47 protein-coding genes, 1 tRNA gene, 1 other RNA gene and 1 riboswitch are annotated in these 47,216 nt (G+C 61.3%); of the genes, 12 read left to right on the forward strand and 37 right to left on the reverse strand.

All coding sequences use genetic code 11. The features are described 5' to 3' along the window. Together Q8O80_RS16885 and acs are read right to left on the reverse strand one after the other, a co-directional pair. The coding region (locus Q8O80_RS16885) for a glycoside hydrolase family 3 N-terminal domain-containing protein (RefSeq protein ID WP_305581369.1) at positions 1-885 on the reverse strand (885 nt) is incomplete at its 3' end. Between the two features lie 235 nt (positions 886-1,120). Further along, positions 1,121-3,067 (reverse strand): acetate--CoA ligase, encoded by a 1,947-nt coding sequence (gene acs / locus Q8O80_RS16890; RefSeq protein WP_305581371.1) that lies wholly within the window; start codon positions 3,065-3,067, stop codon positions 1,121-1,123. 187 nt (positions 3,068-3,254) lie between these two features. Between acs and Q8O80_RS16895 the strand changes: the two genes are divergently transcribed. Beyond that, entirely contained in the window at positions 3,255-3,866 is a 612-nt protein-coding gene (locus Q8O80_RS16895) for a GNAT family N-acetyltransferase (RefSeq protein ID WP_305581373.1), read from the forward strand. A gap of 16 nt (positions 3,867-3,882) precedes the next feature. On the opposite strand, the gene Q8O80_RS16900 is transcribed toward Q8O80_RS16895, so the two are convergent. From Q8O80_RS16900 to Q8O80_RS16920, 5 genes are all read right to left on the reverse strand, one after another. After that, positions 3,883-5,208: a lipopolysaccharide biosynthesis protein gene (locus tag Q8O80_RS16900; RefSeq protein WP_305581375.1), complete on the reverse strand. Its 1,326-nt coding sequence runs from the start codon at positions 5,206-5,208 to the stop codon at positions 3,883-3,885. After that, positions 5,205-6,386, reverse strand: a complete 1,182-nt coding sequence (locus tag Q8O80_RS16905) for a peptidoglycan bridge formation glycyltransferase FemA/FemB family protein (protein ID WP_305581377.1) — start codon at positions 6,384-6,386, stop codon at positions 5,205-5,207. Before Q8O80_RS16905 ends, Q8O80_RS16900 begins: the two co-directional genes overlap by 4 nt. Before the next feature lie 111 nt (positions 6,387-6,497). Continuing rightward, on the reverse strand, positions 6,498-7,199 hold the full coding sequence (locus Q8O80_RS16910) for a YjbE family putative metal transport protein (protein ID WP_305581379.1): 702 nt from the start codon (positions 7,197-7,199) through the stop codon (positions 6,498-6,500). Positions 7,200-7,416: 217 nt separating this feature from the next. Beyond that, positions 7,417-7,492: transfer RNA gene (locus tag Q8O80_RS16915), tRNA-Lys, on the reverse strand. Between the two features lie 233 nt (positions 7,493-7,725). Beyond that, positions 7,726-7,932, reverse strand: a complete 207-nt coding sequence (locus tag Q8O80_RS16920) for a hypothetical protein (RefSeq protein ID WP_305581381.1) — start codon at positions 7,930-7,932, stop codon at positions 7,726-7,728. 401 nt (positions 7,933-8,333) lie between these two features. Here Q8O80_RS16920 and Q8O80_RS16925 point away from each other — a divergent pair, with 401 nt between their 5' ends. Next, positions 8,334-9,437, forward strand: coding sequence for a pyridoxal phosphate-dependent aminotransferase (locus Q8O80_RS16925; protein ID WP_305581383.1), 1,104 nt, complete (start codon positions 8,334-8,336; stop codon positions 9,435-9,437). A gap of 60 nt (positions 9,438-9,497) precedes the next feature. On the opposite strand, the gene Q8O80_RS16930 is transcribed toward Q8O80_RS16925, so the two are convergent. The 9 genes from Q8O80_RS16930 to Q8O80_RS16970 form a co-directional block, all read right to left on the reverse strand. Continuing rightward, positions 9,498-11,057 carry a 2-isopropylmalate synthase gene (locus Q8O80_RS16930; protein ID WP_305581384.1) on the reverse strand — a complete coding sequence of 520 codons (1,560 nt, stop codon included), beginning with the start codon at positions 11,055-11,057 and terminating at the stop codon, positions 9,498-9,500. A gap of 113 nt (positions 11,058-11,170) precedes the next feature. Then, a complete protein-coding gene (locus Q8O80_RS16935; RefSeq protein ID WP_305581386.1) occupies positions 11,171-11,296 on the reverse strand; it encodes a hypothetical protein in 126 nt (41 codons plus the stop codon). A 92-nt stretch (positions 11,297-11,388) separates the two neighbouring features. Continuing rightward, positions 11,389-12,273, reverse strand: a complete 885-nt coding sequence (locus tag Q8O80_RS16940; RefSeq protein WP_305581388.1) for a PhzF family phenazine biosynthesis protein — start codon at positions 12,271-12,273, stop codon at positions 11,389-11,391. A gap of 8 nt (positions 12,274-12,281) precedes the next feature. Continuing rightward, a complete protein-coding gene (locus tag Q8O80_RS16945) occupies positions 12,282-12,773 on the reverse strand; it encodes a heme-degrading domain-containing protein (protein WP_305581390.1) in 492 nt (163 codons plus the stop codon). A gap of 1 nt (position 12,774) precedes the next feature. Beyond that, positions 12,775-13,245, reverse strand: a complete 471-nt coding sequence (locus tag Q8O80_RS16950; RefSeq protein WP_305581392.1) for a GFA family protein — start codon at positions 13,243-13,245, stop codon at positions 12,775-12,777. A gap of 131 nt (positions 13,246-13,376) precedes the next feature. Beyond that, positions 13,377-15,149, reverse strand: a complete 1,773-nt coding sequence (locus tag Q8O80_RS16955) for a radical SAM protein (RefSeq protein ID WP_305581394.1) — start codon at positions 15,147-15,149, stop codon at positions 13,377-13,379. Between the two features lie 94 nt (positions 15,150-15,243). Beyond that, positions 15,244-15,969, reverse strand: coding sequence for an NUDIX hydrolase (locus Q8O80_RS16960; RefSeq protein WP_305581396.1), 726 nt, complete (start codon positions 15,967-15,969; stop codon positions 15,244-15,246). A gap of 36 nt (positions 15,970-16,005) precedes the next feature. Then, positions 16,006-17,025 carry a ketol-acid reductoisomerase gene (gene ilvC, locus Q8O80_RS16965; RefSeq protein WP_305581398.1) on the reverse strand — a complete coding sequence of 340 codons (1,020 nt, stop codon included), beginning with the start codon at positions 17,023-17,025 and terminating at the stop codon, positions 16,006-16,008. 25 nt (positions 17,026-17,050) lie between these two features. Further along, entirely contained in the window at positions 17,051-17,722 is a 672-nt protein-coding gene (locus Q8O80_RS16970) for a TetR/AcrR family transcriptional regulator (protein ID WP_371136231.1), read from the reverse strand. A gap of 252 nt (positions 17,723-17,974) precedes the next feature. Here Q8O80_RS16970 and Q8O80_RS16975 point away from each other — a divergent pair, with 252 nt between their 5' ends. Together Q8O80_RS16975 and Q8O80_RS16980 are read left to right on the forward strand one after the other, a co-directional pair. Next, positions 17,975-19,108, forward strand: coding sequence for an NADH:flavin oxidoreductase/NADH oxidase (locus Q8O80_RS16975; protein ID WP_305581402.1), 1,134 nt, complete (start codon positions 17,975-17,977; stop codon positions 19,106-19,108). Between the two features lie 161 nt (positions 19,109-19,269). Further along, positions 19,270-19,698, forward strand: a complete 429-nt coding sequence (locus Q8O80_RS16980; RefSeq protein WP_305581404.1) for a hypothetical protein — start codon at positions 19,270-19,272, stop codon at positions 19,696-19,698. Between the two features lie 9 nt (positions 19,699-19,707). Here the strand turns inward: Q8O80_RS16980 and Q8O80_RS16985 are convergent, their stop codons facing one another. The 5 genes from Q8O80_RS16985 to Q8O80_RS17005 form a co-directional block, all read right to left on the reverse strand. Continuing rightward, positions 19,708-21,639: a potassium transporter Kup gene (locus tag Q8O80_RS16985; protein WP_371136232.1), complete on the reverse strand. Its 1,932-nt coding sequence runs from the start codon at positions 21,637-21,639 to the stop codon at positions 19,708-19,710. Positions 21,640-21,806: 167 nt separating this feature from the next. Then, positions 21,807-22,421 (reverse strand): NADPH-dependent FMN reductase, encoded by a 615-nt coding sequence (locus Q8O80_RS16990; protein ID WP_305581406.1) that lies wholly within the window; start codon positions 22,419-22,421, stop codon positions 21,807-21,809. A 252-nt stretch (positions 22,422-22,673) separates the two neighbouring features. Next, positions 22,674-23,432 (reverse strand): pyridoxine 5'-phosphate synthase, encoded by a 759-nt coding sequence (locus Q8O80_RS16995; RefSeq protein WP_305581408.1) that lies wholly within the window; start codon positions 23,430-23,432, stop codon positions 22,674-22,676. 166 nt (positions 23,433-23,598) lie between these two features. After that, positions 23,599-24,153, reverse strand: coding sequence for an acetolactate synthase small subunit (gene ilvN / locus Q8O80_RS17000; RefSeq protein WP_305581411.1), 555 nt, complete (start codon positions 24,151-24,153; stop codon positions 23,599-23,601). An 84-nt stretch (positions 24,154-24,237) separates the two neighbouring features. Then, positions 24,238-26,007 carry an acetolactate synthase 3 large subunit gene (locus tag Q8O80_RS17005; RefSeq protein ID WP_305581413.1) on the reverse strand — a complete coding sequence of 590 codons (1,770 nt, stop codon included), beginning with the start codon at positions 26,005-26,007 and terminating at the stop codon, positions 24,238-24,240. A 371-nt stretch (positions 26,008-26,378) separates the two neighbouring features. Between Q8O80_RS17005 and Q8O80_RS17010 the strand changes: the two genes are divergently transcribed. Beyond that, the gene (locus Q8O80_RS17010) at positions 26,379-27,878 is read left to right on the forward strand and encodes an inorganic phosphate transporter (protein ID WP_305581415.1); all 1,500 of its coding nucleotides are present in this window, start codon (positions 26,379-26,381) and stop codon (positions 27,876-27,878) included. Position 27,879: 1 nt separating this feature from the next. Here the strand turns inward: Q8O80_RS17010 and Q8O80_RS17015 are convergent, their stop codons facing one another. The 4 genes from Q8O80_RS17015 to Q8O80_RS17030 form a co-directional block, all read right to left on the reverse strand. Beyond that, positions 27,880-28,356, reverse strand: coding sequence for an NUDIX hydrolase (locus Q8O80_RS17015; RefSeq protein WP_305581417.1), 477 nt, complete (start codon positions 28,354-28,356; stop codon positions 27,880-27,882). Between the two features lie 128 nt (positions 28,357-28,484). Further along, positions 28,485-28,700: a cold-shock protein gene (locus Q8O80_RS17020; RefSeq protein WP_305581419.1), complete on the reverse strand. Its 216-nt coding sequence runs from the start codon at positions 28,698-28,700 to the stop codon at positions 28,485-28,487. Positions 28,701-28,990: 290 nt separating this feature from the next. Continuing rightward, complete coding sequence (locus Q8O80_RS17025; RefSeq protein ID WP_305581421.1) at positions 28,991-29,263, reverse strand: YMGG-like glycine zipper-containing protein; 273 nt, start codon at positions 29,261-29,263, stop codon at positions 28,991-28,993. 64 nt (positions 29,264-29,327) lie between these two features. Next, entirely contained in the window at positions 29,328-29,702 is a 375-nt protein-coding gene (locus Q8O80_RS17030; RefSeq protein ID WP_305581423.1) for a DUF423 domain-containing protein, read from the reverse strand. A gap of 88 nt (positions 29,703-29,790) precedes the next feature. Here Q8O80_RS17030 and Q8O80_RS17035 point away from each other — a divergent pair, with 88 nt between their 5' ends. Next, positions 29,791-31,206, forward strand: a complete 1,416-nt coding sequence (locus tag Q8O80_RS17035; RefSeq protein ID WP_305581425.1) for an MATE family efflux transporter — start codon at positions 29,791-29,793, stop codon at positions 31,204-31,206. On the opposite strand, the gene miaA is transcribed toward Q8O80_RS17035, so the two are convergent. Further along, on the reverse strand, positions 31,203-32,087 hold the full coding sequence (miaA, locus tag Q8O80_RS17040; protein ID WP_305581461.1) for a tRNA (adenosine(37)-N6)-dimethylallyltransferase MiaA: 885 nt from the start codon (positions 32,085-32,087) through the stop codon (positions 31,203-31,205). The genes Q8O80_RS17035 and miaA overlap by 4 nt on opposite strands. 18 nt (positions 32,088-32,105) lie before the next feature. Between miaA and serB the strand changes: the two genes are divergently transcribed. Beyond that, positions 32,106-32,978, forward strand: coding sequence for a phosphoserine phosphatase SerB (gene serB / locus Q8O80_RS17045; protein WP_305581427.1), 873 nt, complete (start codon positions 32,106-32,108; stop codon positions 32,976-32,978). A gap of 81 nt (positions 32,979-33,059) precedes the next feature. Here the strand turns inward: serB and Q8O80_RS17050 are convergent, their stop codons facing one another. The 7 genes from Q8O80_RS17050 to Q8O80_RS17080 form a co-directional block, all read right to left on the reverse strand. Continuing rightward, positions 33,060-34,187: an SPFH domain-containing protein gene (locus Q8O80_RS17050; RefSeq protein ID WP_305581429.1), complete on the reverse strand. Its 1,128-nt coding sequence runs from the start codon at positions 34,185-34,187 to the stop codon at positions 33,060-33,062. A 3-nt stretch (positions 34,188-34,190) separates the two neighbouring features. Continuing rightward, positions 34,191-35,312, reverse strand: a complete 1,122-nt coding sequence (hflK, locus tag Q8O80_RS17055) for an FtsH protease activity modulator HflK (protein WP_305581431.1) — start codon at positions 35,310-35,312, stop codon at positions 34,191-34,193. Between the two features lie 62 nt (positions 35,313-35,374). Next, positions 35,375-35,881: a dihydrofolate reductase gene (locus Q8O80_RS17060; RefSeq protein WP_305581433.1), complete on the reverse strand. Its 507-nt coding sequence runs from the start codon at positions 35,879-35,881 to the stop codon at positions 35,375-35,377. A 14-nt stretch (positions 35,882-35,895) separates the two neighbouring features. After that, positions 35,896-36,375 carry a GNAT family N-acetyltransferase gene (locus Q8O80_RS17065; RefSeq protein ID WP_305581435.1) on the reverse strand — a complete coding sequence of 160 codons (480 nt, stop codon included), beginning with the start codon at positions 36,373-36,375 and terminating at the stop codon, positions 35,896-35,898. Then, complete coding sequence (locus tag Q8O80_RS17070; RefSeq protein ID WP_305581437.1) at positions 36,372-37,382, reverse strand: DUF4424 domain-containing protein; 1,011 nt, start codon at positions 37,380-37,382, stop codon at positions 36,372-36,374. The genes Q8O80_RS17065 and Q8O80_RS17070 overlap by 4 nt, the downstream gene beginning before the upstream one ends. A 99-nt stretch (positions 37,383-37,481) precedes the next feature. Next, positions 37,482-37,802: a hypothetical protein gene (locus Q8O80_RS17075; RefSeq protein ID WP_305581439.1), complete on the reverse strand. Its 321-nt coding sequence runs from the start codon at positions 37,800-37,802 to the stop codon at positions 37,482-37,484. After that, positions 37,799-38,593, reverse strand: a complete 795-nt coding sequence (locus Q8O80_RS17080) for a thymidylate synthase (protein ID WP_305581441.1) — start codon at positions 38,591-38,593, stop codon at positions 37,799-37,801. The genes Q8O80_RS17075 and Q8O80_RS17080 overlap by 4 nt, the downstream gene beginning before the upstream one ends. A gap of 143 nt (positions 38,594-38,736) precedes the next feature. Here Q8O80_RS17080 and Q8O80_RS17085 point away from each other — a divergent pair, with 143 nt between their 5' ends. After that, entirely contained in the window at positions 38,737-39,135 is a 399-nt protein-coding gene (locus Q8O80_RS17085) for a RidA family protein (RefSeq protein WP_305581443.1), read from the forward strand. Continuing rightward, a complete protein-coding gene (locus Q8O80_RS17090) occupies positions 39,132-39,371 on the forward strand; it encodes a YdeI/OmpD-associated family protein (protein ID WP_305581445.1) in 240 nt (79 codons plus the stop codon). Before Q8O80_RS17085 ends, Q8O80_RS17090 begins: the two co-directional genes overlap by 4 nt. A gap of 22 nt (positions 39,372-39,393) precedes the next feature. On the opposite strand, the gene Q8O80_RS17095 is transcribed toward Q8O80_RS17090, so the two are convergent. Both Q8O80_RS17095 and Q8O80_RS17100 read right to left on the reverse strand, forming a co-directional pair. Beyond that, positions 39,394-39,969, reverse strand: a complete 576-nt coding sequence (locus tag Q8O80_RS17095; protein WP_305581447.1) for a DUF1003 domain-containing protein — start codon at positions 39,967-39,969, stop codon at positions 39,394-39,396. Positions 39,970-40,174: 205 nt separating this feature from the next. After that, the gene (locus Q8O80_RS17100) at positions 40,175-40,855 is read right to left on the reverse strand and encodes an energy-coupling factor ABC transporter permease (RefSeq protein ID WP_305581449.1); all 681 of its coding nucleotides are present in this window, start codon (positions 40,853-40,855) and stop codon (positions 40,175-40,177) included. Between the two features lie 50 nt (positions 40,856-40,905). Next, positions 40,906-41,116: riboswitch (cobalamin riboswitch) on the reverse strand. Positions 41,117-41,217: 101 nt separating this feature from the next. Between Q8O80_RS17100 and ssrA the strand changes: the two genes are divergently transcribed. The 3 genes from ssrA to Q8O80_RS17115 all read left to right on the forward strand — a co-directional run bounded on the left by ssrA (position 41,218) and on the right by Q8O80_RS17115 (position 42,405). Continuing rightward, positions 41,218-41,574, forward strand: a transfer-messenger RNA (tmRNA) gene (gene ssrA / locus Q8O80_RS17105). A gap of 108 nt (positions 41,575-41,682) precedes the next feature. Continuing rightward, positions 41,683-42,171, forward strand: coding sequence for an SspB family protein (locus Q8O80_RS17110; RefSeq protein WP_305581451.1), 489 nt, complete (start codon positions 41,683-41,685; stop codon positions 42,169-42,171). A 9-nt stretch (positions 42,172-42,180) separates the two neighbouring features. Then, positions 42,181-42,405, forward strand: a complete 225-nt coding sequence (locus tag Q8O80_RS17115) for a ribbon-helix-helix domain-containing protein (RefSeq protein ID WP_305581453.1) — start codon at positions 42,181-42,183, stop codon at positions 42,403-42,405. On the opposite strand, the gene Q8O80_RS17120 is transcribed toward Q8O80_RS17115, so the two are convergent. Together Q8O80_RS17120 and Q8O80_RS17125 are read right to left on the reverse strand one after the other, a co-directional pair. After that, positions 42,402-46,079, reverse strand: a complete 3,678-nt coding sequence (locus tag Q8O80_RS17120; protein WP_305581455.1) for an AsmA family protein — start codon at positions 46,077-46,079, stop codon at positions 42,402-42,404. The two genes, Q8O80_RS17115 and Q8O80_RS17120, sit on opposite strands and share 4 nt — an antisense overlap. Positions 46,080-46,222: 143 nt before the next feature. After that, a partial coding sequence (locus Q8O80_RS17125; protein WP_305581457.1) for an esterase-like activity of phytase family protein occupies positions 46,223-47,216 on the reverse strand: 994 nt, incomplete at its 5' end.

Raw genomic sequence — 47,216 nt, forward strand, 5'->3', positions numbered from 1 at the left:
ATCGCGAATGGCGCCCATTTCCAGATCATCGCTGATCACCACACCGTCAAAGCCCAGTTCGCCGCGCAGCACCCCCTCGATCCACTGTGGCGACAATGAAGACGGCGTCTGTTGGCCCGCATCGGCATAGTCGGCGTGGTAGAGATGCCCTGCCATGACCATGTCCACCTCGCCGGCAGCTATCAGTTCCCTGTAGGGATCAAGCTCGCTGGACTGCCAAGTCTGGGTGATATCGACAAAACCCTCATGGCTGTCGGTGGTGGAGGAGCCATGTCCGGGGAAATGCTTGAGCGCGGTCAACAGCCCCGCCGCATGGTGCGCCTTGATGAAGGCCGCATCATACAGTGCCACTGTGGCCGGATCAGCGCTGAAGGCGCGGCCAAATTTGCCAATTATCGGATTTTCCGGATTGAGATTGAGGTCAGCCACCGGGCCAAAATTGACAGTAAAACCCAGCCCGGCGATGGCTGCCGCCATCCTGACATAGATCGTCTCGGCCCCCGCCGGCGAATTGCGGCTGGCAATGCTGGCAGCACTGGGGATTTCCCGAAAGCCGACCGCCTTTGTCAGTCGCTCCACCGCCCCGCCCTCCTGGTCCAGGGTAATGAACGCCGGCAGCTCCGCGGCGTCGCGAAACGCGGCATTCATCTGCTTGACGGCCTCCAGGCTCCCAATATTGGTCTTGAGCAGCATCACACCGCCCAGCCGGCTCGCGGCAAGATCGGCGCGCAGCCCGGCTACTGCTGCGTCATCGACGCTATCGCCCTGAAACCCCACCACAATCATCTGGCCGGCCATCTGTTCCAGCGTCGCCGCTACTGCCAGATGGGGCAAGTTCAGCATCAGGACACAAGTCCAGATCAGACGAACAGCAAGAGTATTCACGGGGCAATCCAGATTGGAATCATCGCCGCACGATGTGCAGTAAATGCAGTCAAAACAATGCTCAAGGCGAAAACATTTCGTCCCGATGCACTTAGGGGCTGATATGAAAGGAAAAAAATGCAATTCTGCAGCGGGGCGACTTGGAGTACGGGCCGTTTTTCAACCTTCCGGCCCGTGATGCCGTTGCCTTTGATCGGGCGGAGATTTTGGGATCTCCGCCCGTGACCGCCCGATGCTAGCGGTTTTGCCGGTTTTCGATCAGATCATCAACCACGCCAGGGTCAGCCAGCGTTGACGTGTCGCCCAAAGTGGCAAACTCGTTCTCGGCCACCTTGCGCAGAATGCGACGCATGATTTTGCCCGAGCGTGTTTTGGGCAGACCAGGCGCCCACTGGATCATATCGGGAGTTGCGATCGGCCCGATTTCCTTGCGCACCCAGTTCTTGAGCTCAGTCCGCAGTTCATCGCTGCTGGTTTCCCCTTCCATCAAGGTGACATAGCAGTAGATGCCCTGCCCCTTGAGGTCATGCGGATAGCCAACAACGGCCGCTTCCGAGACCTTGGGGTGTGCCACCAGCGCGCTTTCGACTTCGGCCGTGCCCAGACGATGGCCGGACACGTTCAGCACGTCATCGACACGCCCGGTGATCCAGTAGTAGCCATCCTCGTCGCGGCGGCAGCCGTCTCCAGAGAAGTAGTAGCCCTTATAAGTCTCGAAATAGGTCGAAATGAACCGGCCATGATCGCCCCAGATGGTGCGGGCCTGCGCCGGCCAGCTATCGGCAATGGCCAGCACGCCTTCCGCCTTGGTCTGTTCCTGCAACCGGCCTTCTGGCGATAGCACGATCGGCTGAATGCCGTAGAATGGCACCGTCGCCGAGCCGGGCTTCTTGGCAGTTGCGCCCGGGAATGGGGCAATCATGTGCCCGCCTGTCTCGGTCTGCCACCAGGCATCGATGACCTCGCAGCGCCCCTTGCCAACCTGATTGTAGTACCAGAGCCACGCTTGCGGATTGATCGGCTCGCCCACCGTGCCCAGCAGGCGCAGGCTCGGCATGTCGTATTTTTCGACAAACTGCGAACCGGCTCCCATCAGCGCGCGAATGGCAGTCGGTGCCGTATGGAAGATGTTGACCTTGTGCTTTTCGACCACCTGCCACATGCGCCCGGCATCGGGATAGGTCGGGATGCCTTCAAACATCACCGAGGTCGCGCCATTGGCCAGCGGGCCATAGACGATATAGCTGTGCCCGGTAACCCAGCCCACATCGGCCGTGCACCAGAAAACCTCGCCGCGCTTATAGTCAAAGCTCAGCTCATGCGTCAGTGACGTATAGAGCAGATAGCCGCCCGTAGTGTGCACCACGCCCTTGGGCTTGCCGGTCGATCCCGAGGTATAGAGGATAAACAGCGGATCTTCGGCGTTCATTGGCTCGGGATCGCTGAATGGCTCGACGCCCGCAGCGGCTTCATGCCACCAAATGTCGCGAGCCCCCTTCATTGCCACTGCAGCGCCGGTATTGTGCACCACCAGCACCTTGGATACGCCCGGGCAATCTTCCAGCGCCTTGTCGACATTGCGCTTGAGAGGCACGACCTTGCCACCGCGGCGGCCTTCATCGGCAGTGATGACCACCGCAGAATCACAGTCATTGATGCGGCCAGCCAGTGCGTCGGGCGAAAAGCCGCCAAACACTACCGAATGTACTGCCCCGATGCGCGCGCAGGCCAGCATCGCATAGGCCGCCTGGGGAATCATCGGCAGATAAATGGTGACGCGGTCTCCCTTGCGGACCCCCAGCGACTTGAGCACGTTGGCGCAGCGGCACACTTTTTCATGCAGCGTGCGATAGCTGATGTGTTCGGATGCCGCGTTTGGATCATCGGGCTCCCAGATCAGCGCAATATCGTCGCCATGCTCTGCAAGATGTCGGTCAATGCAATTGGCCGCAACGTTAAGTACGCCGTCTTCAAACCACTTGATCGACACGTCCGGATATTCAAACGTGGTGTTTTTGATTTTGGTGGGAAACGTTATCCAATTAAGGCGCTTCGCCTGCTCGCCCCAAAATCCATCAGGGTCGGTAATCGAGCGGTGGTACATTTCATTGTACTGCGGCTCGGTCGTACGGGTGCGTGCGATCGCAGCCGCACTTGGCTGGAATACGAGCTGCTCGCTCATGGTATCCTCCCTTATCTCTCCCACATTCGTTCTACTGACCCGCCACCCACGGAGCAAGGCCCTGACGGTGCGACTTAATGCGTAACTGTGGGCTCATGCTCCGACAGTACCGACCATTAACCTGCAGACGCTTATGGTGGCGGCACCACCAACTGTCCGGTGGCATGATCGCAAGGCGTGGGGTGGTATGAGCGGCATCACACAAATCGATGAGCCTCAAAACGTCGCTGGTCCGCGCGCGCCTGTGTATCGGGCCGGCAGCTACGCCGACATAGCGCTGATCCACACAAAGCTGCATGAGGCGATTGCGACCTCGCCCTATTACAGCGATGAGTTCAAAAGCTATGAGATGGCGCGGCTGACGCGGGAGCATCTGGCGAGCCTGATCGATGCTGACCCGTACCATGTGCTGATCATGCTGCGTGACGGCAAGCCCGGCGGCTTCATGATTTCTGGTCCCGAACTCGGCACGCTTTGGCTCTACTGGTCCTACGTATTCCCCGAAAACCGCCGCTCATCGCTGGGCATTTCGGCCATGCGGGCCTTCATCAAGCACTGGGACAATGGTCGCTTCCACAAGATCGCGACCTATACCAAACATGGCAATGAGGCCGCTGCCGCCATTATGGGCCGCATGGGGTTCGAGCACATCGCCACGCTCAACAGCCACATCTTTGGCGAGGATTACCTGCTCTATGAGCGTCCGCTGACCAAGCTTGTGCCTGGTTATGACCGGGGCACTCCGGGCGGCCTGCTCCGCAAGCTGCAGCGCAAGGTCAAGCTCGCCCTACAGAAATAGCGCGGGCTGGTCGGCGCTATTCAGCAGGCACCGTTCTGGCGTGGCGGTTGCGGAACCATTGCATGATCGACACATCCAGCTTGGCCGTGCGCAGCGCAATAAACCACAGGCCCACCGACCACACCGTGATGGCGAAGATAGCACTCAGCGCCGCCCCCATCAGGCCCCAGAGGGGGACCAGCAGCCAGTTGAACAGCGCCAGCGAAGCAATACCCAGAAACACCGAGGGTAGACTGGCATAGGGCCGGTCATGGATCGACAGCACAATCGAAGCAGGACCCATCACCGAACGCACCACCAGCGCCAGGCACAGCACGGCCAGCGGCAATGCCCCGGCTGAGAACTTCGGCCCGAACAGCATCAGGGCAAATGGCCCACCGATCAACACCGCGACGAACAACACCACAGCCAGGCCGCTGGCGACAACATTGGCCTCGCCCACCTTGCGATTGAACGCCTCGCGATCGGCATTGGCCTCACTCTCGAACATGTCCGGCAGCGTTACCGCATAGACTGCGGCCACACCAAACGACATCAGCGAGAAAATTCGGGTACAGACACCGAAGATCGCCAGTTCCTCGCGGCTCAAACTCTGGCTGAGCAATAGCAGATCGATATCAAAGAAGAAGTCGGTGGCCAGCGAGATCAGCACCCATGGTAGGGCAAACCGCCACCACCGACGTGATTCCAGTGTGCGAACCGGGCTGGTATCATCCAGTCTGGGCACGGAGGTAACGACAAAGCCAAAATGCACCAGCGCCACGCCGACATAGCCGATGGCGATGGCCCACAACATGGTGGCGAAGCCTTCCGGCGCTGAAGCAAAGCCCATGGTCGCCAGGAACGCTGCCATCACGATCATCGGACGAAACATCGTATCGGCGAAAAACCCGGCCAGCGGCCGCTTCAACCCGACCAGCAGCGCTCCATTGACGTAGACCATGGCCGTTCCGAAGGCGAGCAGCACAACAGGAATGAAATGGTTGGCCAGCACCGTCTCGCCCAACCCCAGCCCTTCCAGCACTGGTGGACCGGCGATGAGCAGCAGCACGAGCGCCCCCACCACATGGGCGTAAGAGCGGGTGAGGAAAACCACGAACTGCTTGCGCTCGCCGCGCGCCCGATACTCGGCGGCAAAATAGGTACCCACCGTGTGAAAGCCCAGTGGCATAGCCACGGCAATCAGATTGACCATGGCGACCACGATCAGATATTCGCCCAGCAGTTCGGGGCCCCAGATGCGGGCAATCAGCGCCTGGACCAGGAAGATCAGGCCGGCTCCGCCGAGCCGGGCAGCAAATATTATGCTCGATTGCGACGCCAGATTGCGCTGAATTTTCATTGTCCCGTCTCATCCGCACCCGGTCGCACCTGTGTCGGCCTGGTCTTGGGATTGCGCCAGCCAGCGATCATGCGATGCAAGGAGTGGAGCGCGTCGCGGGCCGCAAATGCCGCCGTCCCGAACAGATAAGCCAGCCGGTTGCTGGCGTAATTGGCCACTGGCGGCACGGGCTCAATGACCCCGGCATCGCCGACCATGCCCTTTTTGAACTGGTGCAGCCCCTGGAAACCATCTGTGCCGCCCAGATCGTACCAACGGGCCCGGGTATTGTCGCGCAGCCAGCGGATAATGTTCCAATGCATGAAATAGCCAGCGCGCAGGGGCAGCGCCTGATCATTGGTGGCGCCATAGAGATAGACAGCGCGATCACCGGCCTTGAAGATCAACGCCCCGGCAACGACCACGCCTTCATGGCGCACGAAGAACAGTTCGGGTCGCAGTTTTTCATCCAGCGCCATCAAGGACGCTACGCTGTCATAGGCCGAGTGATCGGAAAACTGCTTGCGGTCGGTCATCGCGGTATAGAGCGTATCGAACTCGGCAAGCCGCTCAGGCCCGGCCCACTCAAAGCTCAATCCGCTCTTCTCAGACTTATTGAGATGATAGCGCCATTTCTGATTCAGGCTCTTGCGCTGAGCGGCATCGTCGAGCCGTAAATTGACGATGTAGCGGTTGGGAAACATCAGTTGCGAGCCAGCCTGAAATCCGTACGCTTCAAGCCGCTGAAACGCACCATTGATCGGCGTGGTTGACGCACAGGGCAGCACCGAGATCATCTGCCCCCGCTTGTCGGCATAGTCGGCGATCAGCGCCTCAATCATGCCTGCATGAAGGGCATCGGCATCCGGCCGCGCTAGATCCTTGAGCATCGGTCCCCATTTGGAGACCGCAATATGCCCCAGTCGCAGCGGCAGCGGCTGCACCATCATCAGCGAGCCGCCGACGATTTCTCCATTCAGCAGAAACAGCATCGGCTCGTGCTTGACCGAAGGCCAGCGGGCAACAGCGAATGCATGGAGCTGCTCCTGACAGACCTCGTCAAAGTCAGCGATTGTCTGATCCCACTCCTGGCCGGACACCACCCGCGTCTCCAGGACCGGGCGGGCTGCACCATTGGCGCGCACCAGGTCTCGGGCATCGGCTTGCGAATGGCTCAATCGATCGGCAGTCACGGACATAGTTGGTGTTTCCCGCACATATGATTGCGCGGAAAACTAGCGCCAGCAGATGATTAAATCCCTATGACGTCAGGCAAGGCCTCGCAAAACTCGGTCCGTGGTTACCAAAGCCTAATGGGCCGCGGCCGCAGCGTCGACCGCATGGGGCGTATAGAGCAGCGGAATCTCGGGCAGCACGATAAACATCCCCAGTCCCTCAAGCGCCATACGAATCGCGACAAACAGGATGATCACCAGGCCGACCCAGGCGATCCAGCGATAGCGGTGCAACAGGCCGGCAATGAAGCTCGCGGCCGCGCCCATCATGACCACCGACAGCGCCAGGCCAATAATCAGCGCCTCAACATGGTGCTGCGCCGCACCGGCCACGGCCAGCACATTGTCGAGCGACATCGAAACGTCGGCAATGATAATCTGAGTGATGGCCTGACGCAGGGTCTTGCGCGGCGCCTTGCCAGCAATGGTGCCATCGGCATTGATGTCGGCGTCTTCCAGCGCTTCCTGCGCTTCGTGCTCATCACTATCGGAGGTGGACAGCTCCCGATACATCTTCCAGCAGACATATAGCAGCAGGATGCCACCAGCGATCAGCAAGCCGCCGCCCAGCGCCAGCAATTGGGTGGTGATCAGCGCGAAGAAAATACGCAGCAGGGTGGCCGCCAGGATGCCGATCAGAATCGCCTTGCGCCGCACATCGGAGGCCAGACCAGCGGCGGCCAGCCCGATAACCACTGCATTATCACCCGCCAGAACCAGATCGATCAGAATGACTTGAACTAGCGAGCTGAGAAAACTCGGATCAATGCCGAACATGCAGGGGGCCTCATTGCGGAGATGGAATACTGTTGACGCCTATACCGCCACCGCCTCCCAGTGGGAAGGGCATCAAGCGGTCAATCAAGCCAGGCAGACAAATTTAGGCGTGCTGCGCTGACCGGCGGCGCCATCGGCGTCGACAATACGGGGGACAGCCAAAATGGCTCGCCGCTTGTTTAGGGCAGAATCTGCACCGCCAATGATAGGAGGACTTTGGTGGGCGAGCACGGATTCGAACCGTGGACCCGACGATTAAGAGTCGTCTGCTCTACCAGCTGAGCTACTCGCCCCCTACTGGAGCTTCCAAAGTAGGCGCTCTCTAGCAAAGGGATTTCGCGCTGTCTAGCGCCTGTCGTAACTTTCGTGAGCAAGGATGTCTGTGCGGTGTCTCGCAGAGCTGATCTTGGCGGTCTATGGCGGCGTCGCCTGCCTGGAGTGGCCGCATCCTGACGGGCGTTCTATCCGTCAGGATGGTTTCAGCATAGAGCGGCCCGTTTATGCGGTAGTCAGTGCCGACGCGGTATCAGGAATGACATTCGCGTTGGGCTTTGTACTCAACAAAATCCAGCACATTGTTGGCTGGGCTTGCCGTGGGGAGCGTCAGATCATCGATCAGACTGATGGTCCTTTGCACGATATAGACCAGTTGACGCGAGCGGCTGTCAGGCCCCTGCAGGATTGCAGCGGCTTGTTGCAGATGGTCTCGCGCGAGATGATAGGTAGTTAACATGACACGAGCTCCTTGATACTCCGTTGGTAGTGCGTCAGTTAAATGACGCGGTTCTTATACTGGCACTGCATACCTTCAAGAGGATTATCCTGCTTCTGACAATTTTAATAAAATGAAATCCAACCAAGACGTCGCACAGAACAAAGCCGCCAGTTGCTTTGATTGCGGTGAAAAAATGTGCAGAATATGTATAACTACGAAGATGAATACGCGCTGTTGAGCCCCACCATCATTCCCGCCTCGGCACTAAGTTTCTGGCACGCCGTGTTTTTATCCAGAATGACGGCCTATAGTTCCATACTGGGAATAATTCCGCTTTTTCGCCACAATTCAGGGCGCCGGCTTCAACGTTTGTGTAACTATCCGCTTGCCCGCTTGTCCAAATCGCCAGGAGCCCGCCCTTGACCCGTCCCAGCCTGGCCCCTATCGCCGCAGCCCTGTCTGACACCGTGCCCTTTGTCGGCCCTGAAGCTCTGGAGCGCCGGCTGGGTCAAACCTTTCTGGCGCGGTTGGGGGCCAATGAGAACCCGTTTGGCGCCGCGCCGACGGCGCTGGCTGCGATGGCGGAAGCGTTGTCGGCAGGCTGGAAATATGGGGACCCGGAAAATCACGATCTGCGGCTGGCTCTGGCCCGCCATCATGCAATACCCAGCGATGGAATCGTCATCGGCGAGGGGATCGACGGATTGCTGGGACTGGCCGTCCGACTCTATGCCGCACCCGGCGCCATTATTGTCAGTTCGCTGGGCGCCTATCCGACGCTGAACTATCACGCTGCCGGCTTCGGCGCTGAAGTGGTGAGCGTGCCCTATCGTGAAAATGCTGAAGACCTGGTGGCGCTGGCCACGACGGCCCGACGCGAGCGCGCGTCAATCGTCTATCTGGCCAATCCCGACAATCCGATGGGCAGTTGGCACTCCGCCCAGGCCGTTACCCAATTCATCGATGCAGTTCCCCCGTCCGCGCTCATCCTGCTCGACGAAGCCTACGGCGAATTTGCGCCGCCCGGCACCCTGCCCCCGCTGGACACCGACCGGCCCAATCTGTTGCGGCTGCGTACCTTCTCGAAGGCTTATGGGATGGCGGGTCTGCGGTGCGGCTATGCCATCGGGGAACGCCAGACGATTGCCGCCTTTGAGCGCGTCCGCAATCATTTCGGCGTCAATGCCGTCGCTCAGACCGGTGCTTTCGCCGCCATCGCGGCGCCAGAGCACCTGGACCAGGTTGTGCAGCTCACCGCAGCGTCGCGCGCTCGCATTGCCCAGATCGCCAGGGACAATGGACTGACATCCCTGCCCTCAGCCACCAATTTTGTCACCATTGATTGCGGCGGCGACGCCAGCCATGCGAGCGGCATTCTCACCGCACTGGCGGCCCGCCGCATCTTCATTCGCAAGCCGATGGCCAGTGGGCTCGACCACTGCATCCGCATCAGCGTCGGCACCCCCGCCGATCTGGATATGCTGGCCAGCGAGCTACCCCAAGCCATAGCCGCGCTAGGGTAACTATCCGACAATTACGTCGTCGGCAGGGCAATGTGCTGCCCCGCCGCGAAACTGTCTGGACTAACCGGCCATGGCGCCCTGCGCCGAGGCGCCCCGCTCGATCAGCAGGCGGTTATAGGCATTGAGATAGGCCCGGGCCGAGGCCACCAGCGTATCAGGCTCTGCCGCATTGCCTGACGCGATGCGGCCATTCAGTTCCAGCCGCACATGGGCGCTGGCCTGGGCATCGGTGCCGCCGGTCACGCCATCGACAGCGTAGAGCACCAGATGGGGCTCCTGGCCCACAGCCGCCTTGATGGCGTTGAAGATGGCATCGACCGAGCCGGTGCCCTCATAGGTGACGCTCGATTCCTCGCCGTCAATACTCAACCGCATGTTGCACTTGTGGGTACCACCGGTCTTTGACACGACTTCCATGTCCACCAGCCTGATCCGATCGCCGACCGAGCCGACCTCGTCATCGACCAGCGCCACGATGTCAGCGTCATAGACATGCTTCTTGCGGTCAGCCAGATCCTTGAAGCGCTGAAAAGCTTCCTGAAAGGCATTGTCGCCCAGCTCATAGCCCAACTCACGCAGCTTGTCCTTGAACGCAGCACGGCCGGAATGCTTGCCCATCACCAGGGTGGTTTCCTTGATCCCGACACTGGCCGGGGTCATGATCTCATAGGTCTCCGCGTTCTTGAGCATGCCGTCCTGATGGATGCCGCTCTCATGGGCAAAGGCGTTCTTGCCGACAATGGCCTTGTTGTACTGCACCGGGAAATTGGCCGCCGCCGAGACGATTCGGCTGGCGCGGGCCAGATGGGTGGTCTCGATTTCGGTGTGATAGGGCAAGGTGTCACCCCGGGTGCGCAGCGCCATCACCACCTCTTCAAGCGCCGCATTGCCGGCCCGCTCGCCCAGGCCATTGACCGTGCATTCGATCTGCCGCGCCCCGCCGGCCACCCCGGCCAGCGAATTGGCCACGGCCAGACCCAGATCATTGTGGCAGTGCACCGAGAAAATCGCCTTGTCGGCATTGGGCACGCTTTCGATGATGGTCTTGAACATCGCAAAATGCTCGTCCGGCACCGCATAGCCGACCGTATCGGGCAGGTTGATGGTGGTCGCACCGGCCTTGATCGCGGCATCAACGCAGCGCTTGAGGAACTCCATCGGCGTGCGCGTCGCGTCCATCGCCGACCATTCAACGTCGTCGATCAGATTACGGGCATGTGCCACCGTCCGGGAGATGATCTCGATCACCTCGTCCTCAGTCTTTTTCATCTGGTGCGCCAGATGGATCGGCGAGGTGGAGACAAAAGTATGAATGCGCCCCTTCTGGGCATAGCGCACCGCTTCACCGGCCCGGTCAATATCGGCAGTAATGGCCCGGGCGAGGCCGGCGACAGTGGCGCGCTTGACCTGCTTGGCCACCGCGACCACGGCTTCAAAATCACCATTGGAGGCAATAGGGAAACCGGCCTCGATGATGTCGACGCCCATCTCGTCGAGCGCTTCGGCGACCTGCAGCTTTTCTTCCAGCGTCATGGTGGCGCCGGGCGATTGTTCGCCGTCGCGCAACGTCGTGTCGAAAATGAAAACGCGGTCGGTATTGGTATCGGTGGTGGTGGTCATGGTGTCGTCCCTATCAGTCGGCCCAGAGCAATGCTCTGATAGGCCGGACATTTACTGTGCGGCTGGTGGCGTAATCCCCTGACGACCCGCTCGGTAATCCGAGCAGCCGGTGATCAGGGGCTGATAAGAAGGAGCAGGAGTGCGGCGGGCAGCAGCAGCAAGCTGGCAGCAATAATCAGGCGGGCCCGCAGGGCGTCGCGCTGGCTGATTGCAATGGCTTGAGCGCGAGTGCGCGGCATGGATCAATTCCTGATGTCCTCTCAACATGCGCGAAACCTGTCGAAGGCGCAAGCCCAACCGCCCCCTAAGGGGTGCTTTTTGCTTGACCCGCTCAATCACCCAGATCCAGTTTGCCCTCGCCCACCACGATCGCCTGCCCGCCAATACCACCATGCACCAGCTTCCCCTGCTCCTTGCGGAACTGGATGAGGATACGGCAGGGCCGGCCCATTTCATGCCCCTGTCGCAGTACCAGATCGGTCTGCCCACTCGCTTCCGCGTGTTCCGCCAGCAGGCCGATCAGCGCCGCTGCTGCGGATCCTGTCCCAGGGTCCTCCCCCAGACCCATGCCAAACATCCGGGCGGCCAGATCAATACCGTGTTCCTCGGGCGTCTGGGTGAAGACATAGGCCGAGTGATGCTCATGGCTGAACACCTGATGCCAAACCACCGGATTGAGGGTGATGCGCTTGAGCACGCTGGCATCGCGTACCGGCACGAGGTGGAACGGCACCCCGGCAGTGAACACCGCCGGCCGGTAGTCGCCAAAACCAATGTCGGCGGCATCAATGCCCAGTGCCTGCGCCAGCCCCGCCGTGTCGATAAGTGGCGCCACCCGTGACGGCAGGCGCGGTAGCGCAAAACGCGCCTCGCCCGTGCGTTTGTCGAGCTTTTCAACCAGCGCCGTCACCAGGCCGATCTTTTCATCTATGCGGACGGCGGTCACATCCTTGGTCAACCCCAGCACCACCGCCGCGCCAATGGTCGGATGGCCGGCAAAGGGCAGTTCTTCATAGGGCGTAAAGATGCGGATGGCTGCCGTGCTGCGCTCGCCACGCGGTTTGAGCACAAACACCGTCTCGCTGAGATTGAACTCGCAGGCGATCGCCTGCATCTCACCGTCGAGCAGGCGGTCCGCATTGGTCACCACGGCAAGCTGGTTGCCCTTGAGCCGCTCTCGCGTGAAGACGTCCAGCAGCAGATAATTGAGCTTCATCGCGTCCTCTACTCCGCCGGCAGGGCATAGATGGCGTGGTCGAAACCAAGATGGTCGCACAGCGCGGCAACCGCAACGCCATGGTCACTCCGCCCGGGCAGGCCGGAAATGGTCAGGCACCCGACAATGCCCGCGCCCTTGACCCGGATCGGAAACCCACCCCCTGCAATGACATAGTCAGCCGGGTCGGCACCGGACTGCAGCGAGAACGGCGCCTCGCCCCGCTCCAGCACCATGCGGTAGCTGGCACGCTGAAAGCGGCGCACCGTATTGATCTTGCGACGTACCCATTCGGCATTGTCGGCGCTCGTGCCGGGCGTGGCGGCAAAGAACATCTGCCGGTCCCAGCTGCGTACATCCACCACCAGCGACAGCCCTTCGGCCAGTGCCCGGTCGCGGATGGCGCTCCCCAGTTTGAATGCGACGGCCTCGTCGAATTCGGCAAGCACTAGGTCCTGCTCCTGCTGCTTGACGAGGGCAATATCTTCGGCGGCGGCCATGTCAGGTGTCCTTGTGGGTATGGCGGGTCCAGGCATCGTAGAGTGGCTGGCGATCCGTGGCGCCCTTGGCAAAATTGGTTTGCGCCGGGTCGATGCTTACCCAGGCCGCCTTGCTGTCGGTCCAGATATTGCCCACCGGCGCTGCCCCGTCCATGTCGTCGAGCGTTCCGGCCCGCGCCACCTTGATGCCGGGTGCCGGCGGCTCGTTCCAGATCCAGCCATGGCAATGGGCGCAGAAGTTCATGACGATGACATTGCCGCTGTCAGCCGTGCGACGATACTGCACCAGTTGCCCGGACAGCAGCTCGAAATCCTCGTCGCGCACGATCATGGACATCGACCACCCCGCGCCCGAATAGCGCTGGCAGTCCTTGCAGTGGCAATTATAGACCGATAGCGGGCTGGCCTTGAGCCGGTATCGCACCGCACCACACTGGCAGCCGCCTTCGACTGGAAATTCTGGCAGATTCACCGCACCCTCCGCGACTCGGACCCGGCATCACGTCTAGACGAAGTTCGAACAGCGCAAAAGTGCGACCTGCCACGATTTCGTCCGTCGACAGCCTCGCGATGCGGGCAGCAACAGCAGAATTTTGGCGACACTCAGGTCGGGTTGGCCGGCTCGCTGACCCCATGGCGGATACGCTCCAGGCGCTTCTCCTTGTTGAGCCATTCCTGAGCGTCGGCCGACTGGAACATCTCCAGATCCTCCTCATGCGCACTGACCGGCGTCATGGCGACATCCGTATAGGCGAACTTGTTGGGGTCCTTCTCCACCCGGCGGTAGATCATGCCGAATCGCAAATAAAGCCGGGCCCAGGCCATCAGCTTGAGCGCCGTCTCGCTCCAGTAGCGTGGATAGAACAGCAGCGGATGCTCCAGTCCCAGTTCAGGTCGTCGCGCGTGGCGGAACTTGAGCCGCACGCCGCCGCCCTCGAGCGGATGCACGCCCTCGATCTGCACCGAGCCGACGAACCAGGTGACCAGGAACAGGATGTTGGATGCGGCAATGCCACTGGCAATTGCCCGCCGCATGATCGTCTCGACGTGTTCGGGTGTGTAGTAGCGCTCCCAGGCATGGGCATAGATGCCCTCCCACTGCGCCCGGCTCATAATGGGATGGGCCGTGGTCATGTGATTGAGATCGTATTTGTTGAGGTCGGGGTCCATGTCCACCCCGGCACGATGCAGCTTCTGGTGATCCTCAGAGCCCGGCAGCGGCGTGAGGAAGAAAAATTCCAGGATATCGACCGGCAACTCGCGCTTGATCACGTCGATGTCGTGCATGATCCGCTCGGGTGTGTCGCCGGGAAAACCCAGGATATAGCCCGCATAGGTGATAACATGATGCGCCTTCCAGGCCAGCAGCATGGTGCGGTATTCGGTGATCTTGTTCTGCTTCTTCTTGGCGCCCATCAGGTTGGCCGGGTTGACGTTCTCGAGGCCAATGAAGACCCGTTTGACCCCCGCCCGCGCGCATTTCTCCACGAAGTGCTCGATCTTGTGGCAGAGCGTATCGACCTGGATGATGAAGTTGAAGTGGAGCTTCTCCACCTCCCGCATATGGATCAGCCGATCCATGATCGGCTCCCAATCCTTGTTGCGGGCAAAATTGTCGTCAGTGATGAAGAAGCGATAAACGCCCTGTGCCAGGTTGGCCCGCACGATTTTCTCGATATCATCGGGCGACCGCCGCCGCGACTTGCGCCCCTGCACATTGATGATGGTGCAGAACGAACACTGGTAGGGACAGCCCCTGCCCGCATCAAAGCTGGTGAGATTATATGCCGTCTTGCCGACATGGCCGGCGGGCATAAACGGCACCGGCGTATCTTCGATGCCCGGCAGGTCGTTCATGAAATTGTAGAGCGGCTTGAGCGCCCCGTTGTTGGCATCGCGCAGCACGTCCTCCAGCCGCCCCTCCGCCTCTCCGGCAAACAGCGATATCCCCATCGCCTGTGCTTCCCTGAACCGCGCATCCTCGCCATTGAGCATGGAGATGACGCCCGAAACGTGAAAGCCGCCGATACCGACCTGGATGCCGCGCGCCCGCAGTGGCCGCGCAATGTCGAGGGCGCGCGGGAACTGGTTGGATTGTACCCCGACCAGCATCACCATGCCGATATCGGCCGCCTCGATATCTCGGGCGATCCGGTCGATATGCACTTCGGTATTGGTCTCGTCCATGGCGTGGACGTCGATCTCGGTATCGGGCCCCAGCGCCTGCCGGTCGATACAGTCCTGCGTCAGCCCATAGACGGCCGCCAGCGAATTGGACGGGATGGGGGACTTCCACCACTGGATCACATAGCCGTCGTCGTCGTAGTGCGAGGGCTTGATCAGGTAGAGACAAAATCTGCGCGTGGTCGCCGCCATGAATCACCTACCGGTTGATAAGTCCGACAAGAAGACGCCGCGCTAGACTAGCCTCGTTACTTCAATAAGGAAAGATGCCGATCCTGCAGCAGGTCTATTCGGCAAATATTCGTCCGGCAAAGAACGCTTCTGCCAGGGCGACTGCATAGGGCACGCAACCGGCGGCTTCAGCGTCTGCCCGCGAGCGCACGATGACCACGTCAGCCAGTTCCCGGTGTTGCTGGAGGGCCAGATTGGCGCGAATGCGGTTCACCAGCATATGCGCCGGTTCAGCAAAGTGCAGCACCTGACCGACCGAAATCACTGAGTGGTCGAGTATCGCTACCGTCACCCCCACCCGCGCCTCGGCGACCGACAGACCGGTTTCCTCCACCAGTTCAAGCGCGATACAGCGTAGGTAATCAACCCGCCCATCGGGCATTACGTCGCGCGGCTCCAGCGAGCCACCGGGGGGGTAGACGCGCCCGGCATTGGCCGTGTGGTTACCCATCACGCCATAGATCAGTGCCCCGTCCTGGCTAACGATCAACGCCCAGCCAAACGCATGCCGCACGCCAATCTCGGGAAACCCGCGACTGCGCCAGGCCAGCAGAGCCGAATAGGCGTCTTCGCGCGCCTCCGCCCGCAACACGCCGTCGCCAGCGACGAGCGGTTCACCGCCCACCGCAGACAGCCCCAATATCCGGCCATCCCACAGGTGCGGATTGACTGCTACCGCTTTCGCCCAGTGGTCGGCCACAGCCGCGCGCAGATCAGGCGGCAACGGCCAGGCGCCCGGCACCATGCGGATCACGATATCGGTAACAGGAACAATCTGCATAACAAGAAACGGGGGCCGCAGCCCCCGTTCTCAGTTCTAGTTCTTGGCCTTATCGACCAGCGCGCCGGCCTTGATCCAGGGCATCATGTCACGCAGCTTGGCGCCGACTTCCTCGATCTGGTGCTCGTCGGCCAGGCGACGGGTTGCCTTGAAGCGGGCGCCGCCCGACTTGATTTCCTGCATCCACTCAGAGGTGAACTTGCCGGTCTGGATGTCGGTCAGCACGCGCTTCATCTCGGCCTTGGTTTCCGAGGTGATGATGCGTGGACCCGAAACATATTCGCCCCACTCAGCCGTGTTGGAAATCGAGTAGTTCATGTTGGCGATGCCGCCTTGGTAGATCAGGTCGACAATCAGCTTCACTTCGTGCAGGCACTCGAAATACGCCATTTCGGGTGCATAGCCGGCTTCTACCAGCGTTTCGAAGCCAGCGCGGATCAGTTCGACCACGCCCCCGCACAGCACCGCCTGTTCGCCGAACAGATCGGTTTCGCATTCTTCGCGGAAATTGGTTTCGATGATGCCCGAACGGCCGCCGCCAACGCCCGACGCATAGGCCAGCGCGATGTCATGGGCATTGCCCGAAGCGTCCTGATGCACGGCGATCAGGCAGGGCACGCCGCCGCCTTTCTGATATTCACCACGCACAGTGTGGCCGGGGCCCTTGGGCGCGATCATGATGACGTCGACGCTTGCCTTGGGCTCGATCAGGTTGAAGTGCACGTTCAGACCATGCGCGAACGCCAGCGCGGCGCCGTCACGGATGTTCGGCTCGATGTGCTCCTTGTAGATGTCGGCCTGAAGCTCGTCAGGCACCAGCATCATGATGACATCGGCCCACTTGGACGCGTCGGCGACGCTCATCACCTTGAGGCCTTCGCCCTCGGCCTTCTTGGCCGATGGGGAGCCTGGGCGCAGGGCAACGACCACATCGGTGATGCCGGAGTCGCGCAGGTTCAGCACATGGGCATGGCCCTGGCTGCCATAACCGACAATGGCGACCTTGCGGGATTTGATGATATTGAGATCGGCATCACGATCGTAATAAACGCGCATGGGGGTGCTCCCTTGAAAAGCGGTGTTATGCGTTATGGGCTTTCGTCCCGTACAGGACGAAAAACTGGTCGGTGGCGGATTTTACATCCGCCTCGATATTGGCTTCGACATTGGCCTGGGTCAGCGCTTTGTCACCGAGCAGCAGGCGGATCTGCACGTCGCGAACGACGAGGCCGAAAAACGTGCGATAGGCATCTTCGCTGCTGGTAAACCGCAGCAGCCGCGCATCGCGCCCGGCCTCAAGGATCGGTTTGAGCCGGCGGCGAATGGCCAGGGGGCCGTTCTCCAGCACGATATTGCCCAGCCGGTCCTTCTCCTGCGCCGCATGGGTTACGGCAGTGCGATTCAGGGTAATGGAGACTTCCCCGGTGATCACCGTCAACAGATCACGGGCAAACTGCTCAATGCTGGCGCGCAGCGTCTTGGCATTCAGCCCGGTGCGATCGACCTGCGGCATGCGTACCTTGGCGGCCTGCCACTGCACTGTTGCGGTCAGCAGACCGTCACGGTCGCCAAACCACTTGTACAGCGTCTCCTTGCTGCACGAGGCGCGGCGCGCCACAGCGGTCATGGTCAGCCCATCGCCGTTTTCCACGAGAAGATCCAGCGCCGCCGTCAGCACAGCCTGCTGGCGGGGGGTGAACGTCTCTTCGTTGACCTTGATGGTCACGGCCACAGTGCAAGTCCTCGCAATCATGCCGAACGGTTTCGGCCAATTTCGTTCGTAGGCGTACCGTACGGTACGGTTCGACGCAAGGGAAATATTGGATTGATCTGGGGGGAATTCACTCGTCGGGCATCACATGGTTATCCCGCGTCGGCGTAGTGCCAACGATGCTGGCTCCCTTAATATTCGTCCAGCTTTTCTTTCATCGGCACTTGCCGATGAACGCGTTAGTGTCCATCTTGGGCGAGCCATCCTCCCGGCCCCCAGCAATAGAGCCCTTTCATGTCAGCACTTTTCTCCCCCGCCACACTGCGCGGCCTTACTCTGCGCAACCGCACCGTCGTGGCGCCGATGTGCCAATACTCAGCCAGGGACGGCCTGGCCAATGACTGGCATCTGGTGCATCTGGGTCGCTTTGCCTTGGGTGGCTTTGGCCTGGTGATTCTTGAAGCCACGGGCGTTACCGCCGAGGGGCGTATTTCCTACGGCGATTTGGGCCTGTGGAATGACGAGCAGATCGCCCCGCTGACCCGCATTGTCGACTTCCTGCACAGTCAGGGCGCTGCCGCCGGCATCCAGCTGGCCCATGCCGGTCGCAAGGCTTCCACACCCGTCTCCTGGAATGACACCGCCCGGATGTCTGAAGCCGAAAAGGCCGCTGTGGGCTATCAGCATTGGACCCCGGTTGCGCCCAGCGCCATCGCCCACGCGGCCGACGATCCCGATTATCAGACGCCGACGGCGCTGGACGCTGCTGGCATCAGCAACCTCATCGACGCTTTCGTCGCGGCCGCGCGACGTGCCGACCAGGCCGGTTTCGATACAGTGGAAATTCACGCGGCGCATGGTTATCTGCTCAACCAGTTCCTTTCCCCGCTGGCCAACAAGCGCACCGATCAATATGGCGGCAGCCGTGAGAACCGCATGCGCCTGGTGCTCGAAATCACTGCCGCCGTCCGCGCCGTCTGGCCTGCCGAGAAGCCCTTGCTGGTTCGGCTCTCGGTTAGCGACTGGCATCCTGATGGCTGGCAGGTCGAGGACAGCGTCGCGCTTGCCCGCGAACTCAAGGCGCTGGGCGTCGATGCCATCGATTGTTCCAGTGGCGGCTTTGACCGCGCGGCGGTCAAGGCTGCTGCCAACTACCAGGTGCCCTTTGCCCAGGCAGTGCGCGATGGCGCCGACATTCCCACTATCGCCGTTGGCTTGCTCGGCGACATCCAGGGTGCCGAAACCATCCTGACCAGCGGCCAGGCCGATTTCATTGCCCTGGCCCGGGGCGCACTGGACGACCCCAACTGGGCGCTGCACGCCAATCATGAACTGGGCGCCAGCGACTACACACTCTGGCCCAAGCAGGCCAACCGTGTCAGCAGCCGCGACCGTTCGCTCGGTTTGCGGTCATTTGCCACCAACTGAGCGCGGCGCAGGCGTCCCATCAATCATCTGCTGGGGCGCCAACTGTTGCACGAAAACCCTGAAAGCGTCTGATCGACAACGCAATCTCGCCGCTTTGCCTGCCCATCTTGTCGGCGGCTCAGTCAATCACCAGTTGAGCAGGCATACAGGGAGAACGCTCTATGGATACCAAGGCCGCAATCATCGCCCTGCTGAGCGTCTGGGGCGTCGGCACCTGCGTCGCCCTGCCCGTTGCCGCCCAGGATGCGACAGAGTCCGCGGACGAGCAGCCAGACCGCGGCAATCCCTTGCTGAACAAGGTCTGGGTGCGTTCGGATGCCGATGGAGATCGACCCGGCCCGATGCAGATCTTTCTCGCTGACGGTACACTGGTGAGCGACAGTTGCTGGGAAACCTACCGCCTCTCCAAATGGCAGCAGGTGTCAGACAGTGCCATCAGTTGGGACGAGGACGGCATGACCATCAATGCCGATATTGCCAGCCTGACCGAGACCGAACTGGTGCTGCATCTGAAGCTGGGCAGCGAAGTGCAACAACACTATTTCACGACGGCCAGTGTGCCCTACGTCTGCCCCGACATGGAGAAGTAGCCAACGCGGCTACAGCACCACCTGCGTGCCGATTTCCACCACCCGACCGGTAGGAATGTGGAAATATTCGGTGGCGTCACTGGCGTTTCGGGCCAGCCGGGTAAACATTCGATCCTGCCAATAGCGTAGCGGATTTCCCGGTTTGGGGCCCGGCTTCAGCGAGCGGCGTGACAGGAAGAACGAGGTCGACATGATGTCGAACTTCCAACCCAACTTGCGGCCCAGCGCCAGTGCCTTGGGAATGTTGGGCGTTTCCATATACCCAAACGTCACCACCATTCGGCTGAACAGCTCATTATAGGCGTCGATGGTCACCTTCTCGTCGTCCGCCACGCGCGGCGATGCCGAGGTGCGCACGGTCAGAATGACGTTCTGCTCATGCAGCACCTTGTAGTGCTTGAGGCTATGCAGCAGCGCCGTTGGCGCGCCTTCGATATCGCTGGTCAGGAACACTGCCGTACCGGGCACCAGTGTCGGCTTCTTTTTGGCAAGGTTCTCGACCAGAAACTCCAGCGGCACCTCGTCGCGCCGGGTCTTGTCGGCGAGCCGGCGCCTGCCTGCCATCCAGGTCCACATCACCAGCGCAACCATGGCCGCAACAACCGCCGGCACCCAGCCCCCCTGAAACAGTTTGGATGCATTGGCTATGAAAAACGACCCATCAACAATGGTAAATATCACGCCAAAGGCAATCACCGCAGCCGGGTGCCACTTCCAGTTGCGCCACATCACCACCACCAGCAGCGCCAAGGTCACCATCATCACGCCCGACACCGCAATGCCATAGGCATTCGAGAGTGCCTCGGAACTGCCAAACGCCACCACCAGAATCAGCACCCCAATCATCAGCATGGTGTTGATTTGGGGCATGTAGACTTGGCCGCTCTGCGTCTCTGAGGTGTGGAGCACCTGCATGCGCGGCAGCATGTTCAGTGCAATGGCCTGCTGCGCCAGACTGAAGGTGCCCGAAATCACCGCCTGGCTGGCAATTATGGTGGCCATGGTCGCCAGACCAACGAAGGGCAGTAGAGCCCACTCCGGTTGCATTTCAAATATCGGGCTTTCTACATTGTGCACGCCCACTTGCAGGACGAATGCACCCTGCCCGAAATAGTTCAGCAGCAGGCATGGGAACACCAGGCCGAACCAGGCAAGGACGATCGGCTTGCGGCCAAAATGCCCGAGATCGACATACAGCGCCTCGGCGCCGGTGACAGCCAGAAAAATGGCGCCAAACACCACAAAGGCAATGGCGTAGTGGGTGTAGATGAATTCCAGTCCCAGCAGCGGATTGATCGCCCACAGCACCGCGGGGTACTCGATGATGTGCACCACACCCGAGAAGCCGAGGACGAGAAACCAGACTGCGGTGATCGGGCCGAATATGATCGAGACCTTGGCCGTGCCAAACCGCTGCACGAAGAACACCCCGACAATGATGACTAGGGTAATGGGCACCACCCAGCGCGCCATACCCGGCTGCACCAATTGCACACCTTCAACCGCCGACAGCACCGAAATGGCCGGGGTAATGATGGCGTCGCCAAAGAACATGGCTGCGCCGAGCACACCCAGAATGGTAATCCAGACCGGCGGATTGGTGAAAGTCTTGCGCGCCAGCGCCATCAGCGACAGCGTTCCGCCTTCGCCATTATTATCGGCGCGCGTGACGAAGAACACGTATTTGACGGCGACCGTCAGGGTTAGTGCCCAGACGATCAGCGACAGCAAACCCAGAATTTCGATGCTGCTCTCGGCCGCACCGGGTCGAACGCTCATCGCTTGGCGGAACGCATAGATCGGGCTGGTTCCGATATCGCCATACACAACCCCGATCGCTCCCATGGCGAGCAAAGGAAGGTCTTTATCGGAATGTGGGTGGCTGTTGTGGTCGCTCGCATCGATGCCGACGGTGTCGTCGGTCGAATTCGTCTGCGTCATGAACCCGGTGCTCTCATGGTCATAGGCGGGGGCGCTATACACCCCACCTTGCTCACACACAACACCTTGCCGCCATAATGGTTCAACCCGCAAGGCGCAAACCAGCAAGGGCCGCCCCGACTGGAGCGACCCTTGCTGTTCAAGCAGGCTTGATGGTCTTGTGGTGTTTATTCAGCAGCCTTGGCAGCCGCAGCATCGTCGGCGCGCGCAGCCTTGGTGGCCGTGCCCCACCACACCAGCTGCGAGAGCATGTCCGTGGCGCTGGCACCGATCGAGCCCTCGAGGTCGGACATCGGCTTGTTCTGCTGGCCGAGCGGATGCACGGCGAAGAAGTCGGCGCCGCCGATGTGCACGGCCGAGCGGGTCGAGACCATCTGCAGCTCGACGCCGATGCCGCGCAGGTGCTCGGCAGCACGGGTGCCGCCAACGCTGCCATAGGCCACCATGCCGAATGGCTTCTTGTTCCACTCGAGGTAGGCCTGATCGAGCGCGTTCTTCAGGGCGCCGGTGATGGAGCGGTTGTACTCGGCAACCACAAAGATGTAGCCGTCGAATTCGCCAATCTTGTTCTGCCAGGCCACTGCCTTGGGATCGCTCGAGGGCATCCACAGGTTCGATGCGGCTTCATTGAAGAATGGCAGGTCGAAATCCTTGAGGTCGACCAGTTCGGCCGAAATGCCATCAAATGCATTGGCCTTGTCGAGGATCCACTGCGCTGGCTTTTCACCAAAGCGGCTGTCGCGGGTAGAGGAAATGATAACGGCAATCTTGAGATCGGACATGGCGCCCTCCTTGGTAACAAATCGTAACTGAGGCGATATATGTGCCTAGCGCGATCCTTCACAAGGAGGCACGCAGGTGTCGCCCAGCGACAGCAAGCTGCGCAGGGCACACCCATGTAAGTATGTAAAAACCCGAATTTTCAGGAGTTTCAGCGATAGGGCCACAACATAGCGAGGCACTGGCAACGCCGGGCTGACGCACTGTTCGTACAGGCGCTACAATCGCCTGCGCCTAACTGGCGCAATCATCAATCACGAACGGCGAGCCTGATCGCCCAACAGGTCGCAATAGGCCCTCACCGCCGCAGCAAACCCCATCAGCAAGGCATCGGCGGTCAGGCCATGCCCGATCGAAACTTCATCGACGCCCGGCACCGCTGCCTGAAAGGCGGGCAAATTGGCCAGCGTCAGATCATGCCCGGCATTGACCCCCAGCCCCACACGCCGGGCCGCCCGGGCCGTCTCGGCAAGCGCGGCCAATTCGTATTCGGCCTTGTCGGGATCCGCGTAACAGGCGCCATAGGGACCAGTATAAAGTTCGATCCGGTCCGCGCCCGTTGCCTTGGCTGCTGCCACGCCATCGGCACCGGCCTCGGGGTCGCAGAACAGCGAAATGCGCCGCCCCGGTGCCTTGAGCAACTGCACCAGAGAAGTCAGATAATTGCCCTTGCCGCGAAAATCCCAGCCATGGTCCGAGGTCGCCTGCTCAGGACTATCGGGCACCAGCGTGACCTGTTGGGGATTGACCTGGTTGATCAGGGCAATGAATTCCGTGCTCGGGTATCCTTCAATATTGAACTCTGCAGCCGGATACTCATCGCGCAGCAGTTCGGACAGTTCGAACACATCAGTGCGCCGGATATGGCGTTCATCGGGACGCGGATGGATGGTGATGCCACTGGCGCCGGCATCCAGCGCCACACGCGCCAGCCCGACCACACTTGGCCACGGCAGATCACGACGGTTACGCAATTGCGCGACGGCATTGAGATTGACGGAAAGCAGAGTCATGAGCACACCGGGTCTGATAATGCTCCATCACTACACTATCAAAAGCGCTGCACCCATCCCGCATTTGTGATGACGCCGCTCCTCGCTGCCATGGGCGCTCCTCTGCGCAGGGCAACAGCGCAGGCAGATTTCGCCGCCTCGCGCTGGGTTGGTTTTCGGTGCCGGGCTACATGCTCTGCGGGCCACGCGAGATGGCAGCTAATCCGGTGCGCACCACCTCGACCAGCCCCAGGGGCTGCATCAGCGCGATGAAGCTGTCGATCTTGGCCGGCTTGCCGGTAACTTCAAACACGAAGCTCTCCACCGATGCATCGACGATCTGGGCGCGGAAGGCATCGGCCAGCCGCAAAGTCTCGGCGCGGCGATCGCCCGATCCAGCCACTTTGATCAGTGCCAGTTCGCGCTCCAGCGAGGCGCCTTCCGCGGTCAGATCGTGCACCTTGTGCACCGGTACCAGCCGCTCCAGCTGCAGCTTGATCTGGGTCAGCGTCTTGGGCGTGGCGATGACGACAACGGTGATGCGACTAAGTCGGCGGCCATGTTCGGTTTCGCTGACGGTCAGGCTTTCGATATTGTAGCCACGGGCCGAGAACAGGCCAACCACACGAGCGAGAATGCCCGGCTCGTTGTCCACCAAAACCGAAAGCGTGTGGCGCTCGATTTCCTGGGTTTCCTTTGTCAGGAAGTAGGCCGAACCGGTCGGCTGAAGATGTGCGTTCATTTTCTTGGTCCTCAGTGGAGCCGTTTGTCGATCAGCCCCTCATTCCGCTGCATCAGCTGTCCAGCGGCGTAGAAGGGGTGGCGATCAAACCAGCTGCCGTCCCTTCTCGTCGATGATGGAGCCGATATTGGCCGTATCGGGCAGGATGATCTCATTGTGCGGCTTGCCCGAGGGAATCATGGGCAGGCAGTTCTCATCCTTTTCCACGATCACGTCGAACAGCACCGGGCCGTCATAGTCGAGCATTTCGGCAATTGCCGCATCGAGTTCGGCTGGGTTCGAGCAACGAATGCCCTTGCCACCATAGGCCTCGGCCAGCTTGACGAAATCGGGCAGCGATTCCGAATAGGAATGGGCATAGCGCGAGCCATGCAACAGATCCTGCCACTGCCGAACCATGCCCATGCGCTCATTGTTGAGGATGAAGATCTTGATCGGCAGCCGATACTGCACCGCAGTCGACAGTTCCTGCATGGTCATCTGCACGCTGGCTTCGCCGGCAATGTCGATAACCAGCGCATCGGGATGAGCCACCTGCACGCCGACCGCAGCCGGCAGGCCATAGCCCATGGTGCCAAGGCCACCTGAAGTCATCCAGTGGTTGGGCTTGTCGAAGTGAAAATACTGCGCCGCCCACATCTGGTGCTGGCCCACCTCGGTGGTGATGAACACTTCCTTGCCCTGCTTCTTGCTGGCCTCGCGCAGCCGCTCAATGGCGTATTGCGGTTTGATCACCGTGTCCGAATTCTTGTAGCCCAGCGATTTGACGGCGCGCCACGTCTCAATCTGCTTCCACCATGGGGCCAGCGCCTCGGTGCGCGGCTGATTGGTCTTGCTGCGCCAGACACGGACCATTTCGGACAACACCCGCTCACAATCGCCAATGATCGGCACGTCAACACGCACCACCTTGTTGATCGAACTTGGGTCGATATCGACATGGATCTTGCGGCTATCGGGCGAGAAGGCGTCGATCCGACCGGTAATGCGATCATCAAACCGCGCGCCGATATTGATCATCACGTCGCAGTCATGCATCGCCAGATTGGCTTCGTAAGTGCCGTGCATCCCCAGCATGCCCATCCACTGCGGATTGGACGCAGGAAATGCCCCCAGGCCCATCAGCGTCGAGGTCACCGGAAAGCCGGTCAATTCCGCCAGCTCACGCAAGCGCGCCGACGCCTCTGGGCCGGCATTGATCACGCCGCCGCCAGTATAGAAGATCGGCTTTTCGGCCTTGAGCATGAGATCGACAGCAGCTTCGATCGCTGCGGCATCGCCATCCATTTGCGGGCGGTAGCTCTGATGGCGCAGCGTATCGAGGTCAGGCTTGTAGTAGTCGCCCATGGCAAACTGGATATCCTTGGGGATATCGATCACCACCGGCCCGGGGCGACCGGTCGTGGCGATCAGAAAGGCCTCGTGCATGATGCGCGGCAGGTCTTCGATCCGCTTGACCAGGTAATTGTACTTGGTGCAGCTGCGGGTAATGCCGACCGTGTCGCACTCCTGGAAGGCGTCCGTTCCGATCAGCGTGGTGGGAACCTGCGCCGTGATGCAGACAAGGGGGATGGAGTCCATCAGCGCATCGGTGAGGCCGGTAACGGCGTTGGTCACACCGGGACCTGAGGTGACGAGCACCACGCCGGGCCTGCCGGTTGAGCGGGCATAACCTTCAGCCATGTGCGTCGCGCCCTGCTCATGCCGCACCAGAATGTGCTGGATGTCTTCCTGCTGGAACATCGCATCATAGATCGGCAGGGCGGCACCGCCCGGATAACCGAAAATATGCTTGACCCCTTGATCGGTCAGCGCCTGGATTACCATTTCCGCGCCGGTCATTCTTTCGGCCATCGTTCTAGTCCTTTTCCTCAGTCCATTGTCCTGACCCGGTCTCATAGTTGGCGGAAACCGGGCAATAAAAAAGGCCCCGTTCGGGACCTGTTTTCGGCGCACCAGCTATCGCGCGGGATGTTATCCCACGTTGCCGATGCGCCTACCTACTACGAGAATGAGTGCCCGCACGGGACCTCTCCTAAAAGAAATTCTGGTGGCATTGATAGGAGCAATTTTGCAAAGCTGTCAAGGCCCGCGCCGATCAGCCTGTCCAGTGCATGGATTTTCTTTGGGCGCACGCAATTGCGACAATGTGTGACAAAACGGTGGTTTTTCACACTGACAATGCTATTGCCCCCTCACACACCTCATGTGACGGATAGATGACAATGGCAAAGCCCGTGCTGGACAAGGACCTCAAGCGGGTCGCCGGTCTCGAACTCGCCACGCACGATCTGGCCCGCTCTCTTGCTGCCCCCGGCATCGCCCTGGTGTTTCTGCTGGCTGCTGCGGTCTGGGCCAGTTTCGTCGTAGCGGACGGCCCCACCAGTTATATGGTCGTCATCGCCGCCGTGATCGCTGGTTATATGGCGCTCAATGTGGGCGCCAATGACGTTGCCAACAATATGGGCCCCGCCGTGGGGTCAAAGGCGCTCACCATGCTGGGCGCCCTGCTTATTGCCGGGACCTTCGAGGCTGCTGGCGCCTTGCTGGCCGGTGGCGATGTGGTCAGCACCGTGGCGCAGGACCTGCTTATCGGCGATCAGCTCGATGGCGATACCTTTGTGCTGGTGATGATGGCGGCGCTGCTGGCGTCGGCGCTCTGGGTCAACCTGGCCACCATCATCGGCGCCCCCGTCTCCACCACGCACGCGGTCGTCGGTGGCGTTGTCGGCGCCGGTATTGCCTCGGCCGGCATTGGCTCGGTTGCCTGGCCCGTTATCGGCACCATCTCCCTCAGCTGGGTCGTTTCACCCGCGCTTGGCGGCTTGTTTGCCGCAATACTGCTGGCCTTTATTCGCGCCACCATCACCAAGCGTATCGACAAGATTTCTGCAGCCCGGGTCTGGGTGCCCATTCTGGTGGCATTGATGACTGGTGTCTTCGCCATGTATCTGGCCACCAAAGGCCTCAAGCGCATCTGGAGTCCAGGTCTGACCATGGTCTTGCTGCTGGGTCTGGGCTTCGCCGTACTGGGCTGGCTTGTGGCCATGCCACTGATCCGGCATCAGTCGCTGAAGATCGAGAACCGCACCAAACATATCGCCAAACTGTTCCGCCTGCCCCTGATCGTGGCCGCAGCATTGCTGTCATTTGCCCACGGTGCCAACGACGTAGCCAATGCCATCGGTCCGTTCGCCGCCATTGTCACGGCGGTGCAGACTGGCCACGCTCAATCGGCAGATATCACCTTGCCGCTGTGGGTGCTGCTGATCGGCGCTATCGGCATCGCGCTTGGGCTGGCCTTGTTCGGCCCCCGCCTGATCCGTACCGTCGGCGAACAGATCACCAAGCTCAATGAAATCCGCGCCTATTGCGTCGCGCTCTCGGCGGCCATCACCGTGTTGGCAGCGTCCGCCCTCGGCCTGCCAGTGTCATCGACCCACATCGCCGTCGGCGCCATATTCGGGGTCGGCTTTCTGCGCGAGTATGTTGCAATACGCGAGATGAAGGGTAACGCCGTGCCAGTGCAGGCGCGCTTCCTCGATCCAACCATGCTCAATGCCACGCCTGAAGAGGCATTGTCCAAGGACCGTCAACAGGCCGGTCGGCGTCTGGTGCGACGCCAGCACGTGTTGAGCATCGCCGCCGCCTGGGTCATCACCGTACCCGCATCGGCTGCACTTGCCGCCCTGGTGTTTCTCGTCCTTAATCTACTGATCGGCTGACTCAACCAAACCGCTTGGCCAGATCAAGCGCAATGCGGGCCAGTGCGGGGTCCGCCAGCAGCCGTTGGGCTTCCGATACCACCACCCAATGACGCAGCCGCTGCCCGCGCTCCTTCCACTGGTCGAGCTGGGTTTCTACCAGTAGCGGATAGATGTCGACATCCACCAGAGCCGAGCCATCAAGGTCCGATCCGGTGCGATAGCTGCCGATTGGGGTGTCTTCAATCTGGCCGACCACACCAGCTTCCTCAAGTGCTTCATGCGCAGCGCTTTGGCTGGCCGAAAGGCCCGGCTCGATGGCGCCCTTGGGAAAAATCCACCGGCCACTGCGCCGGGAGGTGATCAGCAGCATGCTGAGCCGACCATCCCGCAAGGCGTAGGGCAAGGCACCGACCTGCCGCTGTTCGGACGGAGTCTCGACCTTGGGACTCCAGTTACGCAGAAAATTCTTGATCATCGAAACCTTTGGCAGCGTCATCAGGGCGCAACATGGAGTCACTACGCCTGTGCCTATATCTGTATTCCGGCTGCCGCACCGAGAAATCCACCGGCACTACAAAAAAGGGCCCCAGCAGGGGGCCCCTCCAGAAACGCAGACGCTCTGCCTTAGCTGAGCAGGGTCAAATTGGTCGCCGACTCCTTGCCATCACGGCCGGTCTCGAGCTCATAGGTGACCTTATCGCCTTCATACAGGCCCTGCAGGCCCGAACGCTGCACGGCAGAGATATGGACGAAAGCATCCTTGCTGCCGTCTTCAGGAGAAATGAAGCCGAAGCCTTTGGTGGTATTGAAGAATTTTACAGTACCGGTAATGACAGCCATAGAACCTAGTCCTTGCGAGTGGTCGCCGCTAGCGCGGCTAAGGGTTGAAAACGGACCCAAAGTCAGGCCCGGCCTAACGATTCACAGATCAGGAGATAGCCAAGTTCCCGGAGCAAACCGGTCGATCAGATAGCGCGAGACAGTGTCGTAGAACCAAAATATGGCGGCTATCTCTCGCAATTTCAAGACGTTTCCTGCCCGTGACAACGCCCGGCCGCGGATTAGGTCCGGACCGAGCGTTCAGCGCCTGTCAGGCGCACCGCAGCATGGGGGGATGCTGCAGCTTTAACCTAACCCTTGGGGCAGGTGTCGTAATAACGGCGGCCATCGCGAAGTTCATAGACGCACTGATTGGTATAACCCGAGCGCTTGCCAACCAAGCTGCCAGCAGCAGCACCAACGACGCCGCCAACGCCAGCGCCAACGGCGGTGCTCAACACAGTGCCGCCTGCGGCCGCACCAACAATGGCGCCAGCACCAGCACCGACAGCAGCGCCTTGCTGCGTGGTCGTGCAGGCTGCGAGCGAGAGACAGGTAGCGGCGATAATCAAGATCTTGTGCATGTAACCCTCCGAGGAAATCTCACAGGCCATAATGCGCGGTCCGGCAGATGGTTCCAGTGCAATTTCAATTAGATTGCTTTAATCCCCACGCACCTGCGACCGCAATGGTCAGCCAGCCCAAGATCATCACCCCGCCGCCCAGCGGCGCCGCACCGGGAAACAGCCCCTGCCCCATCCATTCGCGCACGCCGAGATCGGCGGCAAACACTAGCGTGCCACCTGCCAGGAACAACCCGGCAATTCGCAACAACTTGCCCCGACCCAGCAACCCCAATGCCAGCAGCACCGGCCCATGGGCCAGACAGATCGCCGCCAGCGCGGCCAGATTGCGTGACTCCCCACCATGGGAAGATGCCGCCGCTGCCATCACCCCACTCATCCCGGCCAGACCAGCGGCCAGGATCAGAATGCGGGCGCCTCTATCATTTTTTTCGTCCATAGCCTGCTCCTCAGCGCTGCCAGCAACCGCCCCTTCCGCCGCCCTGCGGTTTCGGCTAGAGCAGACCTTGCGAGTAGGACATTTTTTCATGACTGAGCAAGTAACAGGTGCGCCAGGACCGGCCGCCCGGAAAATTGCCCCGGCCTCGACCTGGGGTGCGGAACTGCGCGCCATGTTTACCCTGGCTTGGCCGCTGGTCATCGCCCAATTGGCGCAAAACGCCCTCACCACCACTGATGTGATCATGACGGGCTGGCTCGGCCCCGATTTTCTGGCTGCCGGCACGCTGGCCACCACCTTTCTGATGCCATTTCTGGTGGGCGGTATCGGCATTGTCGGCGCCGTGGCGCCGCTCGTTGCACAGGCGCGCGGCGCACGCGACATCAAGGCGGTTCGCCGTGTTGTCCGGCAGGGCATGTGGGCGGCCATTCTGATTGCCGCAGTGCTGGTGCCCTTCCTCTGGCAAATCAAACCCATCTTTGCCGCGCTCGGTCAGGACCCCGCAATCACCCTGATGTCAGAACAATATATCCAGACCGCGGTCTGGATGCTGTTCCCGGCGCTGGCCATCATCGCCCTGCGCTCCCTGCTATCGGCCTTTGACTCAACCCGGATCATCCTGCTGATTACCGTCGGGGGCGTCGTGTTCAACGCGGCGCTCAACTACGCGCTGATTTTTGGGAATTTCGGCTTTCCGCGCCTCGAATTGCGCGGCTCGGCCGTCGCCACCGTGCTGACCAATGCGCTGATGTTCGGCCTGATGCTGCTCTATGTGTTGCGCCACCGCCGCTTCAAGCGTTTCAACATCATGATCCGCTTCTGGAAGCCCGATTGGCCACGCTTCCGCCAAATCTTCCGGATTGGCACGCCGATCGGCCTGACTGTGCTGGCCGAAGTGGGGCTCTTCACCGCCGCCGCGCTGCTGATGGGCCTGCTGGGCACCGATGAAGTGGCCGCCCACGCCGTGGCCCTGCAAAGTGCTTCGATGGCATTCATGGTGCCGCTGGGCCTGGGCATTGCCGCCACGGTGCGGGTTGGCGTCGCCTATGGGCGGACCGACCCTGAAGGGGTGCGCAAGGCCGGCTGGACCGCCTTTGCTCTGGGCACCGGTTTCATGACCCTGAGCTGCATTGTGTTTCTGACAATGGGCCCAGTCATCGTCTCATGGTTCCTCGACCCGCGTTCGGCCGCCAATGCCAATGCGCTCGGTCTGGCCGCCACATTCCTCGTGGTTGCCGGCTTCTTCCAGATTGTAGATGGCGCGCAGGTTGTGGCCGCCCATGCCCTGCGCGGCTTGAGCGACACCAAAGTGCCGATGGTTATCGCCATTGTCGGCTATTGGCTCATCGGCCTGCCCGTTGCCTATTTCCTGGGGTTTGAACTGGGCTGGCGCGGCGTTGGCATCTGGCTGGGCCTGGCGGCGGGGCTGGGTAGCGTCGCCGTGGTGCTGGTCGCCCGCTTTGCCATGCGCGAGCGCCTCGGGCTGATGCGCACCATGGCCTAATCCGGCGCGCGCCGGGGCCAGTCGCCAAACCGGTTGCGAAACCAGGTTCGCTGCCGCTTGGCGTATTGCTGGGTAGCAATGGTGGCTAGCGCAACGGCCTCATCGCGCGTCCTGGTGCCATCGAGCCAGTCGCCAATCTCGCGCACGCCGATCGCCTTGCTCACCGGCAGGTGGGAGTCTAGATCGAGCCCCCGCAGGGCCTGCACTTCCTCGACCGCGCCGCCGCTGAACATCGCGGCAAAGCGCTCGGCAATCCGGGCGCGCAACACATCGCGTTCGGGGTCCAGCACCAGGCGCTCGACTTCAAACCCTTCCAGTCCACCAGCCTGCTTGTCATCCTGAAAGCTCGACAACGTCCGCCCGGTGGCGCGCTTGACCGCCAGCGCCCGGATCAGACGCTGCGGATCGACCACCTTGAGCCGTGCCGCCGCGACCGGGTCCTCGCGCAGCAACAGCGCCAATCGTTGTGCACCATCAAGATCCTCAATCTCCTGTTGAACCTGAACTGCAATTTTGGCCGGGACGTCGGGAATGTCAGCGAAACCATTGAGCAGCGCATCGAAATAGAGCCCGGTGCCGCCAACGAAAAACAGCGGGGCATCGCCTGTCTGATTGATAACGCTGTGCACCGCCGTGAGCCACTGTCCGGTCGAAAACCGGACCGCCGCCGGCACCGTGCCATAGAGGCGATGGTCGGCCTGTGCCACCTCATCCTGCCCGGGCCTGGCCGTCACCACGCGCAAGGTGTCATAGACCTGCATGGAGTCAGTGTTGACGATCACGCCACCCTGCTCGCGCGCCATGGCCAGCGCTAGCGCCGACTTGCCGCTGGCAGTCGGACCCGCTATCAGAACGGCGCGCCTGCGGCCCGTCACGCGTATCCTCCCAGAGTATTGCTCATGCCCGTTCTTTGCCTCATCACCAATCCCACCGATTCCGAACTCGACCCGGTGCTGGCCGCTGCAGTGGTGCAGGAAACCGGCGGCGAACTCAACTGGCTCGACCACGGCATTGCCTGCGAGATCATCGAGCCTGAGTCAACCGAAGCGCTGAACCTGGCCCGTCAGGTCATCGGCACGGCCAAGGTCGACGCCGTGCTGGTCCCCACCGAGGGCCGCCGCAAACCGATCCTGATCGCCGACATGGATTCCACCATGATCAACGAGGAGTGCATCGACGAACTCGCCGCTGCCCTGGGGATCAAGGACCAGGTCGCCGATATCACCGATCGAACCATGCGCGGCGAACTCGACTTCGCTGCCGCACTTGATACCCGCGTCGCCCTGCTCAAGGGGCTGGAGCGCAAGGTGATCGAAGAGGTCCGCCGCGAGCGGATCACCCTGGCCCCCGGCGGCCGCGCCCTGATCCAGACCATGAAAGCCTATGGCGCCTATACCGCCCTGGTGTCGGGTGGCTTCACCTATTTTGCCGATTTCTTCGCCAAGCGCATCGGCTTTGATGAAGCTGTCGCCAATGTGCTCGAGTTTGACGGCGATCGCCTCACCGGCACCGTCGCCAAGCCCATTGTCGACAAGGCAACCAAACGCGAACGGCTGATCGCCCTGGCCAGCGAACGCAATGTCCCGCTCAACCGCACCATGGCCGTGGGTGATGGCGCCAACGACCTGGAGATGATCGCCATTGCCGGCTTTGGCGTCGCGCTGCATGCCAAGCCCGCGGTCGCTGCCCAGGCAGACATTCGCATCGACCATGGCGACCTGACCGCCCTGCTCTATCTGCAGGGCTATACCGATGAAGACATCGTCCGCTAACCCATTCGATACCACCAGCAGACAGCAAAAAGCCGGCGCAGTTGACTGCGCCGGCTTTTCAATTCTTGCAGCCGAGCCTGGCTACTGCGCGGGCGCCGGTGCCTCGACAGGCGATGGGGTAGCCGACGGAACGCTACCCTCGGCAGGCGCTTCAGCCGGAGCGGGTACCTCGGTGCCCACGGTTGGGGTCAACTCCGAGCCATCCTCCAGCGTCATGCTGGGGGCCGTTGTCTCTTCAATGCCCAACCCATCCAACGCCGGCTCATTGCTCACTGGCGCCGTCAGTGGCGCTGCAGTCGGCTGGATCGGTGCAGCAAGGTTGGCGGCTGCTTCTGGCAGGGTGCCATCGGAACCGAAGTAGCTGAAGAACGCGCTATCTGGTGACAGCACCATGGTGGTCCCTGTGCCGGGCAGTGCGGTTATATAGGCCTGCATGGAACGGTAGAATTCAAAGAATTCCGGGTTCTGGCCATAGGCCGCCGCAAACAGCCGGTTTCGCTCGGCATCACCCGTACCGCGGATGATTTCCGCATCACGGGTCGCCGCCGCCACGATCTCGACCGACTGACGGTCGGCGATAGCGCGCAGCGACTGGGCCTGTTCCTGACCACGAGCCCGCAGCAATGCGGCCTCGGCCAGACGTTCAGCCCGCATGCGTTCGAACGTGGTTGCCGACACGTCGGCGTCCAGGTCGGTGCGCAGGATCCGCACATCGACCACGTCGATGCCCAGACGCGCCAGATCCGGGCGGATCAGGTCACGCACTTCCTGCATCATCTGCGCGCGCTGTTCAGACAGCGCGGCGTTGAACTCACGCAGGCCGTAGACTTCGCGCAGAGCCGAGTCGAGGCTGGCCCCGATGCGGTCTTCGGCCACCGACAACTGGCCCGTGGCCCGTTCGCGGAACAGCCGTGCATCAGAGATACGATAGGTCAGGAAGGCATCGACCTGATAAAAGGCGTTGCCGGAAACCTGTACGCGCATATTGGCGATGTCATAGCGCAGCAGACGATCTTCGATGATCTGTACGCTGTCCACGACATCGGTCGGGACCTTGAAATAGATGCCCGGTTCAGTGCGCACGTCGGTGATTTGACCGAAGCGCATGACGATGGCTTGCTCGCGTTCGTCCACGATATAGATCGAGGAGAACACGATATAGAGTGCCGCAAGGACGATAGCGCCCAGGATGATGAGACGGTTTTGCATGACTTAGTTCCCCGTCGTCGTCGTCGGAGTGGTCTTGGGACCCGAACGCAGTTCAGGCAGCGGCAAGTAGGGCACGACACCATTGCCGTTGGCGCCGTTTTCGATCAGCACCTTTTCAGAACCACCCAGCACCTGCTCCATGGTTTCCAGATATAGCCGCTTGCGCGTCACATCTGGTGCATTGACGTATTCGGCATAGACAGCGTTGAAGCGCTGCGATTCACCGGTTGCTTCCTGCACCACACGGTTGGTGTAGGCTGCCGCGTCTTCCCGCAGCGCCGCCGCCCGGCCACGGGCATCGCCGAGCAGGGTATTGGCATAGGACCGCGCTTCTTCCTGCAGACGCGTCTCGTCCTGGCGCGCACGCTGGACTTCGTTAAACGCGTCAATCACCTCGGCAGGCGGACCGGCATTTTCGATCAGCACCTGACCGACATTCACGCCCAGCTCATAGCTTTCCAGGATGCCCTGTGTGATCGACAGCACCTCGGCTGACACACCACTACGATCGTCACTGTAAATATCCTGGGCGGGACGGCGGCCAACCACTTCGCGCATGGCGCTTTCAGCAGCGAAACGCACCATGGATTCCTGGTCGCGCACGTTGAACAGATATTGTACCGGATTGTCGATGGCCCAGAACACCGAGAACTGAACGCTGACGATGTTCTGATCGCCCGAAAGCATCAGCCCTTCGCTCGATCCGGACGCATTGTTGCGTGCCGTGCCACTGGATTCCGAAGCACCGATCTGGGTCTGATTGACGGTTGTCACCGCCCGCTCGACAGTCTCCACTGGCCAGAACAGGAAATGCAGACCCGGCATGGACAGTTCAGGCTTCGGCGCGCCAAAGCGCAGCTCAACGCCAACTTCCTGTGGATCGATGGTGTAAACTGAATTCAACCCCCAGAACGCGATCAACGCCAGGGCGCCGCCGATCAGCGCCCAGCGCCCACCAGGCAACCCACCGCTGAACTGGTCGCGGCCGCGATTGAGAATGTCTTCGAGATTGGGTGTGTTACCGCCACCAGGACGCCGGGGACCACCGCCACCACCGCCGGGTGCCTGCCCCCAGGGACCGCCAGTATTGCGGCCACCCCCGCCTCCATTATTCTCCCACGGCATTGCGTCCCTTTCGGATAATCATTTCGTCGTTGCGCCCTTATATAGGCAAGCACTCCGCGCGATCAATGCGCAGCGGCGTTACGTCGCTTATACACGTTAATGCGGTAGCTGGCTTCGTCCCTGGGATTCGGCGTTACCTCGGGCTGCTCCGCCACCTCCCAGATCGTCGGATCGATCGGCGGAAATTCTACATCGCCTTGCGGCGCCAAGTCGATATGAGAGATGTACAGTCGATCAGCCCGGCCCATCATCTGCGCATAAATATCCCCGCCACCGATGATCACGATCTCGTCAGCGCCGTCGCGTTCGGCGATGTCGCGCGCCGCATCCAGCGCCGCATCCAGACTGGCGACGACCACCACCCCTTGAGGCTGATACCCATCCTGCCGGGTCACCACGATATTGGTGCGCCCCGGCAGCGGCTTGCCCACCGTCTCAAATTGCTTGCGGCCCATGATCATCGGCTTGCCCAGCGTCGTGCGCTTGAACCAGGCAAAATCGGATGGAATATGCCAGGGGATGGTCTGATCGCCGCCGATCACCCCATTCTTGGCCACTGCGGCAATCATGGCGATGGGAATGCTCATGGCGTACCCAGCTTGATCAAATCGGCGCCCTCGACGCGCACCTTGGTCCACTCATCCTGCATTACCCCGCCCTGCGCCTGATAAAAGGCGATTGAGGGTTCGTTCCAGTTCAGCACCCACCACTCGAACCGTCCCAACCCTTCGGCAACGCAACGCTGAGCCAGATGGCCAAGCAGCGCCTTGCCCAGACCTTTGCCGCGCAGTGCCGGCTCAACATAGAGATCTTCCAGCCAGATACCGTGTCGACCCTGAAAGGTCGAATAGGTGTAGAACCACAGCGCGAAGCCCACCGGCCGGCCGTCCCACTCGGCAATTTCGCAGAACACCTTGGGGTCGGCACCAAACAGATCACGGGCAATATCAGCCTCACTCGCCGTGGCCTCGTGGCTCAGCTTCTCATAGGCGGCCAGCGCCGCCACGAACGACACAATCAGGCCTTCATCGCCCGTTTGAGCGGGGCGGATCGTTAGGGTCATGGCGCGTCCAGCAAGCGATTGAGAATGAGAATATTGAGTTCCTGCTGCGGCCAGAAGTTCTCCTTGACCATCTCGAAGGTCGTCGGGCCGATTTTACGCACCCCCTCGCCACAGAAGGAAACGAGATTTTTTGGATCACCCTTGTCGATCACCAGGCGGAATTTCTCAATGCCGTTGCCGCCCCAATTGCCGCCAGTAGTCAAAATGTAGGAGATCCAGCTTTCGCTGAACGGCGCCGACCATGGCTCATCCGGGTTGACCAGGGTCTTGCGCACCGCGCTGACAAATCCTGCATCGGTGCAGTATTTTTCCGCATAGTCGCGCGCCGGATCATAGCCGTCCGTGGCTTCGGACAAAAAGCTGACCCCCACCGTGCCGCCGACGCTCGGCCGATAGGTATGGACAACCTCCACCGTCTGCCCAGCCGGAAAATTGGCCTCCCAGGTATAGGTGGCCCGATAGGTCCAGGCCGGAAAGTAGTGCGTGGTCATGCCGCTGCCATCGTCATATTCATCGGGCGTCAGCAGGCCCAGATGCAGCAATTGGCCCCGTGTCTCATCGCCGAGCGCATCGGTGACGGCGCTGGCCGCTGCGCTGATCGGCACCAGCGGCAGGTCCAACTGCCGCAGCAACTTGGTTCGGTCCACGCCCAGTGCATAGGCATATTCATGCAGCGTCGCTTCTACGGGCTGACCATCAAATGTCGTGGTGAATTCAAACAGATTGTCATCCGGCCCCTGCGGAAACGCGACAGGCGAATAGATCGAGGGCACGATGTCGGGCATCGGGAACGCCACCAGCACGCTCTGATCCTCGGCCCCGTCATTGCGGAACTGATACACCACCCGGATTTCATCGGCCGAGATGAACAACTCTTCGCTGGCCATGACGATGTCCGGATTGGTCACGAATTCCAGCCCGCCTGTCGTCAGCACTGCGGAGGTATCATTGCCCAGCGCCGGCAGCGCGGCAGCCAGAACCGCCGCGATCACACAAAATGACTTCATGATCATTCTCCCAAACGGCCTATTGCTCGAAACCCGAATGCCAGACACTGGTTTTCTTCGGCAAGACGTCAGGCTGATTTCGGACCTATCTAGCCTGTTCTACGCCTGCTGCGGAAGATGCTGGAACCATTTACGGGCCAGCGCGGCATCGAGGTCGATCCGGTTGTTGCGGGCAAACAGCAGCAGCATGGCCAGCACGTCTGCGGCTTCGTCTGCCATCGCAAGACGCAGATCCGCCGGTGTGGCGCCCTTCAGCCGGCCGCGGCCGGACAGTTTGAGATACTCGGCGGTCAATTCACCGAGCTCCTCCTGCAGCTTGAGCAGGTACCAGTCATCATCGCGCGCAATGTCGTTGCGCTGTGCGTAGATGTCGGAAACCCGCGTCACCAAATCGCTGAGCACCGGCAGGTCGCGGCTCATACCGAAATCGGCGCCTTGATGCCCGGGTGCGGATCATAGCCTTCAAAGGAAAAATCCTCGAACGCAAAGTCTTCCAGTCGGGTCACCGCGGGATTGAGCACCAGCCTCGGCAGCGGCCGCGGCTCGCGCGTCAGCTGCAATTGCGCTTGCTCGAAATGATTTGAATACAGATGCGCATCGCCAAGCGTGTGCACGAAATCGCCGACCTCAAGCCCGGTCACCTGCGCCACCATATGGGTCAGCAGCGCATAGGAGGCGATGTTGAATGGCACGCCCAGAAATGTGTCGGCCGAGCGCTGATAGAGCTGACAGCTCAGTTTGCCATTGGCGACATAGAACTGGAACAGGCAGTGGCACGGCGGCAGTGCCATATTGTCGACTTCCGCCGGATTCCAGGCGGAAACGATATGGCGTCGAGAATCCGGATTATTCCTGATCGAGTTCACGACCTGCGCCAGCTGGTCAATCTTGCGGCCATCCGGCGCCGGCCAGCTGCGCCATTGCGAGCCATAGACCGGTCCGAGATCGCCGTTCTCGTCGGCCCATTCGTCCCAGATCTTGACCCCATGCTCCTGCAGCCAGCGCACATTGGTCTCGCCGCGAATGAACCACAGGAGTTCATAGATGATGGATTTCAGATGCAGCTTCTTGGTGGTCAGCAGCGGAAAGCCCGCGCTGAGATCAAACCGCATCTGATAGCCGAACAGGCTGCGCGTACCGGTGCCGGTGCGGTCGGACTTGTCGGCCCCAGTTTCCAGGATATCGGCGAGTAGCTTGAGATAGGGCTGCATGGCTTATCTGATACGACGATTCGGCCTGGGCTTCGACCAGTGATCGCAGGCAAATTCGGTAGGTGAATACCGTGAAAACTCATGACATGTCGTGTCAGCAGTGCTTCCATAGCCTGTCTGGACAACGGCAGAAGGAGGCAGTCATGTCCATTGTACATCTCAACCCCGCAGGAATGTACCAGAGCCCGGTTTTCTCACAAGGCATCATCCTGCCGGCGGGCGCCCGCACCCTGCTGATCGGGGGCCAGAATGGCGTCAACGCCAGGGGCGAAATTGTTGGCAAGGGCGATGTCGCCAGACAGACGGAACAGGCGCTGAGCAATCTGCAAATGGTTCTTGCCGCCGCTGGTGCAAGGCTTGAGGACCTGGTCAAGGTAACCATCATCATGCAACAGGACATCGACCTGAACGCGGCCTTCGGGGCCTGGATTGCCGTGTGGGGGACCAGAGGCAATCCGCCGACCGTAACCGCGCTGCGGGTTGTGGGCCTTGCCAATCCGGACTTCCTGATCGAAATCGAGGCTCAGGCAGTTCTGCCATGAGCCCGGTCCTGCGCCCCTTGCGCAAACGCGAGGAAATGCCCGATTTCGTTGCTGAAGCCCTCGATGCCCGGGGGCTGCGCCCTGCCTATGATGCCCGCCCGCCCTATCAACGCAATGATTACCTGCTCTGGATAAACAAGGTGAAGCGCGAAGAGACCAGGCAGCGGCACCTCGCCCAGATGCTGGACGAACTCGAAGCGGGCAAGGTCTATATGGGCATGTCGTGGAACGGCTAATCCGCGCGCCCGGAAAGGGAGCCTATTTCGCCCCCGGGGCATCCCCCGTACGATCCTGAACCAGCCGCATCAACAGCTCAATCTGCTCCTGCTGCTTGGTCAGCAATGTCCGGAGATCATCGTCACGCAGCCGGTCGAGCTTGTCGTGCAGCGCCATGATCTCGATCTCGGCCTTGAGGTTGCACTCATAGTCGTGGCTGGTGACCAGGCGGTCCTTGGCCGACTGGCGGTTCTGGCTCATCATGATCACCGGCGCCTGCACCGCTGCCAGCATCGACAGCACCAGGTTGAGAAAGATGAAGGGATAGGGATCGGGCGCTTCGCCGCGCCACGCCAGATTGGCGGCCACCCAGGTCAGCAGCAACGCGCCGAAAATAATCAGAAATGTCCAGGAGCCACCAAAACTGGCCACGCCATCAGCCAGTCGCTGCCCAAAGGTAGCGCCCTCGTCGAACAACTCGCTGGCATCCTCGGCCAGGGTATGTTGGCCCAGGGCCCGCTGCAGCACCTTCCGCTCGCGCTCATCAAGCGCCGTCTCGCCCTTGCCGAGAAAGCGCTCCGCCGCATGCACCAGTTTGTCAGTCGCGTTGTTTGCCATGCCAGCCTCACCAGGATTTGCACGCGCCATTCTATATTACATTCGCCCCTGGCGCGACGCCGCGCGGCTACGCCTCGAACAGACTGCACCGACGAAGAATGGCCCATTGCTCATGCGAGCCTGCAATGGAGCGCTGGCGACAAACGCATAGCCACCTGGCGATACCAGATTGAATGGCAGCCCCGGTGGGGCCGCCAAAAAGCGGCTAAACGGCGGCCTGAAACAACCGCCCCTGCAACAGCGATGTCCCGCGCTGGCGACCAGAGAGTTTGGCCAGGCCAAGCACTGCCAGATCGATCAACGGTTCAAGTACGATCACGAGCAGATAGGCGGCGCCAAAGCTGGCGGTAGCGGCCAGGTTTTGCGCACCAAGCCCGCCGCCATAGAGCGACCAGAAGGCCACCCATGCCACAGTGCCCCCCTGATAGGCGCTCGACAGCATCAGCGCCTGACCATAGCCCACATCCTTGTAGGCAGTCGCCTCGGGAATGATGCGTTTGGCCAGGAATGTCATGGCAAACAGCGGCACGATCAGCGTCGTGACGTTCATGCCATATTGCGGCAGATCGAAGGGCGCAAAGAACAGACCCTGCAACAGCAACCCCATGGCAAGACCAAGCCCGGCCGCGCCAGCGCCAAAAATCAGGAACAGGGTGGAGCCCAGGATGAGATGGACTTCCGAGACGCCCACCGCATGATGCGGAAAGACCTCGAAAAAGCTGAACACCAGCGCCGTGGTGGCCAAGGTGCGCAGGGCCAGTGCGGTTGCCCCGTCCCTGTGGATGGTATCCAGCGCCATTTTTGCGGCCAGACCGAAAGATCCGGCGGCAGTGGCATAGCTCAGCGTAATTTTGGCACCGTCGACGATGCCTGGTTCGATATGCATGATGTCTCCTCTCCGCACCCACCGTGCGGCATGCTGTGATCAATGAGCGCGGACGCGCTCGCGGTGATGGCAGGTCTCCTGGCTCACGGATAATCGGCACGCGCCTTCCCGACATGGCGTCAGTGGCATCTTGCGTGCCGCAAACCGTTTACAGTTGCGGGGGCAGCCACGGTCTTGGCTCCTGTTGGATACGCCGCACCGTGTTCCCTTTTCATCCACCTTGCGCTTGCACAGGTGGAAACCATCGGGTCAAAACTACCAACGGACAATTGCTTGCACAAGCACGATGCGGAGTTAACCCGCTCGCGATATGCCCATTTTCCTGCCAGACGGCGGCGCTGGCCACAAAAAACACCCACCACGCATTTGCATACCGTCCGTACCGCGCCTATATAGAAACTGCTCGCAAGAGCTATGGCGATAAATTGTCATCGTAATAAACCATTCGGACCCGGGGGCAGTACCCGGCGCCTCCACCATCTACTCCCCTTAGGGGCAGCCAATGGGGGCGAAACAGGATCGACGAGGGTGTAAAAGGTGTGCTTTTGCTCGGTGAGGTACCACCGTTATCGGTCCGAAACTTATAGTTGCAAATGACAACCATAAGGCTCCAGTCGCTCTCGCTGCGTAAGCAGTGCTAGCATTGGGAAACTAAGTCCTCCACTCCTAGCCGGGTGACAGGCGGGGTTCGCAGGCACCTGGCAACAGAAGCCTGCACTTTCATTCATTTGCTGGGCAGTTAACACCTTTAATCCTTGAATTCTCATGGAACGTAAGGCTGATATGGGCTGTTCGGGATTCTATCTCTCTGCACCGGAAGGGTGACCATGGCCGAAGACCACATGCGCTACGATATTCTCGCTCAGGAAGCCCTGCGCGGCGTCGTGCGCAAGGTACTGGCTGAAGTCGCCAAGACCGGCCTGCCGGGCGAGCATCACTTCTTCATTTCCTTCCTCACCCGCGCGCCGGGTGTGCGCCTGAGCGAGAAATTGCTCGGCCAGTACGAAAAGGAAATGACCATCGTCATCCAGAATCAGTATTGGGACCTCAAGGTGACCGAGACTGGTTTCGAGGTCGGCCTGTCGTTTGACGGCATCCCCGAAACGCTGGTGATCCCCTTTCCGGCGGTCAAAGGCTTCTTTGATCCATCGGTGCAGTTCGGCCTGCAGTTTGATCCGCAGACTGCGCCGGGGGCCGATGAGGTCGAAGACGCCGACGACAATGCAGTTGAATCCGCCGCAGGCGAGGACAGCGGCGACGAGGAAAAGTCCGGCGAAAAGGTCGTCAGCCTCGACGCATTCCGCAAGAAGCCCTGACCCCCGCTGATGGACAAACGATCCCTGTCCATCGCCGGGCACCGCACCTCGATTGCACTCGAGCCCGAGTTCTGGGCGGCGCTTGAACAGATGGCCGCCGAAACCGGGCAAACCATGACTGCCCTGATCTGCTCCATCGACGCCAATCGACAGACTACCAATCTGTCATCGGCGGCGCGCTTGGCCGTGCTCGGCTGGTATCAGGCCAAGACGGCCCCAGAAACCCACCCCTAAAATAGCGGCGCTAGCGGCAGCGTCAGGTCGATTGGCCCATCAATCACCGGGTTATCGCCCGGCGCTGGCTGCTGCTGTCGCTGCACTTGTTGCTCCTGCCGCTGCGTGTCCGCTTCGCTGGGCTGTTGCGCTGCAGCTTCAGCGGCCGCCCGCGCCGCTTCCTCAGCCGCGGCCTCTTCCGCGAGGCGTGCAGCCTCTGCCGCTGCGCGTTGCCGTTGTTCCTCGATCAACCGGTTGCGCGCTTCAGCCGCAGCGCGCTGCCGCGCGGCGTCCTCAGCCCGCAGGGCTTCGAGACGATCCACTTCCAGCTCATTGGCCCGCACCTGGATGGCGGCCACGATTTCGTCGAGATCAAGCCACGATACCGGCGCCAACAGCGTGCCGCTGATCCGGTTGAAAATCCGTGCAGTCTCGCTCCTGATTAGTCCATTGTCATCGGCAAGTCCGCTCGGCATCAGGGCAAAATCACCACTCAGGTCAAGCGTGCCAAGATCGAGATTGAGATCGCCGGCCAGACGGGCGCCCGCCCCCTCGACAATGAAATTGGTCAGGCGCAGCACGCCCCCGGCAATGGTGAAGGCCCCGGCGGCTTTGGGTGCGACGAAATCGCCCTGCTCCAGCCCCATCCCGATAACCGCCCGCAAATCATCTGCACTCATGTTCAGGGCGTCTTCCAACCCGGCCAGCGTGGGGAACACGGCGGGCGACATCTGCGCCACCACAAAATCGGCCAGCGTGACATTGCCTTCGCCGGCCAGCACCTTGGCCATTTCGGCCAGGCTGGCACCCGTCGCGTTGACCTGCACACCGCCGGTCAGCGTTCCCGCCATTGCCCGCATCACCGCCGGCGGCGCGACTGCTGCGATGGCGACATCCCCAAGGCTCAGCCGCCCGCTCACCGTCTTGTCGCTTAGAGGACCCGCGCAGCACACCGTCAGGTCGAGATTGGCCATACCCGCTCCCAGAACCGCCTCAAACCGGGCCAGCCGCAGTCGCGTTTCGTCCCAGACCAGCTCAAAGCTGGTAGCGCCCCATCGCTCGCTGCCAGCAGCGGTCACCGCTTGCGCTGTCACCGCCACCGTGCCCCGCGTCGTCCGCGCCTCTTCGCCAATGCTGATCGGCCCCTCGGGCCAAACCGCACCACCACTGACCATGCCCGCCCGGCCAAACAATGTCGTTGCCAACCCCTCCACCGAGACAGATCCAAGGTCGATGGCGCCGCTCAACACAGCCCCGTCGCTGCTGCCGGTCAGGCTCAATGCACCGCTAAACGCGCTCTCGCCCGAGCGTCCCCTAATTTCGGTCAACCGCGCCAGACGCCCGCCCTCAAAGTGCAGCTTGGCCTCGGCGCTGGCCGGCGGCAGGCTGATCCCCGGCGCGCCAATGATCTGCGCCAATCCGCCGGCGTCGGCCAAGGCGATTTCAAGCCAGCCAGTACCCTGCACCTCGCCAGCCTCGCTGGTGACCAGATTGCCCGAGAAGCCGACAAATTCATCGCCCGCACTGAGATTGATCCGGCTGTCCAGGCTGTTGCCGGGCGCGCCTTCCAGCCTCAGGCTGACCATCATGGCATCATCTTGGAACAGCGGCACCGGCCCCAGGCCAAGCTGTTCGCTCAGCGCCACTGAATCGTCGGTCTCCAGCGTCGCCGTCAGTCGCAACGGCGCGACGGCCAGGCGGGCCAGACCACCATCGAGTTGTGCCCGCAAATCCAGCTTGGCCGCGCCCGCCGTGCCGTCAACAGTCAGCACCTGTGCATCGCCACCCTCACCCGGCGTCAGATCGAGCAGCACCTCTGCCGGTGCCGAACGCGCCAGAAATTCCCGCCATTCCGGCGGCGTACCCGCCAGATCATACAGCCCCGCCAGCGCTGGCGCCGTGGCAGCATCGATCCGCACCCGCCCGGAGCCGGACAATTCGGGGGCTGCCATTGTGCCGCTGGCCTGCAGCGTGGCGTCAAATCCCAGCCCGCCCCAATCGCCGGCCGATAGCCGCGTGAAGCTCAGCGCCGTTGCACTCCACTGCCCCTCTGCCACCAGCGCCGAGCCGTCATGGCCCAGCACCCGCGCATTCTGACCGGTCAGCGAAAAACTGCCTTCGGGAAAGCTGATGCCAAAGCGCGGCTCGGCCATGCCATTGGGCAGCAGCGCCGCCAGCACGGCGCTCCCCTGGGCGCCGAGATCGGCAAATTGCCCCACCACATCAAGCCGCTTCTCTTCACCAAACCCCAACCGCAGCTCGACGCCATGCGCCGCCCCGTTCAGCGTCAGCTGGCCTTCGCTCACCCGCAGGGCATCGCCGGTCAACATCACCTTGCCGGCCAGCGCCCCGGCCTGGTTGAATAGCGCATTGTCCTCACCCGGCTTGCGCCAGAGGTGGACCAGACCGTCCAGCCGGGCGCTGCTCAGACTGAACTGGCCACGGAACGCTGGATGATCGGCCTCCCCGGTCAACTCGCCTGCTGCCCGCACCGTCGTCTCACCCGGCAGCTGGCCGATGAACTGCTCGATTGTCCACACCTGGCCATCTGTGCTGGCGTCCAGCCGCACATCGCGCAGCGCGAAGCCGCGCAACCCCACTTCGGCCAGATCAATCCCGACCCGCCCCGGCAGGGCCGGGATCAGCGGTGCGGGCAGTTCCGCCAGCAGCCGCACTGCCTCATAGGGCTTGGCGCTGGCATCTTCCTTGGCATCGCGCGGCGGCAGCGAAAACACCCCACCCGAGACCACGGCGTCAAAACTCAGCCGCGCGCCCAGCTGGATGCTCGCGGCGCCGGTCAGGCGCGTGCCCGCCCGGTTCTGGTCCGGCTGCAACGTATAGCCGGTGAGCACGATGCGATCGGTTGAGCCGATCACCTTGCTCTCCAGCACCAGATCACCGCGGATGTCGTCGGCCTTGTCAGCGATCGGCGGGGTCTGCCGATAGGTCATCGTACCATCAAATTTCGGCGCGATCCCGGGGGTCAACAGGCCTTCAGTACTCAGCGAAAACGCCCCGCTATCCGGCTGCACGAAGGCCGACACCCGGGTCACTCCTGCGCCATCGACCTGCGACGAATTCAGCCGCAACCCATAGCGCTCATCGCGATAGACCCCGCTCCCTTGAAACTGAAACGGCCCCGCAAAGCTCGACAGTCGCAATTCGCCATCAATATCACTGGCCACGAAATTGCGATCCAGCCGCCTATCCATCAGGCGGATCGTGCCATCGACAATGCTGGCTTGGGCCAGAGCGACGCCACCCCCTGCCGCCGCCACGCTGACGCCACTGCCGAACAGGCCGCTTTCATCAATGCTGAAGTCAATTACCGGTCCGCGCAGCACCAGCCGGGTCACATCGTAATTGTCGCGCAGGAAGTCCATCAGCGAGAACTCGACCTCAACGCTGTCCACCGTTGCCGCCGGCTCTTCGGACGAGCCCACCAGCACATCGCTGAAGTTCAGCCGCGGCTGCGGCAGCAGGGCGAACGCGATCTCGCCGCGAATGGTCACCGGCGTGCCAAGAACACCAGTCGCCAGCGCCTCCATGCGGCTGCGATAATCTGCCCAGTGGATCAGATAGGGCGCGATAAACGCGCTGCTGAGCACGATGATCGCCAGCATGCCAACAATGATGTAGATGCGGTTCAGCACAGCGCGTGGGTCATCCGGATTGAAGCGCCAGAGTGTAGGCAAGCGCCGCCCGGGCGCAACCCCGCCGCGCTATTGAATACACGCCAGAACCCACCCCGCTGCCATTTCCTCGGATTCGCACTATCCACGACGACCAATGGCCGGTCCCGCAGGACCGGCCATCCGCTAATGCCTTGATCGAGACGTTACAGCGCGCCGATCGACCAGAACATGGTCTCGCCCGAGCTGTCGTCGACACCGTCATTGTCGGTCACGGCAAAGCCTTCGCCGCTGGCGTCGATGGCAAAGCCTTCGACCTTGTCGAGCACATAGCCGCCGGTCGAGGTCAGGTCCGGCACGAAGTCGCGCACCAGCGTCTTGGTGACCGTGGTCAGTTCGCCACCCAGGGCGCCCGGCACCAGTTCGGCAACCGGCACGCTATAGAGCGCCTTGAGCACGGCCTTGCTGCCAATCTGATTGTCACGCTCGACGATATAGACCAGCTCGCCATGCGCAGTAATTTCCGAAAGGCCGACCCAGCCGCCTTCGGCGGGGGCCTCAAGCGGATAGTTGACGGCACCCCATTCGCCAGAAGCGGGATTGTAGGACACCAGCTTGACCACGCCCTTGGCGTCGTTCTTCCACTCGCGCTGCATGGCGATCCACAGCGTCGTCTCGTCGCCGGTGCCGACCACGGTGACGCCTTCGGCGCCAAAGCGGATTTCCTCGGCCAGCAGTTCGGCCGGGAACGGCACTTCCTTGGCGATTTCGCCATCCGCATCGACGCGGTAGAGCGCGTGTGGGATCAACCGGTCGCTGCGGCCTTCCGAGGCCAGCCAGAACCCGCCTTCGCCATCAAGGGCAATGCCTTCAAGATCGAGCTTCTGGGCCGGGTTGCCATTGCGGGTCACCAAAGTCTTGGCGGTGATGCGGGCGGGCTTGGCGGTCGCGTCGATAGTGTAGATCGCCGGCTGATTGCCCAGGAAGCTGTCGGACACGCCATAGAGCATGCCGGGCTTTTCGGCATCGGCAACCAGACCCGACAGGGCGACCCAACCCAGTGGGCGGCCATCGGCATCAAGGTCGCTCATGATGTGCGGATAGCTCGGAGCCTCGGCTTCGGCCAGCTCATAGATCATGACATGGGAGCGGGCTGCGCCATCGGCGCCCAGGTCCTTCTCATTGGCGGTGATGAAGAGG

It is taken from the genome of Devosia sp. (assembly GCF_030689745.1).
GTDB lineage: Bacteria > Pseudomonadota > Alphaproteobacteria > Rhizobiales > Devosiaceae > Devosia > Devosia alba.

Excerpts from the sequence above, each read along its gene's own strand:
- Q8O80_RS16910 (WP_305581379.1), bottom strand. The coding sequence starts at position 7,199 with ATGTTCGGCATTGATCCGAGTTTTCTCAGCTCGCTAGTTCAAGTCATT.
- Q8O80_RS16990 (WP_305581406.1), bottom strand. The coding sequence starts at position 22,421 with ATGTCCGATCTCAAGATTGCCGTTATCATTTCCTCTACCCGCGACAGC.
- Q8O80_RS17080 (WP_305581441.1), bottom strand. The coding sequence starts at position 38,593 with ATGCAGCCCTATCTCAAGCTACTCGCCGATATCCTGGAAACTGGGGCC.
- Q8O80_RS17070 (WP_305581437.1), bottom strand. The coding sequence starts at position 37,382 with ATGAAGTCATTTTGTGTGATCGCGGCGGTTCTGGCTGCCGCGCTGCCG.
- Q8O80_RS16920 (WP_305581381.1), bottom strand. The coding sequence starts at position 7,932 with ATGTTAACTACCTATCATCTCGCGCGAGACCATCTGCAACAAGCCGCT.
- Q8O80_RS16975 (WP_305581402.1), top strand. The coding sequence starts at position 17,975 with ATGTCAGCACTTTTCTCCCCCGCCACACTGCGCGGCCTTACTCTGCGC.
- Q8O80_RS17050 (WP_305581429.1), bottom strand. The coding sequence starts at position 34,187 with ATGCAAAACCGTCTCATCATCCTGGGCGCTATCGTCCTTGCGGCACTC.
- Q8O80_RS17095 (WP_305581447.1), bottom strand. The coding sequence starts at position 39,969 with ATGGCAAACAACGCGACTGACAAACTGGTGCATGCGGCGGAGCGCTTT.
- ilvC (WP_305581398.1), bottom strand. The coding sequence starts at position 17,025 with ATGCGCGTTTATTACGATCGTGATGCCGATCTCAATATCATCAAATCC.
- hflK (WP_305581431.1), bottom strand. The coding sequence starts at position 35,312 with ATGCCGTGGGAGAATAATGGAGGCGGGGGTGGCCGCAATACTGGCGGT.
- Q8O80_RS17005 (WP_305581413.1), bottom strand. The coding sequence starts at position 26,007 with ATGGCCGAAAGAATGACCGGCGCGGAAATGGTAATCCAGGCGCTGACC.
- Q8O80_RS17025 (WP_305581421.1), bottom strand. The coding sequence starts at position 29,263 with ATGCACAAGATCTTGATTATCGCCGCTACCTGTCTCTCGCTCGCAGCC.
- Q8O80_RS17030 (WP_305581423.1), bottom strand. The coding sequence starts at position 29,702 with ATGGACGAAAAAAATGATAGAGGCGCCCGCATTCTGATCCTGGCCGCT.
- Q8O80_RS17115 (WP_305581453.1), top strand. The coding sequence starts at position 42,181 with ATGGACAAACGATCCCTGTCCATCGCCGGGCACCGCACCTCGATTGCA.
- Q8O80_RS17110 (WP_305581451.1), top strand. The coding sequence starts at position 41,683 with ATGGCCGAAGACCACATGCGCTACGATATTCTCGCTCAGGAAGCCCTG.
- Q8O80_RS17065 (WP_305581435.1), bottom strand. The coding sequence starts at position 36,375 with ATGACCCTAACGATCCGCCCCGCTCAAACGGGCGATGAAGGCCTGATT.
- Q8O80_RS16905 (WP_305581377.1), bottom strand. The coding sequence starts at position 6,386 with ATGTCCGTGACTGCCGATCGATTGAGCCATTCGCAAGCCGATGCCCGA.
- Q8O80_RS17015 (WP_305581417.1), bottom strand. The coding sequence starts at position 28,356 with ATGACGCTGCCAAAGGTTTCGATGATCAAGAATTTTCTGCGTAACTGG.
- Q8O80_RS17020 (WP_305581419.1), bottom strand. The coding sequence starts at position 28,700 with ATGGCTGTCATTACCGGTACTGTAAAATTCTTCAATACCACCAAAGGC.
- Q8O80_RS16970 (WP_371136231.1), bottom strand. The coding sequence starts at position 17,722 with ATGATTGCGAGGACTTGCACTGTGGCCGTGACCATCAAGGTCAACGAA.
- acs (WP_305581371.1), bottom strand. The coding sequence starts at position 3,067 with ATGAGCGAGCAGCTCGTATTCCAGCCAAGTGCGGCTGCGATCGCACGC.
- Q8O80_RS17075 (WP_305581439.1), bottom strand. The coding sequence starts at position 37,802 with ATGAGCCGCGACCTGCCGGTGCTCAGCGATTTGGTGACGCGGGTTTCC.
- Q8O80_RS17010 (WP_305581415.1), top strand. The coding sequence starts at position 26,379 with ATGGCAAAGCCCGTGCTGGACAAGGACCTCAAGCGGGTCGCCGGTCTC.
- Q8O80_RS16895 (WP_305581373.1), top strand. The coding sequence starts at position 3,255 with ATGAGCGGCATCACACAAATCGATGAGCCTCAAAACGTCGCTGGTCCG.
- Q8O80_RS16900 (WP_305581375.1), bottom strand. The coding sequence starts at position 5,208 with ATGAAAATTCAGCGCAATCTGGCGTCGCAATCGAGCATAATATTTGCT.
- Q8O80_RS16955 (WP_305581394.1), bottom strand. The coding sequence starts at position 15,149 with ATGGCGGCGACCACGCGCAGATTTTGTCTCTACCTGATCAAGCCCTCG.
- Q8O80_RS17090 (WP_305581445.1), top strand. The coding sequence starts at position 39,132 with ATGAGCCCGGTCCTGCGCCCCTTGCGCAAACGCGAGGAAATGCCCGAT.
- Q8O80_RS17060 (WP_305581433.1), bottom strand. The coding sequence starts at position 35,881 with ATGATTGCCGCAGTGGCCAAGAATGGGGTGATCGGCGGCGATCAGACC.
- Q8O80_RS16935 (WP_305581386.1), bottom strand. The coding sequence starts at position 11,296 with ATGCCGCGCACTCGCGCTCAAGCCATTGCAATCAGCCAGCGCGACGCC.
- Q8O80_RS16960 (WP_305581396.1), bottom strand. The coding sequence starts at position 15,969 with ATGCAGATTGTTCCTGTTACCGATATCGTGATCCGCATGGTGCCGGGC.
- Q8O80_RS17035 (WP_305581425.1), top strand. The coding sequence starts at position 29,791 with ATGACTGAGCAAGTAACAGGTGCGCCAGGACCGGCCGCCCGGAAAATT.
- Q8O80_RS16930 (WP_305581384.1), bottom strand. The coding sequence starts at position 11,057 with ATGACCACCACCACCGATACCAATACCGACCGCGTTTTCATTTTCGAC.
- ilvN (WP_305581411.1), bottom strand. The coding sequence starts at position 24,153 with ATGAACGCACATCTTCAGCCGACCGGTTCGGCCTACTTCCTGACAAAG.
- Q8O80_RS17085 (WP_305581443.1), top strand. The coding sequence starts at position 38,737 with ATGTCCATTGTACATCTCAACCCCGCAGGAATGTACCAGAGCCCGGTT.
- Q8O80_RS16995 (WP_305581408.1), bottom strand. The coding sequence starts at position 23,432 with ATGACTCTGCTTTCCGTCAATCTCAATGCCGTCGCGCAATTGCGTAAC.
- Q8O80_RS16940 (WP_305581388.1), bottom strand. The coding sequence starts at position 12,273 with ATGAAGCTCAATTATCTGCTGCTGGACGTCTTCACGCGAGAGCGGCTC.
- Q8O80_RS17100 (WP_305581449.1), bottom strand. The coding sequence starts at position 40,855 with ATGCATATCGAACCAGGCATCGTCGACGGTGCCAAAATTACGCTGAGC.
- serB (WP_305581427.1), top strand. The coding sequence starts at position 32,106 with ATGCCCGTTCTTTGCCTCATCACCAATCCCACCGATTCCGAACTCGAC.
- Q8O80_RS16985 (WP_371136232.1), bottom strand. The coding sequence starts at position 21,639 with ATGACGCAGACGAATTCGACCGACGACACCGTCGGCATCGATGCGAGC.
- Q8O80_RS16945 (WP_305581390.1), bottom strand. The coding sequence starts at position 12,773 with ATGGCCGCCGCCGAAGATATTGCCCTCGTCAAGCAGCAGGAGCAGGAC.
- Q8O80_RS16980 (WP_305581404.1), top strand. The coding sequence starts at position 19,270 with ATGGATACCAAGGCCGCAATCATCGCCCTGCTGAGCGTCTGGGGCGTC.